This window comes from Streptomyces sp. Tek67B01 (genome assembly GCF_055231995.1).
The window spans coordinates 1354245-1410407 of record NZ_JBUYUY010000001.1; the positions used below are offsets into that span (position 1 = coordinate 1354245).

Consider the following 56163-nt stretch of genomic DNA (forward strand, 5'->3'; position numbering starts at 1 on the left):
CCAGTGCGGGGGCGCGCCGGTGCCACCGCGGATGCGGTACACCGTGTCGTAGTGATGGTAGGCGACCGCCGCGACCAGTCCGAATGCCGCCGGAAGCGCTCCGGGGACGTCCGCCTTGGCGGCGAGGATCAGCACGGTCGTGTACTCGGCGGCCCGGAAGACGGGCGGGACGAGCCAGTCGAGGGCGCCCTTGAGGGGGCGGGCGACGGCCACTCCGGCGCACAGCGCGTAGAAGACGGCGGCGGCGACCGTCTGCCGGGCACCGAAGGGCTGGGCCCAGGCCGCCCACAGCAGAGCGCCCGTACCGACCACGGCCGCGGCGAGGCCCGCACCGGGCGCCGCCCGGCCGACGGACCGGGCCACGAGTTCGGCGAGCGGGCCCGAGTCGGCGAGGTCCGCGAGCGCCCGGGCGGCGCGGTCGGTCCTCTCGGCCCTGCGGGTCAGCGAGCGCAGGACGCGGCCGGCGGTGGTGTAGAGCGCTCCGAACGCGCAGCCGACGAGGAGCGCGTAGAAGACGATCCGGGGGGTGGTCGCGGCGGTCAGCACAGCGATCATCGCCCACCGCTCACCGATCGGGAGGATGATCATCCGCCGGACCCAGACCGTCCAGCCGACGCTGTCGAGGCGGTCGGAGAGCGCGGCCGTCGGGCTCGTGTTGGCCGCGGCGTCGTGGTTGGCCTCGTTGAAGGCGAAGTCCACGACGTGCCGGCAGGTCATGAGGATCATCGCGCCGAGCGCGAGGGCCCAGACGTCGTCGCCGTGGCGGGCGGCGCCGAGGGCGAGGCCCGCGTAGAAGGAGTACTCCTTCGCGCGGTCGAAGGTCGCGTCGAGCCAGGCGCCCATCGTCGAGTACTGGAGCGAGTAGCGGGCGAGCTGCCCGTCCGTGCAGTCCAGGACGAAGGAGACGAGGAGCAGTACCCCGGCGGCGATGTAGCCGCCGCGCTCGCCCGTGGCGGCGCAGGCCGCCGCTATGAGCGCGGTGACGAGCGAGGCGGTGGTGACCTGGTTCGGGGTGAGGCCGCGGCGCGCGCACCAGCGGGCGATGTAACGCGAGTACGGGCTGATGAAGAAGGTGGTGAAGAACCCGTCGCGGGACTTGACGGCGGTGCGCAGGCGCACGGCCTCGTCGTCCACGGCGGCGACGGCGGCGACGGCCGCCTCGCGCTCGGCCGCGGTGGCGGGCACCGCGGCGACCAAGGTCCCGAGGTCGGGGCGCTGCACCGGGGTTCCGGCGGCCTCGACGGCGGCCGCGAGGTGGTCCGCGTAAGGGGCCGCGCCGTCGGGCGCGAGGGCCGCGGCGGCGTCGAGTGCGGCGCGGGCACCGGGCTTGACGGCGAAGGCGCCGGTCACCGCGCAGGCGTCGAAGCGCGGGTCGGTGAGGGCGAGGCGCAGCGCGTGCCGGTGGCCGACGAAGGCGCTGTCGACGACGGCGACCCGCTGGTCGGCCGGTACGCCGGCCAGGGCGGTCGCGGTCTCTTCGGGCCCGGCGACCGGGTGGACGTCGAAGCCGAGCGACCGCAGCTCGTCGGCGAGGGGCGATCCGGGGACCGGCAGGCCGGTGAGGATGACGGTCGGCAGACGAACCCACTCCTTGCAGCGAACACTGGACGGCCGCCGCGCGGGGGCGGCGGCACGACGGCAGAGGCTATCGGATGAACGGAAGCCGGGGTTCACCAGCCGTTTGCGCCCGTACAAGCCGAATGTCCCGGGCGGCGGCCCCGGCCACGCCATCATTGACGATCACGCCGAGGGACCACAAACCGCGTGTGTGTTCCATCTGCGGGGTCCGTGGGGGCGGGGCCCGCGGGTCGGGTGGTCCTCAGGTGCCCCCGTACGGCCCTCTTTCCGACCGCGTTCCGTCCACCCCGCCCATTTCGTCCCGGTCCATGGCGATACGTCCCGACCTTTTCCTCTCTTTTCCGCTCGGCCCTTGCCACGTACCACGCGTCGGGGGGCAGACATGCACGGATCGACGAAGTGGGGACAAGCCGCTTTTGTACGGCAGACTTGCAAGCCGAAGTCCGAAGCGAAGGATGGGTATGCCGATCACACCAGCCACCGCCGGGAACAGCGCGTCCGCCGGCACCGGGACCCAGGAACCGATCATGCTCGAACTGGTCGACGAGTCCGGCAACACCATCGGCACGGCGGAGAAGCTCTCCGCGCATCAGGCGCCCGGTCAGCTGCACCGGGCGTTCTCCGTGTTCCTCTTCGACGAGCAGGGCCGCCTGCTGCTCCAGCGGCGCGCCCTCGGGAAGTACCACTCCCCCGGCGTCTGGTCGAACACGTGTTGCGGTCACCCCTACCCCGGCGAGTCGCCGTTCGCGGCCGCCGCCCGGCGGACCCACGAGGAGCTGGGGCTCTCGCCGTCACTGCTCGCGGAGGCGGGGACCGTGCGCTACAACCACCCGGACCCCGCGTCGGGGCTGGTCGAGCAGGAGTACAACCACCTGTTCGTGGGATTGGCGCAGGCCGCGGTGCGGCCGGATGCGGAGGAGGTGGGGGACACCGCGTTCGTCACCGCCGAGGAGCTGGCGAAGCGGCACGCGGAGGCTCCGTTCTCCGCCTGGTTCATGACCGTGCTGGACGCGGCCCGGCCCGCGATCCGCGAGCTGACCGGCGAGGCGGCGGGCTGGTAGCCGTCACGCCCTCGGTCCACGCCCCGGCGGACGGGCGGGGTGGTGGCCGTCACACCCCCGGGACGGGGGCGGGCACGGGAACGGTGAGGGGCAGGGCCGCCCAGATGACCTTGCCGCCGGTGGAGGTGTGCTCGACGTCGCACACCCCGCCGGCCTCCCGGGTGATCTCCCGGACGAGCAGCAGGCCCCGGCCTCCGGTCTGGCCGAAGTCGGCCTCCAGCGCCTTGGGGCGGTAGGGGTGGTTGTCCTCGACCGCCACCCGTACCCACGCGCGGCCCACCGCCACCTCGACGGCGACCTCGGGAGAGAGCAGGGCGGCGTGCCGGACGGAGTTCGTCACCAGTTCGGAGACGATCAGCAGCAGGGAGTGGACCAGGTCCTGCTGGGCGGGCACCCCCTGCCGGCCGAGGAGGTCGCGGACCGCGCGGCGGGCCTGCGGAACGGATTCTTCAACCGCGGGCGCGGTGAACCTCCACACTCCCTCGTACGCGAGAGGGTCCGCCGGAGCTTCCGGCTCACCTCCCCTGGCCTGCGGGACACTCCCGCTGTCGTCCATCTTCACGCCCCCGTCTTCGCGCTCGATCGTCTCCACGGTTCAAGAGTGGACAACAGGCAGGTCCGGACCGCGCGGCTGACCAGAAGTCAGCGCCAATCGTGCACTTTCTGACCATTGGCGTATGACAGCGTCAGTTGTTCGACCGTTCCTGATCCGCCGGCCGGCTGTTCCCGGCTGTCCTGCCGGTCCCGTCCGCCCCGTCCCTCCCGTCGGCGGGGAGGCCCCGGCCCGCCACCACCTGGTCCGCGGCCACCTGGTCCTCCTTCACCTGACCGAGTATCCGGCGGGCCGCGAGGCCCAGGGCGAGCAGGCTCAGCCCGTCGAAGAGCAGCGCGAGCGAGAAGAAGGTGCCGATCACGTAGAGGCTGTTGCCCGGCCAGTTGGCCAGGATCAGCAGGCCCAGCAGAATGCCGAAGGCGCCCTGGACGAGGGTCAGCCCGAAGTTCGAACCGCGGACCACGAGGGCGCCGGCCAACCGGAACACACCGCCGGTGAGGAAGAGCAGGGCGGCGAACATCGTCAGTGCCTCCGCGCTCGCCTCGGGGCGGCGCAGGATCACGAATCCGGCGGCGATGTTCACGGCGGCGACGATGACCGCGAGCCAGAAGTCGTTGCTCTTGCGGGCCTGCACCGCCTGGGCGAGCCCGATCACACCGCCGGCCAGGAGGAGCCAACCGAAGAGGAACATGGACGTGAGGGTGGCCACGTTCGTGTAGACCAGGCCCACGAGCCCGGCCACCACCAGCAACAGTCCGAGGAAGGCCAGCATGCCGAAGCTGCGGCGGAGCTTCTTCTTCTCCCGCTGGGGCTCGGTGCGGCTCCGGTCTGCGCCCATGGAGATGCCCCTCTCAGTGCCCCCGACCGACTCCACCGATCATAGGTTCGGCCGACCCGGATAGCATCCGGCGCATGGACGCAGCCCTCCTTCACACGGTGGCCGACGGGGTCGCCACCGTCGTCATCTCGCACCCGGCGAAGCGCAACGCCATGACCGCCGACATGTGGCGGGCGCTGCCCGGGCTGCTGTCCACGCTGGCGGACGACGCGTCCGTACGGGTGGTCGTCCTGACGGGCGCCGGGCCGACCTTCTGCGCGGGAGCGGACATCACGTCGCTGACCGGTGACGACGACCCACAGGCGCTGTCCGTGGCGGCCGAGGACGCCCTGGCCGCCTTCCCCAAGCCCACGATCGCCGCGATCCGGGGGTACTGCGTGGGCGGCGGAAGCCAGCTGGCCGCGGCGTGCGACCTGCGCTTCGCGGAGGCGGGTGCCGAGTTCGGGGTGACCCCGGCGAAGCTGGGCATCGTCTACCCGGCTTCGTCGACGCGGCGACTGGCCGCGCTGGTCGGTCCCTCGACCGCCAAGTACCTGCTCTTCTCGGCCGAGTTGACCGACGCCGAGCACGCCTTGCGGGCCGGGTTCCTGAACGAGCTGCTGCCGGCCGGGGAACTCGACAAGCGCGTCGCGGACTTCGCCCGTACGCTGACCGCCCGTTCGCGGCTGACGCAGGCCGCCGCGAAGGAGTTCGCGGACGGCCGGACGGACCGGGACGCGTACTGGGCCGCCCAGGCGGCCGGAAGCGGCGACACCGCGGAGGGTGTCGCCGCGTTCCTGGAGCGCCGGGCGCCGGCCTTTACCTGGACTCCGCCGACGGACTGAACCCGCGCAGCCGCGCGACGAGTTCGGCCGGGGCCTTCGCGGGCGACCCGGCGTCGTACGGCGGCTGGGGGTCGTACTCGGTCATCAACTGCACGGCGCGGGCGACGTCGTCGCCCGCGGCGCGGCCGAGGAGGGTGAGGCCCATGTCGATGCCGGCCGACACCCCTGCGGCGGTCACGTACTTGCCATCGAAGACCACGCGCTCGCCGGTCGGCTCCGCCCCGAACTCGGGGAGCCGGTCCAGGAACAGCCAGTGGCTCGTGGCCCGGCGCCCCTGGAGCAGGCCGGCGGCGGCGAGCAGGAGCGACCCGGTGCAGACGGAGGTGGTCCAGGTCGTGGTGGCGTCCACGGTCCGCAGCCAGTCGAGGACGACGGGGTTGCCCATCTCGAGATCGGGGTGCGGGCCGCCGGGCACGATGACGATGTCGGGCCGGGTGACCTCGTCAAGCCCCTTGTCGGCGACGAGGGCGAGGCTCCCGGCGTCGGTCCGCACGGGCCCGGGCCGTTCCGAGACGAAGACGACCTCGGCGCCCGGGAGCCTTCCCAGGGTGTCGTAGGGCCCGATGGCGTCGAGCGAGGTGAAGCGGTCGTAGAGCAGTACGGCGATCTGCATGGCTCCTCCGGAGCGGTAGTGGTGGTCGACGGTCAGGACGTGTTCGGGCGCGCCGCCCGAACACCGGGGCGGGTGGCCGGGTCGCCCGGCGCTCGGGCGTTCCGGACCCGCCCGACACCGGCACCGCTCGGCGCTCGGCGCTCGGCGCTCGGCGCTCGGCCAAAGCCTGCTGGTCGAGCGAAGCCCGGAGCGGGCGACTCGCCCGGGGGTTGGTGCCAGCCCGGTGGGTAGGGCGCTCCCTCCCGTGGGGCGGGCGGAGCCCGGTGATCCGGGTTGAGCCGGGTGGGTGAGCGCTTTCTGCGGTGGGTCGGGCGGAGCCCTGGCCGGTACCGGGCGCAGTCTGGTGGTCGGGCGAAACCCGGGGGCGGGTGCTTCCTCCAGTGGGGCGGGTGGAGTCCCGGCCCGTATCGGGCGGGGCTTGGTGGTCGGGTAGGGCCTCGGTCGGGACGGCGGCCCCGTGGTCGGTCGGCGATCGGACGGTGCCCGGGCACGGGGGTGGAGCCGGGCGCAGTCCGGTGGTTCAGGCGAAGCCACGGCCGTACCGGCCGGGGGTCAGGGGCCGAAGCGGCGGCGGTATTCGGACGGGGGTTGGCCCAGGGTGCGCAGGAAGGCGCGGCGGAGGGCCTCCGGGGTGCGGTAGCCGGACGCGCGGGCGATCCGGGCCACGCCCTCGCCGCCCTCCTCCAGCAGCCGCCGCGCGTGCTCCACCCGCACCCGCTCGACGTACCGCCCCGGTGTCACCCCCGTCTCCGCCTGGAACGCCCGGGCGAAGTGGCGCGGCGACAGCGCGGCCCGGGCCGCGAGCGCCTCTACGCCCAGGTCCTCCCCCGGGTGCTCCGTGATCCACTGCTGCACGTCCCGCAGCGGCTCCCGCCGCGCCGTCTGCGCCGCCAGCTGGGCGCTGAACTGCGCCTGGTTGCCCGGTCTGCGCAGGAACACCACCAGGTGCCGGGCGATCAGCAACGCCACGTCCCGGCCGACGTCCTCCTCGACCAGCGCCAGCGCGAGGTCGATGCCGGCCGTCACCCCGGCCGAGGTCGCCACCCGCCCGTCCCGCACGTAGATCGGGTCGGGGTCGACCGTGACGGCCGGGTACGCCCGCGCCATCCGCTCGCAGGCGTCCCAGTGCGTCGTGGCGCGGTGGCCGTCCAGCAGCCCCGCCTCCGCCAGCAGCAGTCCACCCGTGCACACGGACACCACCCGCTCCGCGCGCCCCCCGTACGCGCGGAGCCAGTCGGTGAGCCGGGGTTCGAAATCGCCCCGGTAGCGACCCCCGGGCACCAACAGGGTGGTCCCCGGTCCGGGCCGGGCGCTCTCCAGGTCCCCGTCGGGAACCAGGGTCAGCCCGCTGGTGGTGCGTACGGGCGCCCCTCCTGGGGAGACCGTCCTGATCCGATACCCGTCGTGCTCCGGGAACCGGCCGACCCCGGCGAACACCTCCACCGGGCCGGTCACGTCCAGGCTCTGCACCCCGTCGTAGAGGAGGACGAGCACGCTTCGCGATGGCATGCGTCCATCCTGTGACGCCGCCGCGATGGCCGCAATGACGTACTTCCCACCTATCCGGCCACCGTCCGGGGCCCGTGGTCCGCGCGGATAGGATCGACGGACCATGACTGCCACTCTCGTCGCCAAGAACCTCACCGCCGCGCACGGTGAGCGCACACTCTTCGCCGATCTCGACATCGTCGTCGCACCCGGCGACGTCATCGGACTCGTCGGCGTCAACGGCGCCGGGAAGTCCACCCTGCTGCGCCTCCTCGCCGGGCTGGACACCCCCGAGACCGGTGAACTGCGGCTCTCGCCGCCCGGCGCCGCGGTCGGGCACCTTCCGCAGGAGCCCGAGCGCCGCCCCGAGGAATCGGTGCGGGCCTTCCTGGCCCGCCGTACCGGCGTGGCGGCAGCGCAGGCCGCGCTCGACGAGGCCACGCAGGGCCTCGTCGACGGCACCCCCGGCGCCGACGACGCCTATGGCGAGGCCCTCGACCGCTGGCTGAACCTGGGCGGCGCGGATCTCGACGAGCGGGCCCAGGAAGTCGCCGACGACCTCGGCCTGTCCGTGGGCCTCGACCTTCCGATGACGGCCCTCTCCGGCGGTCAGGCGGCCCGCGCCGGCCTCGCCTCCCTCCTGCTGTCCCGGTACGACGTGTTCCTGCTCGACGAGCCGACCAACGACCTCGACCTCGACGGCCTGGAGCGGCTGGAGCGCTTCGTGAAGGGGCTGCGCGCGGGCACGGTGGTCATCAGCCACGACCGCGAGTTCCTGGCGCGCACCGTGACCAAGGTCCTCGAACTCGATCTGGCGCAGCAGGAGATCAACCTCTACGGCGGCGGCTACGAGGCCTACCTGGAGGAACGCGAGCGGGCCCGGGCGCACGCCCGTGAGGAGTACGACGAGTACGCGGACAAGCGCTCCGCGCTCGAAGGCCGGGCCGCGATGCAGCGCGGGTGGATGGACAAGGGCGTCAAGAACGCCCGCCGCAAGGCCACCGACAACGACAAGATCGGCAAGAAGTTCCGCAGCGAGGCGAGCGAGAAACAGGCCTCGAAGGCCCGCCAGACGCAACGCGCCATCGAGCGACTCGACGTGGTGGACGAGCCCCGCAAGGAGTGGGAGCTGCGCATGGAGATCGCGGCGGCTCCCCGCTCGGGGTCGGTGGTGGCCACGCTGCGCGAAGCAGCCGTCACCCGCGGCGACTTCCACTTCGGCCCGGTCGGCCTGCAGATCGACTGGGCGGACCGGGTAGCGATCACCGGAGCCAACGGGGCCGGGAAGTCCACCCTGTTGGCCGTGCTCCTGGGCCGTCTCGCCCCCGACTCCGGCGCGGCGACCCTCGGTTCGGGCGTGCTGGTCGGCGAGGTGGACCAGGCACGGGGGCTGTTCCTCGGGGACGAGCCGCTGCTGGAAGCGTTCTGCGCCGCCGTGCCGGACACCGAACCCGCGGAAGTGCGTACGCTGTTGGCCAAGTTCGGCCTCAAGGCCGCCCATGTGCTCCGCCCGGCGGCCACCCTCTCGCCCGGCGAGCGCACCCGCGCGGCCCTGGCGCTGCTCCAGGGCCGCGGGGTCAACCTGCTGGTGCTGGACGAGCCCACCAACCACCTCGACCTGCCGGCGATCGAGCAGCTGGAGTCGGCGCTGGACGCTTACGAGGGCACCTTGCTGCTGGTCACCCACGACCGCCGGATGCTCGACGCCGTGCACGTGACCCGCCGCCTGGAAGTCGCGGACGGCAAGGTCACCGAGCTCTGAGCCGTACGTCCGGACAGGACGCCGTATTCCCTAAATGGACTCGGGAAGGACCTCGGGCGCCCGCCGGGTGCGGGCCATCCGGCGGGCCACGAAGTCGCGCGGGAGGTGGCGGACCGCGAGGGCGTACGCCTGGTAGCGGCGGCCGGTGATGCTGACGGGGCGTCGCCGGGCCAAGTCCTTCAAGGCCTTGGCCACCACCGCTTCCGGCTCCAGCCACACCGCGTCGTGCAGGGCGCTGACATCCATCCCGGCCCGCTGCTGGAACTCGGTGCGGGTGAAGCCGGGTACCACCGCCAGCACGCGCACCCCGTACGGCTCCATGTCGATCCGTACGGATTCGGTGAACGCGGTGACCCAGGCCTTGGCGGCCCCGTACGTCCCGGTCGGCAGCAGACCGGCCACCGACGAGACGTTGAGCACCGCGCCCCGGCGGCGCTCGCGCAGGCCGGGCAGTACCGCGTGCGTCAGCCGCAGCGGGACCTTGACCAGCAGGTCGAGCATCCGCTCCTCGTCGTCGATCGGGCTGTACGGGAAGGGCGCGGGCAGCCCGAAGCCCGCGTTGTTGACCAGGATGTCGACGGGCCTCGTCCGGTCGGCGAGCCGCCCGACGACCTTCTCGCACTCCGCGGGTTCGAGCAGGTCCGCGGGCAGTACCTCGACGGATACCCCCCGGGCGCGGCCGAGTTCGTCGGCGAGGGCGGTGAGCCGCTTCTCGTCACGGGCGACGAGGACGAGGTCGCAGCCCTTGGCGGCGAGGGCCCGGGCGAAGGCCGCGCCGATGCCGGCGCCGGCCCCGGTGATCAGCGCGGTGGTCACGAGGTCGTCACTCCTTGTGATGCGGACGGGGGGGTGAACGCGCTGGTCGCGGGCGACGCGTACGCCTCCGCGACGTGCACCAGGAAGCGGGCCTCCTCGTCCAGGTCGCCGCCTTCCGCCGAGCTCTGGAGCGCGGCGGGAAGCTCCAGGGCGGAGGCCTCCCCCGCCTGCTGCCCGGGCAGCCCGGCCAGTTTGGCCTGCCGGGCCTCCTTGAGCAGGCAGGCCAGCGCGGCCGCGGACCGCCGCTGCTCGGGCACCCCGCTTCCGGCCACATGGCCGCGCGCCAGCTCCGCGAGGCCCGGGGCGACGTACTCGCCCAGGATCAAGATCGCGTCGCGGGTCTCGATGACCTTGCGGTACACCAGCAGGTTGCGCGGCAGGGGCGGCCACAGCAGTTCCACGAGCCGCCCGGCGCGCGGCTTCGACAGGACGACGTGCGGGACGGCCTGGACCAGGTCGCGCCACAGCGGCCACAGCCGCCACGCGGTGGCGATGTCGGTCGTCGTACGGCGCAACGTGAAGAGGGTCGGGACGACGATCGCCGCCGCCCGCAGCAGCCCGTGCAGGTTCATCATCAGCGGCAGGGCGGGCATGGCCCAGGTGCTGCCGAACAGGGCCTTGAGCAGATAGACGAACCAGAACACGCCGGCGAGGGCCGTGCCGAGGCCGAACAGCCGCAGCCCGATGGCCAGTCCGCGGCTCTCGGTGCGCCGGCTGTAGCGCGCGCACACGTACACGCAGGTGGTGTTGGCGACGAGGTGGGCCGAGATCAGCACCAGCCAGTACGCGAGCGAGGGCACCGGATCGCCGACGGGCGGGATGGTGTGCGTCCCGTGGTCGGGCGCGAGGGCGTCCAGCGCGATCAGGGCTGTCAGCCAGGCCGCCGTGCCGGTCCAGGAGGCCAGTTGGAGCCGGCGGCCCCGGGTGGCGGCGGCGACGAAGTAGAGCACGGCGCCGGCCGAGAGGACGCCGATGAGGTTGCGGACCAGGCCGATCGCGTGCGCGTAGCCGGCGTCGCGGCTGGTGGCGTAGGCGACCACATCGGGCAGGTTCAGGGTCATCGCGGCCGCGGCGGTCGCGACGGCGAGCCACAGGCCGCGCTGCTGCGGGGAGCGCAGGGCCCCGGGTGCGCGCAGCAGGACCGCGATCCACAGGCACACCACGCTGGGGACGGCGAGCCAGTCGCCGAACGTCGTGAGGTCAGCCGCCATCGTGCGCGCCCCTTCCGTACCCCATGGCGGACTCCAGCCGGGCGAGGGCGCCACGCGGCGCGGTCCGCGGCTGCGCGCCGGCGCCGGCGGTCCGCATGCGGATCATGCTCGCGAGCATCTCCGCCTCCTGCTCCTGACGGGTGGTGTAGTTGGTGCGTCCGAGGACGACGGGGGCCTTGCCGTCGCTCTCCTCGCCCTCCAGCGAGTGGTGGCCGAACAGGATGTGGCCGATCTCGTGGAGCACGATGTGCTCCCGGTGCAGGGGGGTGGTCTGGGCCTCGTAGAAGACGTAGTCGACGCCGGCGGTGCCGACCCACAGTCCGCAGACGCCCGATTCGGCGGCCTCCTTGGGCAGCGGATGGAGCCGGATGGGGCGTCCGCGCTGTTCCGCGATGTCCGTGCACAGGTGCTCGAGCGAGAACGGGTGGGTCAGGTCCAGATGGCCGAGAATCATCTCGCACCGTTTACGCAGGTTGAGATTCCGATAGGGCATGTGTTCCCTCTTCGGACCCTTTCTCGGGCAGCGTCGATAGGCGTGCGTGGGCATGGGTGTACATCCTGTGCCTTGAGGCGGCCTCCGGAGTGCGGGCCCGAAGGGGAATGCGAACGCCCGTCCGCGTCAGGACGAACGGGCGTTCCACCCATGCCTACAGATCTTGTAAGGGAGTTGGCAAGGCGGTGCGCCCCGGTGGGGAACCTATTCGGCCAACCCGTACGTGATCGCGCGCGCGGTCCGTCACCGCTTGCGGCGCTCCTCCTTGCCGGTGAGGCCGGCCCGGCGCAGGGCGTCCGCCATCGCGCTGTTGGCGGGCGCCGGGGCGTTGCCGCCGCCCTGGCCGCCCGCCCTGCCCTGACCGCCGCCGGTCCTGCCCTGTCCGCCGCCGGTTCCGCCCTGTCCGCCCTGGGCCGCCCCGTCCCGTCGGCCGCCCTGGCCGCGCTGCTGCGGGGGACGGCCGCCGCCGCGCCGCTCCTCGCGCTGCCTCGGGGCGCCGGGGGCGCCGTCGTTCGTCGCCTCGTCGTCGATCCGCAGCGTCAGGGAGATCCGCTTGCGCGGGATGTCCACGTCCATGACCTTCACCCGGACGATGTCGCCGGGCTTGACCACGTCACGGGGGTCCTTGACGAAGTTCTTGGACAGGGCCGAGACGTGCGCGAGGCCGTCCTGGTGGACGCCGATGTCGATGAAGGCGCCGAAGGCGGCCACGTTGGTGACCACGCCTTCGAGGATCATGCCGGGGGCGAGGTCGCCGATCTTCTCCACGCCCTCCTTGAAGGTGGCCGTCTTGAAGGCGGGGCGCGGGTCGCGGCCCGGCTTCTCCAGCTCGCGCAGGATGTCGGTGACCGTCGGCAGACCGAAGGCCTCCGTGACGAACTGCTCCGGCCGCAGGGAGCGCAGCACGCCACCGTTGCCGATCAGGGCCGCGACCTCGCTGCCCACCGTCTTGGCCATGCCCCGCACGACCGGGTAGGCCTCGGGGTGCACACTGGAGGCGTCCAGCGGGTCGTCCCCGCCGCGGATGCGCAGGAAGCCGGCGCACTGCTCGTACGCCTTGGGGCCCAGCCGGGCCACGTCCTTGAGCCCCTTGCGGCTGCGGAAGGGGCCGTTGGCGTCGCGGTGGGCCACGATGTTCTCGGCGAGCCCGCCGCTGATGCCCGACACCCGCGAAAGCAGCGGTGCGGAAGCGGTGTTGACGTCGACGCCGACACCGTTCACACAGTCCTCGACGACCGCGTCCAGCGAGCGGGAGAGCTTCACCTCGGACAGGTCGTGTTGGTACTGGCCGACCCCGATGGACTTGGGGTCGATCTTCACCAGCTCGGCGAGCGGGTCCTGGAGGCGGCGGGCGATGGAGACGGCGCCGCGCAACGAGACGTCCATGCCCGGCAGTTCCTGCGAGGCGAAGGCGGAGGCCGAGTACACCGAGGCGCCCGCCTCGGAGACCATGACCTTGGTCAGGGCGAGCTCCGGGTGGCGGGAGATGAGGTCGCCGGCGAGCTTGTCCGTCTCGCGGGAGGCCGTGCCGTTGCCGATCGCGACGAGTTCCACCGCGTGTTCCTTGGCCAGCCGGGCCAGCTTGGCGATGGACTCGTCCCACTTGTTGGCGGGGACGTGGGGGTAGATCACGTCGGTGGCCACGACCTTGCCGGTGGCGTCGACGACGGCCACCTTCACGCCGGTGCGAAAGCCCGGGTCCAGACCGAGCGTGGCGCGCGTGCCGGCGGGCGCCGCGAGGAGCAGGTCGCGGAGGTTGGCCGCGAAGACGCGGACGGCCTCGTCCTCGGCGGCCGCGCGCAGCCTGGTCCGCAGGTCGATGCCCAGGTGCACCTGGATCTTCGTGCGCCAGGCCCAGCGGACGGTGTCGGCGAGCCACTTGTCGCCGGGACGGCTCTGCCCCGAGGGGGCCGTCACGCCGAAGCGGCGGGCGATCGCGCCCTCGTACGCGGAAGGGCCGGGCGCGGCCGTCTCCGCGCGCTCGTCCGGCTCGTCGGGCTGCAGTTCCAGGGAGAGCACATCCTCCTTCTCACCTCGGAGCATGGCGAGGACGCGGTGGGAGGGGAGCGCGGTGAAGGGCTCGGCGAAGTCGAAGTAGTCGGCGAACTTGGCGCCCGCCTCCTCCTTGCCCTCGCGCACCTTGGAGGCGAGCCGACCGCGGCTCCACATCCGCTCGCGCAATTCGCCGATCAGGTCGGCGTCCTCGGCGAACTTCTCGGTGAGGATCGCCCGGGCGCCCTCCAGGGCGGCCGCCGCGTCCGCCACACCCTTGTCGGGGTCCACGAACGCGGCCGCGGCGGAGGTCGGTTCCACCGACGGGTCGGCCAGCAGGCCTTCCGCGAGCGGTTCGAGGCCCGCCTCGCGGGCGATCTGCGCCTTGGTGCGCCGCTTGGGCTTGAAGGGCAGGTAGATGTCCTCCAGGCGGGCCTTGGTGTCGGCCTCCCGGATGCGGGCCTCCAGCTCCGCGTCGAGCTTGCCCTGTTCGCGTACGGAGTCCAGGATCGCCGCGCGCCGGTCCTCCAGCTCGCGCAGGTAGCGCAGCCGCTCTTCCAGGGTGCGCAACTGGGAGTCGTCGAGCATCTCGGTCGCTTCCTTGCGGTAGCGAGCGATGAACGGCACGGTGGAGCCGCCGTCGAGCAGCTCGACGGCGGCCTTGACCTGCCGTTCCCGTACGCCGAGCTCCTCGGCGATCCTGCCTTCGATGGACATCGTCACGGTGCGGTCCTGCCTGCCTTCGTACGTATGCATGGGATGCGTGGAAGGTTGCCAATTGTGGCAGGTGGCGGTGACGGACGTCCGAAAGACCCGGCTCAGGCCTTGGCGAAGAGGCCCTGCGGGAATGCTCCGGCGCCGATGGCCTTCGCGACGAGCGCGCCGCCGAGTTCGGCGAGGCGGCCCAGACCGTCCGCGCCGAGGTGCTCGTAGGGGGCGGCGTCGAGGCGGTCGGTGTCCGTCTCCAGGCGCTCCCGTACGGCGGCGCCTTCCTCGGTGAGCCCGCCGGACTCGTCGAGGATGCCGCGCCGGCGGAGCCGGTCGGTGGCCGCGTCGAGATCGGACTGCTCCCAGCCGCGGATCGACTTGATCCACTCGGGTGCCATGCCGCGGCCGGTGGCGGTGTGACTGAGCAGGGCCTCCACCGGGTCGAGGTTCGAGAGGAGCAGTGCGGCGAGGTGACCGTCGCCTCGGTGCTCGCGCAGCAGGGTGGTGGCGTGCCACAGCCGCAGGTGCGGCTCCTCGGGCACGGGCAGGTCGGCGTGGGCGGAGTAGAGGGGGCGGGCGTGCCGGGTGCACGCTTCGGTGGCGCGCATCGCGAGGTCGGCGGCCTCGGCCACCTCGGGCGAGGCGACGGTCTCGTCGCCGAGAAGGCGCCTCAGGGTGTTGTCGACGGCGCGCAGCCGGGCGGCGACCGCCTGCTCGGGCGAGGTGACCTCCCACACGGCGGGCAGGTGTTCTGCGACCAGGTCGTGGCGGTAGTTGTAGAACGCGGCGGTCACCGTACCCGCGCCGACGGCGCCCATGGCGGCGGACCGGGAGGCGAGGTTCACGGCGGCGCGGTGGGTGACACCGAGGGCGGCGTACTCCTTGCCGAGGTCGGGCGAGAAGTAGACGGTGGCGTGCAGCGGGTTGATGGCCGCATGCCAACAGCGGCGGGCGGCGCGCGGAGGAAGAGTCATACCGCGCAGATTACCGACTGCTTAGTATGCGGACCAGACCGCCTTCGCGGCCATGTCGTGTCGGGCCGGTGCCGCGCGGTCCCCGGGCGGGCCGGACCCGCCATATCCGGCCGATCTTCGACCGCCCGGCGCCCGGACCCGCCTGTTCGCGGCGCTGCGCCGTGCCCTGTGACGGCCGAATGGCGATCATGTGACAGCAGGCGCCATGGACATGACGTGGGCCGTCACGCGTGAATACGGTCGCACCACGCATCCGCGAAACGGAACTGTCTCCCCTACCCCTTGGAGCTCTTCGTGCACCGCAAAGTCATCGCCCCGAGCGTGCTCGCCGCTTCCCTGCTGCTGGTGATCCCGGCATCGGCGGCCAGTGCCGTCCCGGGCGCCCCGGGCATAGGCGACTCCTACTACCCGACCAGCGGCAACGGCGGATACGACGTCTCGCACTACGACCTGCGGCTGAAGTACGAACCGAAGACGGACCTGTTGGAAGGCACCGCCACCCTCCTGACCACCGCCACCCAGGACCTGTCCCGCTTCAACCTGGACTTCGGCCTCAAGGTCAGTGAGGTCCGCGTCAACGGCGCCAAGGCGAGGTTCGCCACTTCCGGGGTGCACGAGTTGGAAGTGACCCCGGCGCAGACCCTGGAGAAGGGCAAGCAGGCCTCGGTCGTCGTCAAGTACGCGGGCAAGCCCTCCGAGTTCAAGGTGGACGGCTGGTCGGCCTGGCAGCGCACCCCGGACGGCGGCGTCGCGGCGCAGGAGCCCGATTCTGCCGTCTGGTGGTTCCCGAGCAACGACCACCCGCTCGACAAGGCCACCTTCGACATCTCGGTCAACGTCCCGGACGGCACCCAGGCGATCAGCAACGGCGTGCTCCAGTCGCAGAGTTCGAAGCTCGGCTGGACCCGCTACAACTGGCGCTCGAACAAGCCGCAGGCCACGTACCTCGCCACCCTCGCCATCGGCAAGTTCGACATCACCACCGGCAAGACGGCGAGCGGACTGCCGATCCTCAACGCGTACAGCAAGGACCTGGGCGACAACGCCGGCGCGGCGCGCGCGAGCGTGGAGCGGACGGGCGAGGTCGCGGAGTGGCTGGAGAGCGTCTTCGGCCCGTACCCCTTCAACGCGCTGGGCGGGTACGTGCCGAACGTGCCGTCCGGCTTCGCCCTGGAGACGCAGAGCCGGCCGTTCTACAGCCCGCGCCAGTTCTCCAACGGCGCGAACGTGTCGGTGATCGTCCACGAGCTGGCGCACCAGTGGTACGGCGACAGCGTGTCCGTCGACAACTGGAAGGACATCTGGATCAACGAGGGGTTCGCCCGCTACAGCCAGTGGCTGTGGTCGGAGAAGGAGGGCGAGGGCACGGCGCAGGAACTCGCCGACTGGACGTACCGGACGTACGCGACGGAGGACCCGTTCTGGCAGGTCAAGCCGGGCGACCCCGGTGCGGACAACCAGTTCCACGGTGCCGTCTACGACCGGGGCGCGATCGCCATCCAGGCGCTGCGCAACGAGATCGGCGACGAGAAGTTCTTCGAGATCCTCAAGGGTTGGCCGGCCGAGCACGCCTACGGCAACGCCAAGGTCGGGGACTTCGTGCGGTACGCGGAGAAGGTCTCCGGCAAGCCGCTGGGCGGGCTCTTCGAGACCTGGCTGTACACGCCGGGCAAGCCCGCCTTCGGCCCGCCGGCCGATGGCCGGTCCCCGGTCGCGCGCTCCTCGAAGGCCCCCGCCGCCGAGCCGGTGGAGCCGAAGTCCTGGAAGAAGATCGCCGAGACGAACTCGATCCACGAGCACTGACGCACCCACACACCGCGGCCCCGCGCGCCGTCGCCCCTCAGTGGGCGGCGGCGCGCCACCGTGCCCGCGCCTCGCGGGCGATCGGCAGGTAGCGCAGCCGCTCGGGGAGCAGCGGTACGAGCATCCGCACGACCGCGCTGAACCGTCGGAGCCTGCGTTCCTGCGCGGGGGTCCACTCCAACCCGATGGCGGCGCGCGCGTCGGGCGGCATGTAGCCGACGGTGACGAACGCCCGCAGCCGCAGGAACGCGGACCCCAGCAACGGCCAAGTGAGCCGCAGCAGCAGGCGCACCGGAGGGGACCCGCCCTCGGGCCGGCGCAGCGCCACATCGGTGGCGACCAGTTCTCGGGCGACCGCGGTGGGCTCGATCTCCTCGGCCAACATCCGGCGGTAGTGGACCCAGTACTCCTCGATGGTCTGTGGCATGTCCCGGTCGTGGATGCCGAGGATCCGGCCGACCTGGAGCCATTCCCGGTACAGCTGCCGCTCCTGGGCGGGGGTGAAGCGGCGCAGCAGGTACCGGCCGGCGTACAGGTAGACCGGGAAGCCGGTGGCGTGGACCCAGGAATAGCAGGCGGGGTCCAGGGAGTGGTAGCGGCGCCCGCGGGTGTCGGTGCCCTGGATCTCCTTGTGCAGGCGGCGTACCCGACGGCCTTCCTCGGCCGCCTCCTCGCCGCCGTAGACCCACAGCTGGACGGAGCGCAGCGAGCGCTCGCCGCGCCCCCAGGGGTCGGTGCGGAAGACGGAGTGCTCGTCGACGCCGGCGCCGATCGCGGGGTGGGCGACCTGCATGGTGAAGGCGGCGGGGAGCATCAGCAGGGCGCGGACGTCCCCGGCGATGGTCCACAGCACACCGCCGGGCGGGGGCGGCTCGGGCTCACGGCGGTGGGCGAGCGGCCGGGCGGCGGGCTCGGTGTTGCTCATGGTTCAAGTATGCGAGTCCAGACGGCCGTGCTGCGGACAGAAAGTCGCCGCACGGGTGTTACCCAGAGGTAACCGCGGCTGCTTGGATGACGGCGTCGATCGTCCCCGCAGGAATGACGGAGCCCCCATGACGCACAGTTCGCACCGCCGAGGACGCGCCGCCGCCACCGCCGTCGCGGCGATCGCCGCCGCCGCCGCGCTGACGCTCACCACCGCCCCGGCCGCCGGCGCCGCGCAGAGCGCCGGCGCTCCGCGCCTCGGCGTCCTGACCTACAACACGTTCCTGATGTCCACGAACCTCTACCCCAACTGGGGCCAGGGGTACCGGGCTTCGGCCATCCCCAGGGCGCCCTTCTTCCAAGGGCAGGACGTGGTGGTGCTCCAGGAGGCCTTCGACAACAGCGCCTCGGACGCGCTGAAGTCCAACGCCTCGGCCCAGTACCCCTACCAGACGCCCGTCGTCGGTCGCTCCAAGAGCGGCTGGGACGCCACGGGCGGCTCGTTCTCCTCCACCACCCCGGAGGACGGCGGAGTCACGGTCCTGAGCAAGTGGCCGATCCTCCGCAAGGAGCAGGTGATCTACAAGGACGCCTGCGGCTCGGACTGGTGGTCCAACAAGGGCTTCGCGTACGTGGTGCTGAACGTGAACGGCACCAAGGTGCACGTGGTCGGCACCCACACCCAGTCCACCGACTCCGGCTGCGGCACGGGAGAGGCGGCGGACATGCGCGCCCGCCAGTTCCGCTCGATAGACGCCTTCCTGGACGCCAAGAACATCCCGGCCCACGAAGAGGTCATCGTGGCGGGCGACATGAACGTCGACTCGCGCAGCGCCGAGTACGGCTCGATGCTGGCGAACGCCGATCTGGCCGCCGCCGACTCCCGCACGGGGCACCGGTACTCCTTCGACACGGCGCTCAACTCCATCGCGCACTACCGCTACCCGACGGACCCGCGCGAGGACCTGGACTACGTCCTCTACCGCAAGGGCAACGCCCGCCCGACGGGTTGGGAGAACACGGTGGTGAAGGAGGAGACCGCTCCCTGGACTGTCTCCAGCTGGGGCACCTCCTACACGTACACCAACCTCTCGGACCACTACCCGCTGATCGGGCACTGACCCGGCGCGGGGGCCCGCCCGATCGGCGGGCCCCCGCGGCGCGCTACGCCTCGTACAGCCCCTCGACGTACAGTCCCTCGATCAGGTCCGCGTACTTCTCGCGGACGACCCCGCGGCGCAGTTTCAGGGACGGCGTGAGTTCTCCCGACCGCGGGCCCCACTCCTCGCTCAGCAGCCGGTACCTCTTGATCCGCTCGCTGCGGTTGAGCCGGGCGTTGGCGGCCTCCACCGCGCGGGCGACCTCCTCCCGGACCTCGGGGTGCCCGACGAGCTGGGCGGGCGAGGCAGCCTCGATGCCGCGGGCCGCCGCCCAGGCGGGTGCCACCTCCGGGTCCAAGACGAGCAGCGCGACGAGGTAGGAGTGGCCGTCGCCGTGGACGAGGGCCTGGCCGATCAGCGGGTGTTCCTTGACCGTGTTCTCCACCAGGGCGGGCGAGACGTTCTTGCCGTTCGAGGTGACGATCAGTTCCTTCTTGCGGTCGGTCAGCCAGAGGAAGCCGTCCTCGTCGAGCCGGCCCACGTCCCCGGTGGGGAACCAACCGTCCGCGTCGCTCGCGGACTCCACCGAGCCGTCGGGCCGCAGATAGCCGCCGAAGACGGTCGCGCCGCGGGTGAGGATCTCCCCGTCCCCGGCTATCGCGAGCTCGACACCCTCGATCGGACGGCCCACCGAACCCAGCCGGAAGCCGTCCGGGCTGTTGACCGTGCAGACCCCGGACGTCTCGGTCAGCCCCCAGGCGTCCATGATCGTGATGCCCCAGCCAGCCCAGAACCGCACCACGTCGATCGGCATCGGCGCGGTGGCACTGGCCGTCCAGACCAGCCGGTCCATCCCGGCCCGGCCCAGCAGCGGGTCCAGCACCCGCTCCTTGGCCCGGGCGTAGGAGGCTTCGAGCGCGGCCGGGACCGGCTCGCCGCGCTCCCGGTGCCCGGCCACGGCGCGGGCCACGCCGCCCGCCTCCTCGATGGCGGCCCGCCGCTCCTCGGGCAGCCCCGCGAGGACGGCCCGTACCGCCGCCGCCAGCTTCTCCCAGACCCGGGGCACGCCGAAGAACTGCACGGGGCGCAGCTCGCGGACGGCGTGCGCGACGGCGGCCGGGTCGGCTACGAGGCGGACGTGCGCGGCCCGCAACAGCGGCAGGTAGATCCCGAGGATGCGCTCCGCGATGTGCGCGAAGGGCAGGTAGCAGATGTGCTCGGCGTGCTCGGGCAGGTCCGTGCGCCGGTCGAGGCGGACCGCCTGGAGCATGATGTTGCGGTGGGTGAGCCGTACGCCCTTGGGGTCGCCGGTGGTGCCGGAGGTGTAGACGACGGTCAGCGGGTCCTCGGGCAGCGTCTCGCGCCAGGCCTTCTCGAAGGCCTCGGCGCGCTGCGGTGGGACGTCGGCCACGCGCAGGGAGCCGTAGGTGCGGTGCGGGCCCGCGTCGGCCTCTTCGGCGACGACGAGGCGTTCCAGGGCCACACCGGGGTCGTCCAGCAGCGGCTCCCAACGGGCGAGCTCGCCGGCGCCCTCGACGACGGCGAGCCTGGCCCTGCTGTGGCGGGCGATGTGGGCGACCTGCTCGGGCGCGGAGGTTCCGTACACGGTGACGGGCACGGCGCCGAGGTGGACGAGGGCGAGGTCGGTGAGCCAGTGCTCGGGGCGGTTGCCCATCATCAGCAGCACGTGTTCGCCACGCTCGACGCCCAAGGCGGCGTAGCCGGAGGCCAGGGCCGCGACCTCCTGGCGCACCTCGCGCCAGTCGAGGGTCCTCCAGCCGGCTCCCTCGCGCCAGGAGAGCGCGGGCAGGTCCCCGTGTTCCCCGGCGTTGCGGGCGAGCAGGACGGGGAGGGTGAGCTCCTCGGGCGGTCCGGGCAGGGGAAGTGTCGTGGTCATGGGCAGCTCCTGGCCGTTTCACATCGTTGGTGCGACAGCAATACTGTTGAACCCAAGCTGTGGAGCAGAGAGCGAGGCGCAGACGATGGCCGACCAGGCACCCGAGCCGACGCTCACCGTCGACGAGCTGGCCGCCCGGGCGGGCGTCACCGTCCGCACCGTACGGTTCTACAGCACGCGCGGGCTTTTGCCCCCTCCCGTGATCGGCCCGCGCCGGGTGGGCCACTACGGGCCCGAGCACCTCTCCCGCCTCGCGCTGATCGAGGAGTTGCAGCACCAGGGCATGACGCTGTCGGCCATCGAGCGCTACCTGGACGCGCTGCCCGACGACCTGAGCGCGCACGACCTGGCGATCCACCGGGCACTGGTCTCGTCCTGGGCGCCGGACTCGGCGTTGGAGTCCTCGCGGGAGGAACTGGAGAAGCGGGCCGGCCGGGCGCTGACGGAGACCGACATCCGGCGGCTGACCGCGATGAACGTGGTCGCCGTCTCGGGGGGCGGGTTCCGGGTGGACGTGGGCCTGCTGCGGCTGGGGGTGGCGCTGCTGGACGTGCCGATCGCGCACGAGACGATCCTGGCTGCCCGACGGGTGTTGACGGAGCACACCCGGTCTGCGGCGCACGAACTGACGGCGTTGTTCAGGGACGAGGTGTGGGGGCCGTTCACCGAGGGCGAGAGCGATCCGGAGCGGGTGGAGTCCATGAAGGCGCTGTCCGCGCACATGCAACCGATGGTCGTGCAGGCCTTGGTGACGGCCTTTCAGCGATCGCTGCGGGAGGAGCTGCGGGCGGCCTTCGTCCCGGAGGGGTAGGTTCGTGAGCATGGCGATCATTCACAAGACCACGATGACACCGGGCAAACTGGAGCTGCTCGCGTCCTGGCTTCCGACGCAACCGTGGTACGAGTCGGCGGGACGCGCTCCCGAGCCGGCCCGCGCGGGCGGCTTCCGGCTCGACGACCCGGAGGGCGAGGTGGGCATGGAATTCATGGTGCTCACCGACGACTCGGGCGGCCGCCCGGTCGCGTACCACGTGCCGCTCACCTACCGCGGGGCGCCGCTGGAGGACGCCGAGGCGGCTCTCATCGGCACCTCGGAGCACGGCGTCCTCGGCCGGCGCTGGGTGTACGACGGCACCCGTGACCCGGTCCTCGTCGGGCAGTTGCTGTCGCTGCTCCAGGGGCGGACCGTCGCCCAGGCGCAAAGCCAATCGGACACGCCGGACCCTTCGGTCAAGGCGGAGTTCGACGGGCGGGCCATGTTGGTCCCCCTGCTCCCCCCGGTGCGGCCGCAGGCCGAGCACACCGCGCGGGACACGGAGATCGCCCTCGGCGACGGCCCGAGGCTCACCGTGGCGCGCGTGCTGCGCCCGCACGAGGCGACCGGTGTCCCGTCCGGCGCGATCGGCGGGGTGACGGCGGGCTGGAACGCCCCGGACGGCACGGCCCACCGGGCCCTGTTCGCCGCGCTCTACACGGCCTGAGAGCACGGCTCCGGGGGCCGCGGCCCCCGGAGCCGTGGGCCGTGGTCAGTCCGCGTACGTCTCGCCGCGCTCCGCCTTGGCCACCAGGGACGCCGGCGGGGTGAACCGCTCGCCGTACTGCGCGGCCAGCTCGCGGGCGCGGGCGACGAAGCCCGGCAGGCCGCCCTCGTAGCCGTTGATGTACTGGATGACGCCGCCCGTCCAGGCCGGGAAGCCGATGCCCATGATCGAGCCGATGTTGGCGTCGGCGATCGAGGTCAAAACGCCCTCGTCGAGGCAGCGGACGGTGTCCAGCGCCTCGGAGAAGAGCATCCGCTCCTTCATGTCCTCGAAGGGGATCTCGGCGTCCGGCTTGGCGAAGTGCTCGCGCAGGCCCGGCCAGATGCGGGCGCGCTTGCCCGTCTCGTCGTACTCGTAGAACCCGGCGCCGCCGCCGCGGCCCGGGCGGTCGAAGTCGTCCACCATCCGGTCGATGACCGCGTCGGCCGGGTGCTCGGTCCACGGGCGGCCCTCGGCCTCGAAGGCCTTGCGCGCCTCGTTGCGGATCTTGCGCGGCAGGGTCAGCGTCAGCTCGTCCATCAGGGACAGCACCTTGGCCGGGTAACCGGCCTGCGCGGCGGCCTGTTCGATCGAGGCGGGCTCGATGCCCTCGCCGACCATGGCCACGCCCTCGTTGATGAACTGGCCGATGACCCGCGAGGTGAAGAAGCCGCGCGAGTCGTTGACCACGATCGGGGTCTTGTTGATCTGGCGGACCAGGTCGAAGGCGCGGGCGATGGCCTCGTCCCCGGTGCGCTCGCCCTTGATGATCTCCACCAGCGGCATCTTGTCGACGGGCGAGAAGAAGTGCAGCCCGATGAAGTCGACCGGGCGTGAGACGCCTTCCGCCAGTCCCGTGATGGGGAGCGTGGAGGTGTTGGAGCAGAGCAGGGCGTCGGGGGCGACGACGTCCTGGATCTCCTGGAACACCCTGTGCTTGAGGGCGGTGTCCTCGAAGACGGCCTCGATGACGGTGTCACAGCCCGCCAGGTCGGCGGCGTCGGCGGTGGGCGTGATCCGGGCGAGCAGTTCGGCGCGCTTGGCCTCGGTGGTGCGGCCGCGCGAGAGGGCCTTGTCGAGCAGCTTCTCGGAGTACGCCTTGCCCTTCCCCGCGGCCTCGGGGGTGACGTCCTTGAGCACCACCTCGATGCCCGCCCGGGCGCAGGAGTAGGCGATGCCCGCGCCCATCATCCCGGCGCCGAGCACCGCGACCTTGCGCACCCGGCGGGGCTCGATCCCCTGGGGGCGGCTGCGGCCGGCGTTGACGGCCTGGAGGTCGAAGAAGAACGCCTGGATCATGTTCTTGGCGGTCTGGCCGGTGACCAGCTCGGTGAAGTACCGGGCCTCGATGGTCAGCGCGGTCTCGAAGTCCACCTGCGAGCCCTCGACCGCGCAGGCCAGGATGTTGCGCGGCGCCGGGTACGGGGCCCCGTTCAGCTGCTTCTTGAGGTTGGCGGGAAAGGCCGGCAGGTTCGCGGCGAAGCGCGGGTTGGACGGCGTGCCGCCCGGGATCTTGTAGCCGGGGACGTCCCACGGCTGCCTCGACTCGGGGTTGGCGTCGATGAAGGCGCGGGCCTTGGCCAGCATCTCCTGCGGCGTCGCCGCCAGTTCGTGGACCAGGCCGTTGTCCAGGGCACGCCGCGGGTCGTACTGGGTGCCCTGGAGCAGGACCTTCAGCAGCGCGTCCGCGATGCCCATCAGGCGCACGGTACGGGTCACGCCGCCGCCGGCCGGGAGCAGGCCCAGCGTGACCTCCGGCAGGCCGATCTTGGAGCCGGGCGCGTCGAGGGCGATCCGGTGGTGGGAGGCGAGGCAGATCTCGTACCCGCCGCCGAGGGCCGCGCCGTTGATGGCGGCGACGACGGGCTTGCCCAGGGTCTCGATGCGGCGCAGCGAGCGCTTGATCGCGGTCCCGGTCTCGAAGGCGAGCCCGGCGTCCTCGGGGCGCAGGCGGATCATGTCCTTGAGGTCGCCGCCGGCGAAGAAGGTCTTCTTGGCGGAGGTGTAGATGATGCCCCGGATGGAGTCCCGCTCCGCCTCCACGCGGTCGGCGATCGCCGCGATGGAGTCCTTGAAGGCCTGGTTCATCGTGTTGGCGGACTGGTCGGGATCGTCGAGGACGAGGGTGACGACGCCGGTCTCGTCCTGTTCCCAGCGGATCGTGGTGGACTCGCTCATGTTCGCTACTTCCGTGTCGGAGGGTTCGGTGGTCACAGGACGATTCAGAGACGTTCGACGACGGTCGCGACGCCCATGCCGCCGCCGACGCAGAGCGTGACGAGCCCGTAGCGCTTGTCCTGGCGCTCCAGTTCGTCGATGACGGTGCCGAGGATCATCGCGCCGGTGGCCCCGAGCGGGTGGCCGAGCGCGATGGCGCCGCCGTTGACGTTGACCTTGTCGAGGGAGAGGCCCATGTCCTTGACGAAGCGGAGCACGACGCCCGCGAACGCCTCGTTGATCTCGACCAGGTCGATGTCGTCGATGGTCAGACCGGCCTTGGCGAGGGCCTTGCGGGTGGCCGGGGCGGGGCCGGTGAGCATGATGGTGGGCTCGGAGCCGGAGACGGCGGCCGAGACGATCCGGGCGCGCGGCGTCAGGCCGTTGCGCTCCCCCGCCTCGCGGGAGCCGATGGCGACGAGCGAGGCCCCGTCGACGATGCCGGAGGAGTTGCCCGCGTGGTGGACGTGGTCGATCTTCTCGATCCAGTGGTACTTCTGGAGCGCGACGGCGTCGAAGCCGCCGAGGTCGCCGATGTCCGCGAAGGACGGCTTGAGCTTGGCGAGGGTGTCGGCGGTGGTGCCGGGGCGGATGAACTCGTCGTGGTCCAGGACAACCAGGCCGTTGCGGTCGGTGACGGCGACGACGGACTTCGCGAAGCGGCCGTCCTTGACGGCCGTCGCGGCGCGCTCCTGGGACAGGGCCGCGTATTCGTCGACATCGCGCCGCGAGAATCCCTCGATCGTGGCGATCAGGTCGGCGCCGATGCCCTGCGGGACGAAGCCGGTGTCCCAGTTCGTCATCGGGTCGGCGAACCAGGCGCCGCCGTCGGAGGCCATCGGCACCCGCGACATGGACTCGACGCCGCCCGCGAGGACCAGGTCCTCCCAGCCGGAACGGACCTTGGCGGCGGCCAGGTTGACGGCTTCCAGGCCGGAGGCACAGAAGCGGTTCTCCTGGACCCCGGCCACCGTGTCCGGGAGGCCGGCGGCGATCGCCGCGATGCGGGCGATGTCGGAGCCCTGGTCGCCGACCGGGCCGACGACGCCGAGCACGATGTCGTCGATGGTGCCCGGGTCGAGGCCGGGGTTGCGCTCACGAAGGGCGTGGATGAGGCCGACGACCAGGTCGATCGGTTTGGTGCCGTGCAGGGCGCCGTTGGCCTTGCCGCGTCCGCGCGGCGTGCGGATCGCGTCGTATACGTACGCTTCGGTGCTCACTGGTCAAGCCTTTCGAGGGGAGGTTAGCCGAGCAGGGAACGACCGATGATCTCTTTCATGATCTCGGTCGTGCCGCCGTAGATGGTCTGGATGCGTCCGTCGGTGAAGGCCCGCGCGACCCGGTACTCGCTCATGTACCCGTAGCCGCCGTGCAGTTGCAGGCAGCGGTCCGCGACCCGCTTCTGGAGTTCGGTGGCCCACCACTTGGCCATCGAGGCGTGGACGTGGTCCAGTTCGCCGTTGGAGTGGTCCACGATGCACCGGTCCAGGAACGCCCGGGTGACGGCGCACTCGGTGGCCATCTCCGCTATCTCGAACCGGATGTGCTGGAGCTTGGAGAGCGGGCGGCCGAAGGCCTCGCGCTCCTTCACGTACGCGGTCGTGATCTCCAGCAGGTGCTCGGCGGCGGCGATGCCGGCCATCGCGATGCCCATGCGCTCCTGGGCCAGGTTGGTCATGAGGTGGAGGAAGGCGCCGTTCGGTTCACCGAGCAGGTTCTCCTTGGGGACCCGTACGTCGTGGAAGAACAACTCGGCGGTGTCCTGCGCCTTCTGGCCGATCTTGTCGAGGTTGCGGCCGCGCTCGAAACCCTCCGCGCCGCGCTCGACGACCAGCAGGGACAGGCCGTGCGCCCCGCCCTCGGGGGTGGTCTTCGCCACCACGATGACCAGGTCGGCCAGGATGCCGTTGGAGATGAAGGTCTTGGAGCCGTTGAGCAGCCAGTGGTCGCCCCGGTCCTCGGCGCTCGTGCGGATGCCCTGGAGGTCGGAGCCTGCGCCGGGTTCGGTCATCGCGATCGCGGTGATCGTCTCACCGGAGCAGAACCCGGGCAGCCAGCGGCGCTTTTGGTCTTCGGTGGCCAGTGACGTCAGGTACGGCCCGATGATGTCGTTGTGCAGGCCGATCGCGAGGCCCGGCGCGCCCGCGCGGGTGAACTCCTCGGCGATCACGGCGGCGTAGCGGAAGTCGGTGTTCCCGCCGCCTCCGTACTCCTCGGGGACGGCGAGCCCGAGCAGACCCTGCCGTCCGGCGGCCCGCCAGGCGTCGCGGCTGACGATGCCGTCCTTCTCCCACTGCTCGTAGTGCGGCAGCACCTCCTTGGCGAGGAAGGTGCGTACGGTCTCGCGGAACGCCTCGTGGTCGGCGTCGAAGATGCGGCGTTGCATCGGGGCTCCCTAAAGCCAGCTCTTGACGGTTTCGATCAGTCGGGCCGGCTCGGGTCCGACGGGCGTGACGTTGAGCATGGTGACGCCCGCCGCCCGGAACGCCTCGACGCGCTCGCGTACGTAGCCGGCGGGCCCGCACAGCGTCATCAGCTCGCAGAACTCGTCCGGTACGGCCGCCGCGGCGTCGCGCCCCCGGCCGGAGAGGTAGAGCTCCTGGATCTTCCGGGCCTCCTCCTCGTAGCCGTAGGCGACGGCGAGGTCGTTGTAGAAGTTCTTGCCGACCGCGCCCATGCCGCCGACGTACAGGGCGATCTGCGGGCGCGCGAGTTCCCGTACGGCCGCCGCGTCCTCGCCGATCGCGAGCAGGCCGCCCGCGACGACCTGGAGCGGGCCCAGTTCGGGGGCCCGGCGGGCGGCGCCCTCGGCGAGGGAGCGGCCCCACACGGCGTCCGCCTTCTCCGGGAGGAACAGGGTGGGCAGCCAACCGTCGGCGATCTCCGCGGTCATCGCCACGTTCCCCGGGCCGAGGGAGGCCACGTAGACCGGCACGGCCGGACGCACGGGTCGGGTCAGCATCTTCAGCGGTTTGCCGTGCCGGCCGCCCTTGGCCGGCGGCAGGGGCATGTCGGTGATGCCGTGGTGGTCGATGGTCTCGCGGCGCCAGATCCGGCGGCACAGCTCCACCGTCTCGCGGGTGCGGCCGACGGGCTTGTCGTACGGCTTGCCGTGCCAGCCCTCGACCACCTGCGGGCCGGAGGCCCCGAGGCCGAGCATGGCCCGGCCGCCGGACATCACGTCGAGGCCGGCGGCGGTCTGGGCGATGAGGGCGGGGGTGCGGGAGTACACGTTCAAGATGGCGGAGCCGATCCGCATGCGCTCGGTCCGGGCCGCCAGGTACCCCATGATCGTCGGGGAGTCGAAGCCCCAGGCCTCGGCGACCCACACCGCGTCGAGCCCGGCCGTCTCCAGCGCGGCCGCCTCGTCCGCGGCCCGGCGAGGATCGCCCGCGTAGTCGAGCATCATGGAGAGTTCCATCAGGCGTCCCTCCCGCGCAGGTTCGGTACGTCCCAGTCCCGGGCCACGGATTCCGTGTCCGCCCCCGGTTGCGCGGGGCCGCCGGTGACGGCGGTCGGGGTGGCGGAGAAGCGGGGAGCGGGGGCCGGTTGGGTGATCCCGGCGACGCCGGTGAAGGTGCCCCGGGCCGCGAGGTGGGGGTGGTGCGGTGCCTCGCCCAGGGACAGCACGGGCGCCACGCAGGCGTCGGAGCCCTCGAACACGGCCGTCCACTCGGCCCGGGTCCGGGACGCGAAGCGTGCGGCCACGGCCTCGCGCAGCTCGCCCCACCGGGCGAGGTCCTTGCGGGCCGGCGCCTGCTCCTTGATGCCGAGCAGCTCCACGAAGGTGTCGTAGAACTGCTGCTCCAGCGCTCCGACCGCCATGTACCCGCCGTCGGAGGTCTCGTAGGTGCCGTAGAAGGGGCAGCCGCCGTCGAGCAGGTTGGCACCGCGCCGGTCCTGCCAGCCGCCGGCCGCCATCATGCCGTGGATCATGGCGGTGAGATGGGCCGTCCCGTCGACGATCGCCGCGTCCACGACCTGGCCGCTGCCACCGGGGGCGCCGGCGTGCCGCAGGGCCGCGAGGACGCCGATGACGAGGTAGAGCGATCCGCCCGCGTAGTCGCCGACCAGGTTGGCGGGAACGGCCGGTGGCTCGCCCGGGTTGCCGATCATGCCGAGGGCGCCGGTGACGGCGATGTACGCGATGTCGTGCCCGGCGGTGTGCGAGAGCGGGCCGTCCTGGCCCCAGCCGGTCATGCGGCCGTAGACCAGCCTCGGGTTGCGGGCGTGGCAGTCGGCCGGGCCGACGCCGAGCCGCTCGGCCACCCCCGGGCGGAACCCCTCGATCAGTACGTCGGCCCGCTCGACGAGTTCCAGCACCCGGTCGGGACCGTCGGGGGCCTTGAGGTCGATCAGCACCGAGCGCTTGTTGCGGTTGGTGACGTCGTACGCCGGATCGACGGCGAGGCCGCCACCCCCGGGACGGTCCACGCGGACCACGTCCGCGCCGAGGTCGGCGAGGAGCATCGCCGCGAACGGGCCCGGGCCGATCCCGGCCAGTTCGACGACGCGTACCCCGGCGAGCGGGCCGGTACCGGACACTGCCATCGAGCCCCCAGCGTTTCCCCGTGTGAGGTGGGTGAAGTGTGTGACACAACTGATGTAACACCAGTGATGCTAGGAACGTGTTCCACTCAGCACAAGAGCGGGCGCTTAGCCATCTGCGCCGAGCCGCGCGTCGAGTTCCCCGACGTGGCGTTTGAGCGCGACGGCTCGGTAGCTCTCCTCCACCCACTCGCACAGCACATCGGCGGCCGGGGCCCCCGTCCCGTCCAGCGGCAGGGAGACCCATCCGGCCCGCCCGAGGCCGTATCCCGTGGGCTCGGCGCCGGGGAAGGTCATCGCGTGTCCGTGCAGCGCCTCGTCCTTGAGCTTCACCGAGAGGCCGGGCGGCTGTGGGCCGTCGGCATTGCCCAGGAAGACGAAGATCTTCTTGTTGACCTTGACGACGCGGTCCTCGGGTCCCCACGGGAACTCCTCGACCGCTTCGGGCAGCCCCAGCGCGAACTCCCGCACCTTCTGCCACTTGCGCACCGCGGCCTTCATCGACGCCTCCACTTACCGCAGGTCACACCTGCTCGCACGGACAGTCGGAACTCACGCTAGCCTCAGCCACCGACACCAGCCGGGAGGAGCGTCATGAACGAGCGGGTACGCCGCACAGAACGGCAACGCGCCCACGACCTCGTGCTTTTCGGCGCGACGGGATTCGTGGGGACCCTGACCGCCGAGTACCTCGCCGCTCACGCCCCGGCCGGTTGCCGGTGGGCCCTCGCGGGTCGGGACCTCGCGAAGCTGGAGCGGCTGCGCGAGCGGCTGGCCGCACTGGACCCGGCCTGCGCGACCGTGCCCCTGATCCGCACGGACGCCTCCGACGCACGGGCGGTACGGGAACTGGCCGCCTCCACCCGCGTCCTGGCCACGACCGTCGGGCCGTACGTCTGGTACGGCGCGGAACTGGTCGCGGCCTGCGCCGGGGCGGGCACCGACTACGTGGACCTCACGGGCGAGCCGGAGTTCGTCGACCGGATGTACGTCGCCCACGACGCCCGGGCCCGGGAAACCGGCGCGCGGCTGGTACACGCGTGCGGCTTCGACTCGATCCCGGCCGACCTCGGGGCGTACTTCACGGTGAGCCGGCTGCCGGACGGGGTGCCGCTGCGGGTCGACGGTTTCATGCGCTCCAACGCACTGCTCTCCGGCGGGACCCTGGCCTCCGGCCTCACCGCGCTGAGCCGGGGCCCGCAGACCCTGGCCGCCGCCCGGGAGCGCCGGCTGTACGAGCCACGGCTGCCGGGGCGGCGCGTGCGGGGTTCCGGGGGCGCGCCCCGGTTCAGCCGCGAGACCGGCGGCTGGGCACTGCCGCTGCCGACGCTGGACCCGCGTGTCGTCGCCCGCTCGGCCGCCGCCCTGGAGCGCTACGGCCCGGACTTCCGCTACCGGCACTACGCGGGCGTGCGCCGGCTGCCGGTCGCGGTGGGGGCCACGGCCGCGGTCGGGGCGACCGTGGCGCTGGCTCAGGTGCCCGCCGCGCGGCGGTGGTTGATGAGCCGCTGGGAGCCGGGCCGGGGGCCGGACGCGGAGCGACGGGCGCGCAGCTGGTTCACCGTCCGCTTCGTGGGGACGGGCGGCGGCCGACGGATCTTCACGGAGGTCTCGGGCGGCGACCCCGGCTACGGCGAGACGGCGAAGATGCTGGCGGAGTCGGCCCTGTGCCTGGCCTACGACGCCCTCCCGGAGACCTCCGGACAGCTCACCACTGCGGTGGCGATGGGCGACGCCCTGCTCGACCGGCTCCAGAAGGCCGGCATCCGCTTCCGCGTGGCGGCCGACCGGGCTGTGTGACGCGTCTCGCTCCCGCGGTCGTCCGCTCGCCGGGTGTCCGGGTGTCCGGGTATCGCCTGTGCGGGGTCGGCTGACGGGGTGCCGGCTGAGCGGGGTGCCGGGTGGTCAGGGTGTCTCCGCCGCCTCACGCAGGGCGCGACGGCACAGCGAGTCGGCGCGCCGGGTGGTCTCCGGGAGCCGGTAGCGGGCGCTGAGCGCCAGGGTGTGGGCGCAGGCGTTGTCGAGCGAGACGCGGTGGCCGACGGAGACGTAGACCGGCTTGATCCCGTCCTGGGTGCGCAGCGCCCGCCCCACGACGCCGCCGTCCGCCGCGAGGAGCGGGGCGGCGTCGCCGCGCCGGGCGCCGGGTTCCTCGTAGGTGAAGGTGAACGGATTCTTCGCGACGCCGATGCTCGCCAGCCCGGTCACCACCCCGAGGTGGCAGGCGAGGCCGAAACCACGCGGGTGCGCGAGCCCGTAGCCGTCGCAGACGACGAGGTCGGGCGTGACGGTCAGGGCGTCGAGCGCGGCCAGCACCGTGGGCAGCTCCCGGAAGGCGAGCAGTCCCGGCACGTAGGGGAAGCTGACGCGGCCGACGGCGGTGCGTTCCTCGACCACCTCCAAGGTGGCCGCGTCGAGGACCACGGCCGCCGCGGCGACCAGGTCCCGTGCGTCGTCGTAGGCGACGTCCACTCCGGCGACGAGCCCCGTCCCGGGCGGTGGGCCCGGCTCGTCCAGCACCACGCTCCGGCGCAGTTCGTCCTGTACGGCTCGGGCTTCGGTCTCGTCGGCGGGGGTCTCGGCAGTCGTCATGAGGTGCGAGGGTAGCCTGACGATCATGTTCGTACTGGAGCTCACTTACACCGCGCCCATCGAAGCCGTAGACGAGCAGATGGAGGCGCACATCTCGTGGCTGGACCGTTACTACGCGTCCGGGGTCTTCCTCGCCTCGGGACGCAAGGTGCCGCGTGAGGGTGGCGTCATCCTGGCCGCCGGCGTCTCCCGCTCGGAGGCCGAGGAGATCACGGCCGAGGACCCGTTCGTCGTGGCAGGGGTCTGCGCCTACCGGATCACCGAGTTCATCGCCACGAAGACGTCGGCTGAGCTGGCGGCGGTACGGGAGGACCTGCCCAAGGCGTGACCGGACGGCCCGGCGGCCCGGGCCCCGCGGCCCGACCGCGGGACCGGTGCTCGCCCCCTCGGGAAGGCCGGCCGTCACGGCCGGCCGTCCCTCACCGCCGCTCCAGCCGGCCCACCCGCCCCTTCTCCCCCGCCGCCCAACAACCGCCGTCGGGCGCGCAGTCCACGGTGTCGTACGAGCCGGCGTCCAGCGCCCGCCAGGTGCGGCCCCCGTCCAGCGTCAGGTCCGAGCCCGTGGGGCCCACGGCCAGCGCCGCGCCGCGCGAGCGCGGGTACCAGGCCGCGCCGGACCGGTAGGCGGGCGGCGGTGTGGTGGACGCCCGCCAAGTGCGGCCCCCGTCCGAGGACACGGCCCCTGCATGCGGGGAGGCCTGGTCGGCGCGGTAGTCGCCGCCGACCGCGAGACCCGTCGTACGGTCGCGGAACGCGAGCGCGAAGACGCCCTTGGCCGGGTCCCCCGCCGGGACGGGCGAGGGGGTGGCGCTCCAGGTGCGGCCGCGGTCCCCGGAGCGCAACACCCGGGAGACCGTGCCTCCCCCGGTGGCGATCAGGACGTCCCGCGGCCCGGCGGCGACCAGGCACTGCCCGCTCGCGGCGAAGCCGGCCTCGCCCGGCAGCACCTCCGGCATCCCGGCGGCCGGCAGGACGTGCCAGCTCCGCCCGCCGTCGTCGGTGGCGAGGAGCCGGAACCGGCCGTCCACCGGGTCGCTCAGCGCGAGCCCGTGGCGGGCGTCGAAGAAGGTCAGGCAGTCGTAGAAGGCCCGTGGGTCGGTGTTACGGAAGCTCTCGGTCCAAGTCGCCCCGCCGTCCTCGGTCCGCAGGACCCGCGAGGCCTCGCCCTCGCCGATGGACAGGGCGACCGCCCGCCGCTCGTCGAAGGCCTCGATGTCGCGCAGCTCCAGCCCCTCCGCCACCGCTCCCGGCGGCGAGACGTCACGCCAGCTCCGGCCACCGTCGGAGGTGCGCAGCACCGTCCCCTTGGAGCCGGCGACCCAGGTGGCGGAGCGGCTGACCGCGGCGAGCCCGCGCAAGCGCACCGCGTCCTTCCCCGTGGCCTTGAGCGCCCAGCCGGCGCCGCGCGGGTCGCGCGAGCCGTCGCCCGGACCACCCGTCTCCGCCTGCGCGGGCGCGGCCGACAGGGTCACCGCCAGCGCCGCCACGCACATGCCAACTCCCAGAAGTCTCATGGCGCGGGAAGCTAACGTACGCCGGATTCCCCGTCCAGGGTGCGTCGGCGCGACCTGCTTCCTAGGCTGGCGCCATGCCTTTTGAGGATCAGCATCCGCAGCACACGGCGCAGGACCCGAAGCCCTACGCGGGCGAGCACATCACCGTCACGTACGAGACCGCCCGCTGCCTGCACGCCGCCGAATGCGTCGGCGGACTTCCCGAGGTCTTCGACTCCGGGCAGCGCCCTTGGGTACGGCCCGACGGGGCCGACCCGGAGCGGGTGGCGGAGGTGGTCCGCCGCTGCCCTTCGGGCGCCCTCCAGTACCGGCTCGCCGAAGGTCCGGCCGAGGAACCGGACCGCCCGACGAGCGTCGTACGGTCTCCCGCCGGCCAGTTGGTCCTGCGCGGCGAACTGGGCGTGACCCGGCCGGACGGCACCGTCAGACGGGAGACCAGGGCCGTGCTTTGCGCCTGTGGAGTGAGCGGTAATCAGCCGTACTGCGACCACTCCGGGGCCTGCGGCGGCGGCTGAACAGCCTGCCACGGCAACCCGCTACGGTCACTCTGTGCGATCGGACGGTAGCGATCAAGCCAATCGGTGACACAGCTCACTCCAATGCGCCTGCACGGATTTGCGCTTTCGGGCGTCTATCGGGTTGCCGGGCCCACCCCAAGCCCGGCAGGAGATCCGCCGCAAGGGAGCGAGCCTTGATCACTGTCATCGAGCAGGCCGTGCAGGCCCGACTGGTCGCCACCGCGCCGAAGGTCGAGACCGTACCCGTCACCCTCTGCTACGACCGCGCGGAGCCCTTCGCCGTCCGGATGGCGTTCCCCGGGCCCGCGACGCTGGAGGGCGTCGAGGTCTCCTGGACCTTCGCGCGCGAGCTGCTGGAATCCGGGTTGCGCCGTCCCGCCGGCTCGGGTGACGTGCGGGTGCGTCCGTACGACGGCGCGCGGACCAGCATCGAGTTCCACGCGCCGGAGGGCGTCGCGCTCGTGCTCATGGCGACCCCCGATCTCCACCGGTTCCTGGAGCGGGCCGCGACGGTCACGCCACCCGGGCTGGAGCACCTCTACCTCGATCTGGACCACGGGCTCGCGGAGTTGCTGCGCGGCTCCCGCTGAGGCCGCGCCCCCGCCGGCCCCCGCGCCCCGTTCGCACCCCGCCCGCGCATTTAATCCGTTGCGGGCGGCTCCGACCGCCCGTAGCTTCGTAGACGCCCCATAGCCGTCGAAACGGAGCAGGACATTGCTCGTCTGAGGTTCGAGACACCGACCACGGTCACCTTCCATCACCCGTCGGTTGTCTCCCCACGTTGCTCGCACCACTTCACGCAACCTGGAGGCCTCCATGAGTCTTGCCGCCACTTTCATCACCTGCTCCGCCCTCTCCTTCGACTGGCCTGACGGAACCCCCGTCCTGGACGACTTCCAACTGACCGTCGGGCCCGGCCGAACCGGTCTCGTCGGCCTCAACGGGTGCGGGAAGTCCACCCTGTTGAAACTCATCGCGGGTGAACTGAGCCCGTCCGACGGACAGATCTCCGTCGCCGGAACGATCGGGTACCTCCCGCAGAACCTCATCCTCGACACCGCACTGCGCGTCGACGAGGCACTCGGCATCCACGCCACCCGCGCCGCGCTGCACGCCATCGAGGCGGGCGAGGCCACCGAGGAGAACTTCACCGCGGTGGGCGACGACTGGGACGTGGAGGAACGTGCCTCGGCCACCCTCGACGCGCTCGGCCTCGCCCGGATCGGCCTGGACCGTACGGTCGGCGAGCTGTCGGGTGGCGAGTGCGTGCTGCTGCGCCTGGCGGCCCTGCTGCTCGCCCGCCCGGACGTCCTGCTCTTGGACGAACCCACCAACAACCTTGACCTGCGGGCCCGGCGCCGGCTCTACGCGGCCGTCGACTCCTGGTCCGGCGTACTGGTGGTGGTCAGTCACGACCGGGAGCTGCTGGAGCGGGTGGATCAGATCGCCGACCTGCGGGACGGCGAAGTGCGCTGGTACGGAGGCAACTTCACCGACTACGAGGAGGCGCTGGCAGCCGAGCAGGACGCCGCCGAGCGGATGGTCCGGGTCGCCGAGGCCGACGTACAGCGGCAGAAGCGCGAACTCGCCGACGCCCAGGTCAAATTGGCCCGGCGCAAGCGCTACGGCCAGAAGATGTGGGACTCCAAGCGGGAGCCGAAGATCGTGATGGGGGCCCGCAAGCGCGCCGCCCAGGAGTCGGCCGGCAAGCACCGCGTCATGCACACCGAGAAACTGGCGGACGCCCGCGAGCGGCTGGACCAGGCGGTGGAAGCGGTGCGCGACGATGACGAGATCCGCGTCGAACTGCCCGCGACCCGGGTGCCTCCGGGGCGGCGGGTGCTGACACTGGACGACCTGCGCCCGGCGCACGGGCCCGTGATCGCGGGCGAGTGGGAACTGCGCGGGCCGGAACGGATCGCCCTGGTGGGCCGCAACGGCTCGGGCAAGACCTCCCTGCTGCGGACGATCGCGGGCCTGCTCGCCCCGGCTTCGGGTGAGGCGGTGACGCACGTGCCGACGCGGTTCCTGCCGCAGCGGCTGGACGCCGACGTCCTGGACGACGACCGCTCGGTCGTGGAGAACGTGGCACGGTTCGCCCCGCACGCCACGAACAACGTGATCCGGGCGCGGCTCGCGCACTTCCTGTTTCGGGGCGCCCGGGCGGACCGGCCGGCCGGCACCCTGTCGGGCGGCGAGCGGTTCCGGGCGGCGCTGGCCGCGCTGCTGCTGGCGGAGCCGGCGCCGCAGTTGCTGATGTTGGACGAACCGACGAACAACCTGGACCTGGCGAGCGTGCGGCAGCTGACCGGCGCCCTGGACTCGTACGAGGGAGCGCTGCTGGTGGCGAGCCACGACGTGCCGTTCCTGGAGTCGCTGGGGATCACGCGCTGGCTGCTGCTGGATGCGGAGGCGGGCCTTCGCCCGACGACGGCCGAGGAGGTGCGCGAGTCGCTCTGGCACGGCTGAGTGCGGCCGAGCGCCGCTGAGCACGGCACGCTTGACGGCCGGCCCGGGCGGCATCCGCCCGGGCCGGCCGTCAAGACATCGTCGGCGGACCACCTGCGGGCCTGATTTCGCTTCCGATTTGTCCCTGCGGGCGGGTTCCCGCACGCCCTCAAACTGGGGAGATAACCGGACGTAACCACACATAGGCATGGGTGGGGCTTGGCTGGTCCTTGATGCCGTGCTTAACCTACGACTCCGTAGGCTACGCAACCGTAGGTAATTCGCTTTTCCCCCCTGGAGTACCCGTGACGATCACCTCCCCCCACCTCGGCAGCTCCGAGGCGTGGACCGACGCCAAGTTGCTGTTCGCGCTGGAAGAGGTGGTTGAAAAGGAGCTCAACCGCCACCTTCAGGTCACCAAGGACTGGATGCCCCACGAGTACGTCCCCTGGAGCGACGGCCGGAACTTCCCCGGCTTCTTCGAGGACGGCGAGGCCTGGGACCCGAAGCAGTCCAAGGTCACCGACATCGGCAAGATCGCCCTCGTCGTCAACCTGCTGACCGAGGACAACCTGCCCAGCTACCACCACGAGATCGCGTCGCTCTTCGGGCGCAACGGCGCGTGGGGCACCTGGGTGCACCGCTGGACCGCCGAGGAGGGTCGCCACGGCATCGTGATGCGCGACTACCTGCTGGCCTCGCGCGCGGTGGACCCGGACAAGCTGGAAGCGTTCCGCATGCAGCACATGTCGGAGGGTTTCGAGTCCGACAACCGGCACTCGATGCTGCACTCGGTGGCCTACGTGGCCTTCCAGGAGCTCGCGACCCGCATCTCGCACCGCAACACCGGCCACCAGTCCGGTGACCCGGTCTGCGACCGGATGCTGGCCCGTATCGCGCAGGACGAGAACCTGCACATGATCTTCTACCGCAACCTGCTGGGCGCCGCCTTCGAGCTGGCCCCCGACCTGACGATGCAGGCCGTGCGGGACGTCGTGGTCAACTTCCGGATGCCCGGTCACGGCATGCCGGGCTTCGAGCGGATGGCCGCGCAGATGGCGATCGGCGGGGTGTACAACCTGCGGATCCACCACGACGACGTACTGAGCCCGGTGATCCGGTTCCTGAAGATCATGGACATCGACGGTCTCGGCCCGGAGGGGCAGAAGGCCCAGGAGGAGCTCGGCCTCTTCATGGGCGGCCTGGACTCCGAGGCCCGCAAGTTCGACGAGCGGCTGGCCGCCCGCGCGGCACGCATCGCGGCACGCCGCCAGGCCTGACCTCCCGACAAGCCCGGACAAGCCCGACAAGCCCCGGCAGGGCCACTCGCTCAGCCGGGGCTTAGCCGTGTCCCGGCCCCGGCGCGGTCCCCCGCCCCGCGGGCCCCACCCCGTGCCCTCGCGCCCCTGCCGGTCCCGGTCAGGCGCGGGGGCGCAGGGCGAGGCGCTCGGACTCCGAAAGGCCGCCCCACACCCCGAAACGCTCGTCGTTCGCCAGGGCGTACTCAAGGCACGCCGCCCTGCCCTCGCACGCCCCGCACAGCCGCTTCGCGTCGCGCAGCGAGGAGCCGGGCTCCGGGAAGAAGAAGGCGGGGCCGGTCTGGGCGCACAGGGCGAGGTCGTACCAGGCGGGTGCGGCTGTGATCGTCGTGCGCTCGCTCGTGTTCATCGACATGACGGAGATCCTCACCGTCGCCGATGGACGTCCGATCAACGCCTCATCAACACAGTGCCTCACGACCCCGACGGCGCAGCCATTCCTCAAGGACGGCGACGTCCCGGTCGGTCAGGCCCGTACGCGCGTCGACGCGGTGCAAAAGCGCCGGCCCGGGGTGGTGCGCGGCCAGCGACCCGGGGTCTTCAGTGGTCGGCCGGCTTGGCCCGGCTCGGTTGGACGCGTTTGGGTTCGCCGGGCATCTTCGGGTAGTCCGGCGGGTACGGCATGTCGCCCTGGCCGTGCTCGTGCTCCTGGCGGTCCGCAAGCTCCAGGACGGTGTCCAACGTGAAGGCGTGCTCGTCCATCTCGGCGTGCACGTCACCGACTTCCGCGAAACGCCCCGGCATCGTCACGATGTCGAAGTCCCGCGGCTCCGCGTCGTCCACCTCCTCCCAGCGCAGCGGCGCGGACACCGGGGCATGGGGACGGGGCCGGACGGAGTAGGCGGAGGCGATGGTCCGGTCGCGCGCCGTCTGGTTGTAGTCCACGAAGATCCGCTCGCCGCGCTCCTCCTTCCACCAGGCCGTCGTGACCTTGCCGGGCATCCGCCGCTCCAGTTCCCGGCCCAGGGCGATCGCACACCGCCGGACCTCCGTGAACGTCCAGCGCGGAGCGATCGGCACGAACACGTGCAGCCCGCGCCCGCCCGAGGTCTTCGGCCAGCCGCGCAGTCCCATCTCGTCCAGCAGCGCCCGCAGTTCGTGGGCGGCGGCGACCGCGTGGTGGTAGTCGGTGCCCGGCTGCGGGTCCAGGTCGATCCGCAGCTCGTCCGGCCGGTCGGTGTCCTCGCGGCGCACCGGCCAGGGGTGGAAGGTGAGGCAGCCCAGATTGGCGGCCCACAGGACGGCGGCCGGCTCGGTCGGGCAGATCTCATCGGCCGTCCGCCCGCTGGGGAAGGCGATGTGCGCGGTAGGAATCCAGTCGGGCAGGTTCTTCGGAGCCCGCTTCTGGAAGAAGGACTCGCCCTCCACCCCTTCCGGATACCGCTCCAGCGTCGTCGGACGGTCGCGCAGCGCCCGGACGATGCCCGGGGCGACCGCCAGGTAGTACTCGGCGACGTCCCTCTTGGTGAGGCCGCGCTCGGGGAAGTACACCTTGTCCGGGCTGGACAGCCGAACCGTCCGCCCGCCCGCGTCCAGCTCGATCGCATCACGCGCAGCACCCATGCCCGCCACGGTAGGCGGCCCCGGGCCCACCCGCACACCGGACGGCTCCACCCGGGCCCGCACACCGCGCGGCCCCCGCCGGGCCGCAGCAGAATCGAAGGCATGGATCTGCCGGTGATGCCCCCTGTGAAACCGATGCTCGCGAAGTCCGTGACGGCCATTCCGCCGGGCATGCAGTACGAGGCCAAGTGGGACGGCTTCCGCGCCATCGTCCACCGCGACGGTGCCGAGATCGAGATCGGCAGCCGCACCGGCAAGCCCCTGAACCGGTACTTTCCCGAGCTGGTGACGGCCCTCAAGGAGAACCTTCCCGACCGCTGCGTGGTGGACGGCGAGATCGTGATCGTCCACGACCGCCGGCTCGACTTCGACCGCCTCACCGAGCGGATCCACCCCGCCGCCTCCCGGGTGAAGATGCTCGCCGAGACGACCCCGGCCAGTTTCGTGGCCTTCGACCTCCTCGCGCTCGGTGACGAGTCGCTGCTCGACACCCCGCTCGCCGCTCGGCGCAGCGCCCTGACCCGTGCCCTTTCCACCTCTCGGCCCCCCGTTCACCTCGCGCCCGCCACCACCGACCCCGCACTCGCGCACGACTGGTTCGAGCGGTTCGAGGGCGCCGGGCTGGACGGGGTGATCGCCAAGCCCCTCGATCTCCCCTACCGGCCCGATGCCCGCCTGATGTTCAAAATCAAGCACGAGCGTACGGCCGACGTCGTCGTCGCCGGTTTCCGTTTCCACAAGAGCGGTCCGATCATCGGATCGCTACTCCTGGGCCTCCACGACGCCCACGGCACCCTCCAACACGTCGGCGTCTGCGCCGCCTTCCCCATGAGGCGCCGCGCCGAGCTGGTGTCCGAACTCGACCCGCTGCGGATGCCCGACCCGCAAGGCCACCCCTGGGCCGCCTGGGCCGAGGAGGCAGCCCACGAGAGCGCCCGCCTGCCCGGCGCGCAGAGCCGCTGGACGGGCAAGAAGGACCTCTCCTGGGTGCCACTACGCCCCGAGCGGGTCTGCGAGGTCGCCTACGACCACATGGAGGGCGACCGCTTCCGCCACACCGCCCAGTTCCGCCGCTGGCGCCCCGACCGCCTGCCGGAAAGCTGCACGTACGCCCAACTGGAGGAGGTCGTCCGCTACGACTTGGCCGAAGTCCTCGGCACACCCGGGCAGTGATCGGGGACCGGCCGGGACCGGCCGTGATTGACCGTAGACCGACCGGGGCCGACCGGGGCCGGTGGGGCCGCTTCCCTCAGCCCGAGGTGAGCTTCTCCCACTCCGCCCGGTCCGGGCCCACCGGGTTCGGGGCGTAGTCCGGGCGGTGCGCCAGCCAGCGGGCCACCCGTGAACGGATCTCCGGGTCCGCGTACACGCGTTCCGGCGGCTCGATCAGGTGGCGGACCCGCGCTCGGGCGCGCATCACCTCGGCGTCCTCCAGCGCGCAATCGAACAGCGCGGCCACCTCCAACGCCGTCCCCGTCCGTCCCGCCCTGGTGGCGAAGCGCTCCCCGATGGCCGCGTCCGCGACCACCTGGAAGTCGAACCAGGGCTTCAAAGTGCGCACCGCCCACGCGTGGTACCCGGCGGCGTACCCGTCCGATCCCGGGTCCCGGTGCGCCGTGCGCGCCACCCGGCTCGCGGCCCACAGGGTGAGCGAAGTGCCCTGTCCCAGCGTCGGGTTGGTGTGGGTGATGGCGTCACCGACCGGTACCAGCCCGCTCACGACCGGCCCCCGCCCGTCGCTCAGCGCGCTCCACCGGTTGTCGAGGCTCGCGGTGGCCAGTACGCCGGACAGCGGCTCCGCGCCCAGCCGTAGCCATGCCTCCCCCGGTGGGAAGGCCCTTGCCGCGGCCTCGAAGACGGCCGGATCCCGCAGCGCCGAGCGGGTGGTGTCCTCGGTGTGGACGAACAGGGTGACGGCGAAGACCCGGTTGTCGGCGGGGAAGACGGCGCAACCGGCGAAGGTGCCGCCGGCGATGGCCCAGGGGCGGCGCGGCCCCAGCTCCCGGCCCTCGGGCAGCCGGTACCAGCGGCAGAAGTAGGCCAGCCCCGTGCGGTGCCGCTCGACCAGGGGCGGCCGGCAGCCCGCCGCCGCCAACCACCGTTCGGTGGCGCCGCGCCGCCCGCTCGCGTCGACGACCAGGTCCCCCTCGTACGCGCCGGTCGGGGAGGTCACACCCGTGACCCGGCTTCCCTCGAACCGCAGGCCCTCGACCGGCTCCCCGTAGCGCGCGACGACGCCCGGCTCGGCGCGCAGGGCGGTGGCCAGGGCGCTCTCCAACACGATGCGCCGCGCCTGGATCATGACGAGGTCGTCGTCGCCCGGGCGGGCGGGCGGCCGTTCGTCGAACCAGTCGAGCTCGTGCCGCTCGCGCGCCCCCAGCCGGAGCATCTCCGCGTAGACGTCGGGCAGTTCCCCGCGCAGTACGGTGCGTGCGGCGCCGAGCAGGGCGTGCGGCTGGGTGGCCTGGGGCACGGCGGGACGGCGCCACCCGAAGAAATCGCGGTCGAGGGCGGTGCCCGGGACGCGGGAGTCGCGTTCGAAGAGCTCGACGGTGTGCCCCCGCCGGGCGGCGAGCAGGGCGGTCGCCTGCCCGCCAATCCCTCCGCCGATGACCAGTACGTGTGCCATTGCGCCCCCCTGAGCCGCCCCCGGACCGACGAACCGTATGACGATCGGACCGCCAAGAGCCTGCACGGGCCATCCCTGGCCGAAACCCGCACGGCTGTACGAACCGGCGCGTCGGCGTTCGCGCGGACCTTCGCGAAGGGTCGGAGCCATGCGCCGGGGGCTGCGCTCATCCGGGGTCCCCTCACGCGGCCCGCGTCGCGCCGCGGGCCGCCGCCCCGACCGGGCCCGTGGCCCGTGGCGGGTGGCGGGTGGCGGGTGGCGATGGACGCGCCCGTCCCGCTCGGCGACGGTCACGGGCAGCCCGAGGCCGGTCCGCACCCGGGCGCGGGAGTCGACGCGCGGCGGCACCACCGGGGCCGCCGGCATCGCTCCGCGCCCCTGCCGCCCGCCTCCCGCTCACCCGGTCCTCAGCATCGGCAAACACCAGGACCGGAAGCCGGACCCGGCCCGCTTGACAAACGAGGTTGCCGAACCGGCAAATGGAGACATGCCCACCCGCGATCACGAGGGGCCCGACGAGCAGGTGCCCGGCGCCGAGCGGGAACCCGGCGCCGATCTCGCCGACGTCATCACCGCCGTCGGGCCCCGCCTGCGCGCCCTGCGCCGCCGGCGCGGCACGACCCTGGCGCAACTCAGCGAGGCCACCGGCATCTCGCTGTCCACGCTGTCCCGGCTGGAGTCGGGGCAGCGCCGGCCCACGCTGGAACTGTTGCTCCCGCTGGCCAAGGCCCACCGGGTGGCGCTGGACGACCTCGTCGGCGCTCCGGACACCGGCGATCCCCGCGTCCGCCCGCGCCCCTTCGTCCGGCACGGCTGCACCTACGTACCGCTCTCCCGCGAGTTCGCCGGAGTGCACGCGTTCAAGCAGATCCTGCCGCCCCGCGACCCGACCCAGCCCGTGCCCGAGCCGAGGGTCCACGAGGGCTACGAGTGGCTGTACGTGCTCTCGGGCCGGGTACGGCTGCTGCTCGGGGAGCACGACCTCGTCCTCACGGCGGGCGAGGCCGCCGAGTTCGACACGCACACGCCGCACGCGTTCTTCAACGCGGGCCCGCAACCCGCCGAGTTCCTCAGCCTGTTCGGCCCCCAGGGCGAGCGCATCCACGTCCGCGCCCGCCCCACCACCGCCTCCTCGGAAGGACGCCCATGACCACCGAACGTCCCGAACCCGCCGAACGCGCCGAAGCCGCCGAACGGGCCGTCCCGCAGCCCAACGCGGTGGTCGGCGTCGGCCTCGTCGTGGTCGCCGCCGACGGCCGGATCCTGCTCGGCCAGGCCCACGACGGCCGCTGGGAACTGCCCGGCGGCAAGGTCGACCCCGGCGAGGGTTTCGAGCAGGCCGCGGCGCGGGAACTCGAAGAGGAAACGGCACTGCGGGCGGCCCCGCAGGACATCGAGGTGCTCGGCGTCCAGATCGACGCGCGCTCCGGCCTGACCCGCCTGACGGCCGCCGCCGTCACCCGCTCCGCCGAGGGCGACCCCGCCGTCACCGAGCCGCACAAGATCGCCCGCTGGTCCTGGTTCGCCCCGGCCGACATCCCCCCGGCCCTCTACGCGCCGTCGGCGGCGGTCCTGCGCACCTGGCGCCCCGACCTCACCTCCGCCCTCCCCCACGTCCCCTCGCACGACTACCTGGCCGCCCCGCGGGACGCCGGCTGAGCCACCCCGCTCGCCCCCCGGCCAAGCCAACCTCACGCGACGCCCGTCAAGACCTGTCCCCGGAAACAGTCGGTCGGACGGCTCAGGCCGGGGCAGGGCGGGGGGCGAAGTTGCCTTCCGCCAGGTCTTCCGCGAGGAGGCGTTTGGCGATGGCGTCCGCCGCCGCACGCAGCGCGGCGCTGCGGGGGCGGCCGCCGTCCCGCTCCAACCGGTCGCCCAGCCAGTCGGCCCATGCCAGGGAGATCGCCCCCGCCTCCCGTTCCCCGGCCGGGGTGAGCGAGAAGAAGACGCCCTCCCGGCTCAGGTACCCCTCCTCCACCATCCGGTCGAAGACCGGCAGCAGCACCTCGGGCGGCACCGACCGGCGGGCCGCGACCAGCCCGATACTGGCGTGCCCGACCGTCCGCGTCAGCAGGTCCACCTGCATCACCGTCCAGGCCCCCGCGATGTCCAGCCGGGTGTCGGAGCCGTTCACGATCGCGCGCGCCGTCTCGGGACCCATGCCCCGTACGAGTTTGCCGACCGCCAGCTCCAGCAGCTTCGCCGAGTCCCCCGAGGCGGTGACGGGCGAGGCGAAGCCCTCGCCCATGTCCGTCGAGGACGCCCGGACGCTGTCGCGCAGCCGGACCTGCTTCAGGAACAGCGCGACCACGAAGCCCAGGCCCGCCACCGGCACGGTCCACAGGAAGACCGTGTGCAGGGTCCGCGCGTACGCGTCGATGATCGGCCCGGCGGCGGCCGGGTCGAGGGCGTGCACCCCTTGCGGGCTCCGCGCTGCCAGACCCAGCAGCCTGGGGTCCCGGCCGGTGGCCCGTGCCGCCTCCGCGACGCCCGCCGCGAGGTGGGGCGCGAGGGTGTTCGCGTAGATCGTGCCGAAGACCGCGGCGCCGAAGGCGCTGCCGAGCGTACGGAAGAACGTCACTCCGGATGTGGCGGTACCCAGATCGGCGTAATCGACGGTGTTCTGCACGGCGATCGTCAGGACCTGCATGCACAGTCCGATGCCGGCGCCGAGGACGAACATGTACAGCGATGCCGTCCAGGCCCCGGTGCCCGGCCCCATCAGGGACAGCAGGTAGAGCCCAGCGCCCATCACCGCGCAGCCCACGATGGGGAAGGTCCGGTAGTGGCCGGTCTTGGAGGTGAAGTTGCCGCTGAAGACGGAGGCGATCAGCAGCCCGACGACCAGCGGCAGGGTCCGTACGCCGGAGACCGTGGCCGAATCGCCGTCCACGTACTGCAAGTACGTAGGCAGGAAGGTCATGGAGCCGAGCATCGCGAACCCCACGACGAAGCTGAGCACTGAGCACACGCTGAAGACCGGGTTGCGGAACAGCCGCATCGGCAGCATCGGTTCGGCGGCCCGCGTCTCCACCACGCAGAACAGCGCGAGGGCCGCGGCTCCGCCCGCGAAGAGGCCGACGATCTCGGGCGAGGCCCAGGCGTACTGGTTCCCGCCCCAACTGGTGGCGAGGATGAGTGCGCTCGCCCCGACCGTGACCAGCGCGATGCCCGGGTAGTCGATGACGGGCCTGCCCGCCGCCCGTACCGTGGGGATCGTCCAGGCGGCGGCGATCACCACCAGGATCGCGATCGGGACGTTGACGTAGAAGGCCCACCGCCAGCTCAGATGGTCGGTGAACAGCCCGCCGAGCAGCGGCCCGATGACGGTGGCGACGCCGAACACGGCGCCGATCGCCCCCTGGTACTTGCCGCGTTCGCGCAGCGGCACCACATCGGCGATCAGCGCCATGGAGGTGACCATCAGGCCGCCCGCGCCGATGCCCTGGAGTCCCCGCCAAAGGATCAGCATCGTCATGTTGGCGGACAGTCCGCACAGGAACGATCCGGTGATGAAGACGACCGTGGAGACCTGGAAGACGAGTTTGCGCCCGAAGAGATCGCCGAACTTGCCGACCAGGACCGTCGCCACGGTCTCCGCCAGCAGATAGGCGGTCACCACCCACGACATGTGGGCCGCGCCGCCGAGGTCCGCCACGATCGTCGGCAGGGCGGTACCCACGATGGTCTGGTCCAGCGCCGCCAGCAGGACGCCCAGCATGATCGTGCCGAAGACGACGTTGCGCCGCCGCCGGTCGAGCACGGGTGGCGCGGCGGCCGTGGCGGGGGCTGTGGTCACATCTCGCACTCTCACAGCGCCCCCGTGCCGCCGCATGCGGCGCAGGGCCGTAGGAGTGACGGACGCCCTCCGGTAGGGGCTCCGCGGGAGGTTTCCCGAAGGGGGGCGTCGGGGGTATCAGCGCAGGTAGGCCAGGCCCGGGTGCTGCGCCGCGTACCCGTCCAGGAGCCGCCCGGCCACGGTCACCGAGTCCACGAGGGGGTGGAGGGCGAAGGCCTTGACCGCGTCCGCGCGCGAGCCACTCGCCGCGGCGGCCAGGACCTCCCGCTCGACCGCCTTGACCGAGGTCACCAGACCCACCGCGTGCAGGGGCAGCGGGTCGACGGCCACCGGGTGGGCGCCGTTGGCGTCCACCAGGCAGGGCACCTCGATGACCGCCCGCGCGTCGAGCACCGAGAGGGTGGAACCGTTGGGCACGTTGAGGATCAAGGTGGCCCGCTCGTCCCGGGCGATGGCCCGCATCAGGGCGAGGGCGACCTTCTCGTAGCCGCCGGACTCCAGATCGCTCTCGTCGCGTTCGCCGACGCCCGCCGCCTCCCGGTTCTCGGCCATGTACGTGGCTTCCCGCTCGGCCCGGGTCCGGTCCCAGGCGGCCAGCGCCGACCCGGGCGGCTGCCCCTCCCGCCCCGCCCGGACGTAGAACTCGCGCTGTTGGTCGCGCAGGAAGGCGCCCCGGGTCCGCGCGGCCTCTCGGTAGCCGCGTACGGTGTCGCGGTTGAAGTAGTAGTAGTGCAGGTACTCGTTGGGGATCGCGCCGAGCGAGCGCAGCCACTGCGCCCCGAAGAGCCGGCCCTCCTCGAAGGACTCCAGCGCCTTGGTGTCGGCCAACAGTCGGGGCAGTTCGTCGCGGCCCGCCACCCGCAGCCCCCGGACCCAGCCCAGGTGGTTGAGGCCGACGTAGTCGATCCACGCCTCCTCGGGCCGGACGCCCAGCAGGCGCGCGATGCGCCGGCCGAGGCCCACCGGGGAGTCGCAGATGCCGATGACCCGGTTTCCGAGGATCTCGGCCATCGCCTCGGTGACCAGGCCGGCCGGGTTGGTGAAGTTGATGACCCAGGCGTCGGGGGCGGTACGGGCGATCCTGCGGGCGATCTCCCGGACCACCGGCACGGTGCGCAGGCCGTACGCGACCCCGCCCGCGCCCACCGTCTCCTGACCCAGGACGCCCTCGGCCAGGGCGATCCGCTCGTCGGCGGCGCGTCCTTCCAGGCCGCCGACGCGGATGGCGGAGAAGACGAAGTCGGCCCCGCGCAGTGCCTCGTCGAGGTCGTCGGCGGCGGTGACGGCCGGGGCGTCCGGTACGTCCGCCGCCTGGTCGGCGAGGACGCGGGCCATGGCGGCGAGCCGGGCGGGGTCCTCGTCGTAGAGGGTCACGTGCGTCACCCTGCCCTCGGCACGGTCGCCGAGGAGTGCGCCGTAGACGAGCGGTACGCGGAATCCGCCCCCGCCGAGGATGGTCAGCCGCACGTCCTACCGCCCTTCGCCAGTGCCACGATCGGTGACGCGGCGGCGCGACCCGGCTGGGGCGCCCAGGCCGGTCGACGCGGCGCGGCACACGATCAAGGCCTCCAGTGTCCCCCGCCGGCAGTGCCCGTGGGGGCGGCTCCGGCCGGTGATCCACCGGGATTCGGCCGGCACCGGAGGCCGCCACCGAACGCCCCCACCGAACGCCGGCGCCGAAGACCGGCCGGGCTCCCGGCCCGGGGCGCGTCCCGAGTCGACCCGCGTCCCGGGCCGGGAGCCCCCCTCGCGCTCGGCCGGCCCCCCTCGCGTTCGGTCAGTCCCCGAGCGACGGCACCGCGCGCAGCCGCGCGCCCTGCGGGTGCGGGTACCCCTGGCCGGGGCGGACCGGTCCGGCCGGCAGGCCCTGCGGCGCCGAGAGGATGAGGGTCATCCGGGTGAGCCCCATCGCGTCCAGCATCCGGCTGGATTCGGCCACCATCCGACAGCGCACCAGGCCCCAGCCGGGGTCCGGGTGGCGCACCGTCCGTACGGCCCCGTCCTGCTCGGCGGCGTCCGCGCCGTGGGTGCTGAGCCAGTGCGGGACGCCGTAGCGGTACGCGGCCTCCATGAAGGGATCGCGGGCCACCTCCTGGCGGATGCTCCGCAGCCCCTCGTCGTCCGGGGCACCGGCCAGCGCGGTGGCGAACCGGGCCAGCAGCGGGACGCACCAGGCCGGTTCGTGGTCCTCCAGCACCGCGGCGGCGTCCGGGTGGAACAGCACGAAGCGCAGGAAGTTGTCGTCCGGCAGGGCGGTGGGATGCGGGCGCACCGACTGGAAGAGCTTGTCGAAGGCCGAGTTGGTCAGGGCAACGTCCCAGCGGTGGTCCACCAGGAAGCTCGGGTAGGGGACGGCCTCCATGAGGGCCGCGTAGTCGCACAGGTAGTCGCGTTGGGCGGGGTCTTCGGGCAGGCGGTTCTCCTCGGCTGCCCGCCAGGTGGGCGGCGGGTCCCGGTCGACCATGACGCGGAACAGCCAGAAGCACTGCCGCTCGCTCATCTCCAAGGCCTCGGCCAGGGCGAGCAGTTTGCGGTCCGTCCATTCCTTCACCAGGCCGCGTTCCCAATTTCCGTACGCCCGCACACTGATGCGCAACCGTGCGGCGAGATCTTCCTGGCTCAGGCCCAGTTCCTCGCGGCGCTGGCGCAAAAGCTCCTTGCGTCGCTCCGACCGCACTGCGCCACGGGCCGACTCGTCGCCCGTCAGGCGTTCCTCGCCGGCTCGGGCGAGGCCATCGGACGGGCCCACCGCTGCGAGATGTGGCACCGAGAGCTCCCCCTCCTCACGGTCTGGATCTTCATTTCCGTGTGGCGATCCTGCTACCGACTTCATTCGAGTGTCAACTATTGTGGCAATTCCGGCCTGACGACAGCTCATTCGCGCCACAGCTGTGGCAAGTTCTGGCCCTCCGGGGGGAGACCGGATAGATTCCCTGGGGCCGACCCCGTGCCCGAATTGACCCCGCGCGATCTAGGAGAACCACTGGTGACAGACGGCTTCCCGGCTCCCGTCGCGGTGGCCAACGCGTCTCTGGCGGCCACCGTCACGCGGGTCGCCGAACTCGCGGGCAAGATGGGCCGCGACCTGAACCAGGTATTCGACCTCCGCCGCCTCTCCGAGGCCTCTGGTGTCCCGACGGACGTGATCAAAACCCTGCTCGACGGTCGGCGTGCCGGCGAACCCGATCTACAGACCCGCTTCCTCCAGCGCCTGGACCTGCTCCGGCGGACCCGTGTGAAACCCAACGGCCGCCGCTACACCCAGCAGGAGATCGCGGACGGCGCCGGGATGTCCCGACAGCAGGCGGGCGCCCTGATCAACGGCGACCGCAGGCCCACGATGGAGCACTGTGACGCCATCCAGCGCTTCTTCGGGGTACACGCCGGCTTCCTCACCGCCCACGACGCCGACGCCCTCACCGACGCCCTCCAGCGCACCGAGCAGCAGTTGCTCCAGGACTTCGCCGGACGCGAGCGCGAAACCGTACCCGCCGAGGCCGCGTCAGCCGGCGATCCGCTGGCGAGACTCCTCCAGAACCACGGCGTGCGGGGCATCGCCTGGCGCGCCGCCCAACTGCCCAGCGACAAGCACCGGGACAAGGTGACCGAATGGCTGGACATGCTGCTCGAAAGCGTCAAACCGAACGAATCATGACCCAGTCGAAAAGTCTGGATCTGATCCTTGAGTCCTGATCCGGATCCGCGCCGACGGGGAGAACGGTGAGCATAGGCAGAGAGCAGCGGCGGTTCTGCGGGGAGCTGGTGGCCGGCATCAAGCTGCCCGCGCCCGTGGAGCCTGTGGACCTCTACGCCGCCCTCTGCGAGGGCATGAGCAGACAACGGGGCCGACCGGTGGAGTTCCGGATGGCCGCGTTCCCCCCTGGAACGGCCAGCGGACTGTGGCTCGACATCACGGACCGCGATCTGATCGTCATCGAGGAACGCACGGCGCCCGACCACCAACTGGTGATCCTGGGTCACGAACTGTGGCACATGAAGGCAGGCCACTGCAGCCACCACGTCGACGGCGCCGCCGTCGCCGCGCGGCTGCTGGCCGGCGAGGCCGACATCGGCGAGACCGTCCGCCGCGTCGCCGCGCGCACCCGCGCCGACGTCCGGGAGGAGACGGAGGCGGAGACCTTCGGGCTGCTGCTCGGCAGCCGGTGCCGCAACTGGCTGGCCGGTTCCGGCGGCCACCGCGCCCCCGCCCAGCGCGACCAACTCGCGGGCAGGATCGAAACCTCCCTCGGGTACCGGGGGCACAGGAACGAGCTTTGAACGGACAGGACTACTACATCCCCGCCGTGGCCATGGCCATCTCCCTCGCCTTCAAGGTGCCGGCCCTGCGGGCCGACTGGCGCGATCCGCTGCTGCGTTCCGTCTGCGCCCTGCTGACCCTGGCCGGAGCGGTGTTCACCTTCGCCGCCCCGCCGACGATCGCGGCCGTCAACCGCTGGACCGGTGTCTCCAACATCTCCGCCCCTCTGGTGTACTGCCTGATGACCGCGTTCAGCGCCGCCTGCCTGGTGCTGATCTTCAACTGGCGCGGCGGCGAGCCCGAGGAGATCCGACGCACCTCCCGCCGCTGGATCTCCGGCTACTCCGTGGTCATAGGCACGATCATCGTCGTGTACGCGCTCGGTTCCGCCCCCGTGGAGCGACTGCGCGACTTCGACACCTATTACGCCAACACCCCCTACATCCGGCTGATGATCGCCGCCTACCTGCTGGCCCACAACGTCGCCGCCATCACCATGACGGCCATGTGCTGGCGCTGGGCCCTACAGGTCCGCGGCTGGCTGCGCGCCGGCCTGTTCATCATCGTCGGCGGCTATTCGTTCAGCCTCGCCTACGACGCCGCGAAGATGTCGGCCGTCGTCGCCCGCTGGACCGGCCACGACCTGGACGACCTGAGCACCCTCGTCGCCCCGCCGCTGGCCTCCATGGGGGCGCTCGTCAGCGCCATCGGCTTCGTGCTGCCGCTGCTGTGCCAGCGTCTCTCCGACAACTGGCGCACCTGGCAGACGTACCGGCGCCTGGGCGCCCTGTGGCACGAGATGCAGAGCACCGCGCCCCCCGGCACCCCATCGGTCCGGATGTCCTGGTGGTCCCCGGCCGAGATCAGGGTGATCCAGCGGGAGTCGGACATCCACGACGGCTTCCTGCGTCTGGGCCCCTGCTTCGACACCCGCTGCCGGGACCTCGCCTACGAGCGGGCCCGCGCGGACGGCTCCGACGAGGCCACAGCCCGCGCCGTGGCCGACGCCGCGATGGTCGCGGCGGCGGTGCGCACGAGCGCCGGCGACCCGGAGGGGACCCGCGGCGCGGACGGCGGCGACGGGGCCGAGCGGGTGCACGTCACCGCCGACGGGCCGCGCGACCTCGTGCGGATCTCCCACGCCCTGCGCCACTCGCCCCTGGTGGCGGTGGCACGACGACAGGCCGCCGCCCCGTCGGGCAGCTTCGGACGCGCCTAGCGCGCCGCGGCGATCGTGACCTTCGGGAAGAGGTCCTCGAACGGCCCCGCCGAGTCCGTTCCGTCCCGGCCGTAGGGAGCGTCGAAGCTCCACACCATGAACAGCAGGAACACGATCAGCGCACTGAACAGCCCCGCCAGCAGCAACTCGCGGCCCGAGCGCCGGATCTGGAGGGTGAAGATCAGCCCGACGGTGACCAGCCCGCCCACCAGCAGCCCGAACCACACCACCCCCGGCAGCGTCGACTCGTCGCTCTGCATCCGCGAGTGTCTGGCGTCGTCGGCGGCCGCGATGTGGTCGAGGAGCGGCTGGTAGGCCTGCGCCTGGAGTTCGGTGGCCGGGCTCTGGTGAGTGATGTCGGTGCGCAGCTTGCCGAGCAGGTTCGCGCCCTCCGTGGAGGCGGCCTGGCCGGAGGTCAGCCGCGGCCAGTCCACGTTGACGGTGTGGGAGACGTAGGCGTCCACCTCCCCGCGGATGCGGTCGCGCACCGGCGTCGGGTAGACGTCGGCGCGCTGGGTGACCTCGTACAGCGACTGGGCCTCGCGCCGCACGCTGTCCTCGGCGGAGCCGCGGGCCTCCCAGACGCCGGCGATGGCCAGGCCGAGCACGATCGCGTAGACCACGCCGACCATCATCGTCATGTACTCGATGACGTCGGGGGTTTCGCTGGTGTCCTCGTCCTCCGCGACCCGGCGGTGCCGGAGCATGGTGCAGGCGAGGACGAGGGCGCAGACGAGCGCCATGGCGATGGCCAGGACCAGCCATTCGGACACGAGGGTTCTCCCGTTCGAGGGTCGAAGGAGTGGAAGGGCTACCGGGCGCTCTTGGAGCGGGGGCGCAGCGCGGCGGCGGCGAGCACGGCCGGGGTCGTGACGACGACCATCAGCATCATGGTGGACATGCCGTGCGGGCCCCTGCGCTCAAGGGCCGACGAGTGGTACGTCGGCACGTGGAAGGCGGTCACGGGCGCGGCGGCGGCCCTGGGCGGGGGCGGAGCGGAAGCCTTGGCCGGCGCCGCCTCCGCCTCCGTCGCGGCAACCGCCCCGACCGGCGGCGGCTGCGCCCCCTCCCCCGGCGTCCCCGGCCGGCCCGGGAGGCCCGGGGCGTGCCCGGGGTGGCGCACGGTCGGCCGCCGGTCATCGGGCGCGGTCACCCGCGGGGAGGGCTCCGCCGGGAGCCGCACGGACGGCGGCCGCGGATGCCCCGCGGGTACGCAGATGTCGATCCGGGCGCCGTGGCCCGCGCCGTCCTCGGCGACCGCCACATGACCGTGCAGCGGGCACAGCGCGCCCACCAGCCCGGCCCCGGCGACGTACTGCCAAGCGGTCACCACGCGACTGGTCCTCCCGATCCGATCCGGCGGCAGATACGAGGGTTACTGCTGAAGAAACGATCACGGCGCGGCTTCGACACGCACGGAACGGCCGGATCACCGCGCCCGGTCCACGGGCGGCCGTCCTGAGAGCGACCTCGGGACGAGGCGGGGGGCAGGGACCATCTGGTGCTGCCCGTGCTGCTGGCCGTGTGGGCGCGGTCGGTGGACGCCGGCGGGCGCCGTGGGCTGGTGGTGGCCGGCGCCCGCCGGGATCGGCGCAGTCCCGCTGCCGCCGTGCGGTGAAGCGCGGCCGTCAGGCGGGGGCCGAGCCGCGCAAGTGGGCCAGGACCGCCAGGTGCCGCCGTGCCGGCCGGCGCCTCGGGAAGGCCGTCGACGGGATTGCCGGGGATCAACATCACGGTGTCCGGTGCGATGGCCCGCACATTGGAGGGAAACGGCGAAGGGCAACGGCGAAGGGGCACGACCCCGTGGGTCGCGCCCCTCGCCCGGCTTGTTCGGCGGGCCTCAGGCCTCCGGGGAGCCGCCGAAGCGCTCGCGGTAGGACTCCAGGTCCTCCTCGGTGATCTTCGCGAAGAGCACCGGCGGCACCGTGAACGGCGTACCCGCCGGGACCGCGTCCAGGGAGACGGCCTGCTCGGGGGTCACCCAGGTCGCCGTGTCGTCGGCGAGCGCGAACGCGGAGCGCATGGTGCGCGCCGAGGCCGGGATGATCGGCTCGGAGACCACCGAGTACAGGTGGATCAGGTTCATGGCGGTGCGCAGGGTGAGCGCGGCGCCCTCCAGGTCGGTCTTGACCTCCAGCCAGGGGGCCTTCTCGTCGAGGTAGGCGTTGCCGGCGGACCACAGGGCGCGCAGCGCCGCGGCGGCCTTGCGGTACTGGAGCGCCTCCATGTGGCCTTCGTACTCGGCCAGCAGCTCGGCGATCTGGGCACCGAGCCTGGCCTCCGGCTCGCCCGCGGGGCTGCCGGCCGGGACCTCGTCGCCGAACTTCTTGCGGGAGAAGGTCAGTACCCGGTTGACGAAGTTGCCGAGGGTGCCGCCGAGGTCCTTGTTGACCGTGGTGGTGAAGTGCTCCCACGTGAACGACGAGTCGTCGGACTCGGGGGCGTTCGCGATGAGGAAGTAGCGCCAGTAGTCGGCCGGGAGGATCTCCAGCGCGTGGTCGGTGAAGACGCCGCGCTTTTGCGAGGTGGAGAACTTGCCGCCGTAGTACGTCAGCCAGTTGAAGGCCTTGACGTAGTCGACCTTCTTCCACGGCTCGCGGGTTCCGAGCTCGGTGGCGGGGAACATCACCGTGTGGAACGGGACGTTGTCCTTGGCCATGAACTGGGTGTAGCGCACGTCCTCGGCCTCGTACCACCAGGACTTGTAGTCGCGGTCGGCCGGCTCGGCGTCCGCCCACTCCTTGGTGGCGGCGATGTACTCGATCGGGGCGTCGAACCAGACGTAGAAGACCTTGCCCTCGGCGGCCAGCTCGGGCCAGGTGTCGGCCGGGACGGGGACGCCCCAGTCGAGGTCGCGGGTGATCGCGCGGTCGTGCAGGCCCTCGGTCAGCCACTTGCGGGCGATGGAGGAGGCCAGCTGCGGCCACTCCTCCTCGTGCTCCGCGACCCAGGCCTCGACCTCGTGCTGGAGCTTGGACTGGAGGAGGAAGAGGTGCTTGGTCTCGCGGACCTCCAGGTCCGTGGAACCGGAGATCGCCGAACGCGGCTCGATCAGGTCGGTGGGGTCCAGGACGCGGGTGCAGTTCTCGCACTGGTCGCCGCGGGCCTTGTCGTAACCGCAGTGCGGGCAGGTGCCCTCGACGTAGCGGTCCGGCAGGAAGCGCCCGTCGACCGGCGAGTACACCTGGCGGATCGCGCGCTCCTCGATGAAGCCGTTCTCCTGGAGGCGGCGCGCGAAGTGCTGGGTGATCTCGGCGTTCTGCTTCGAGGAACTGCGACCGAAGTAGTCGAAGGACAGCTCGAAGCCGTCGTAGACCGCCTTCTGGGCCTCGTGCGCCTTCGCGCAGAATTCGGCGACGGACAGGCCGGCCGCCTTGGCGGCGAGTTCGGCGGGGGTGCCGTGCTCGTCGGTGGCGCAGATGTAGAGGACGTCGTGGCCGCGCCGGCGGAGGTACCGGGAGTACACATCCGCCGGAAGCATCGACCCGACCATGTTGCCCAGGTGCTTGATCCCGTTGATGTAGGGAAGCGCGCTGGTGATCAGGTGTCGAGCCATCCTCGGATGCTCCATTTCATATGTGCGGTACGTGCGGCGACAAAGGGCCGTGACGGATTGTGATGCTGTTCATCGTATCGAACCGTCGAAAGGCCCGGCGCCGCGTTTTCCGCGGGTGGACATACGCAAAAGCGAGGGCAGTGACCTCTCCGTCACGGCCCTCGCGCTGGGGTCATGTTACAGGCGCGGGGGCGAGGCCCCCGACCGTGACCGGAGCGTGGACGAGACCGGGAGGGCCGGGCCCGTCGCGTGGTCCCGCCCCCGTATCGCCGGGTGGGAGCGCCTGCCTGGGGGCATATGCGTACGCGCCGGTTGAGCCATCACCCGATCGAAGGAGATCACGAGTCGATCGTCACCGAACGCTTTGCTTCCAGGTTTCCTCTCTGCGCCCTTCGAATGCGCCCGCGCTGACAGGCTGAGGGCGAGAACGCCGGGCAGGCGAGAGCCGCGCAGCGCACCCGGCGTGCGAAAGCGCGAGAGCACGACGCACGAGGGCACGACGCACGAGGGCACGGCTCGGCGACGAGGGTTCAAGGGCATCCGGCGGATTCAGGGGACGAGGTGGAGCGGTGAGCGATGGCGGACCGGAGGAGTCCGGCGGTGCCGTGGGGCTGCCGAGCCGGCGACGGCAGCCGACTCCCATGACCCAGTGGGACCCGCCCGCACGACTGTCCTATTGGGCCTTCCACACCAATCGGCGGCCCGCGTACATGCGTTTCGCGTATCTTCAGCTCGGCTCCGACGCGGCCGCCGAGGACGCGGTGGACGCCACCTTCGACTCGATCATGAACGAGTGGCTCCGGATGCTTCACATGGACCGCCTCGACGCCTACGCCTGGACCGTCCTCAAGCAACGGATCGTCGACCGCCAGCACCGCCGTACGCCCTGCCCCCAACCGATGGACATCAGCGCCTTCGAGGCGGCCCTCAAGGAGGTCCACACCGACCAGTACGCGGTGCTGACCGACACCATCCGCTTCTACTCGGCCGTCTCCCGGCTCGCCGAGCGGCAGCGGGACACGGTGCTGTTGCGCTACGGGCTCCAGTGCAGTGCCGGTGAGGCCGCCGCCGTGATGGGCGTCGACGAGGCCACGGTCCGTTCGCAGCTCGGACAGGCCCACCGTCGCCTCGCCCGCCTGCTCGACGCGTCCGCCGAATCATGAGGCCGCGAGAGGGCCGTGACTGCGACGGCACCCCGCGCTCCCTGGCCGAGTTCCTGAACCGGGCGAGCGTGCGCGACCGCTACCCGCACTACGACCTCGGGGCGGCGGAGGCCCGGCTGCTGCGCATCCCGCGCACCGGTCTGGGTCACGCACACGGCCGGACCCGGCGTCGTTCCGGCTACGGCTGGAGCGACCCGGCGCGCGACGTGCCGCTCGACGCCGAACGGGCCCGGCGCGACCTCAAGGCCGTGTGCCTCGCCGTCGTGTGCGAACCGAAGGCCGAGGCGCGGCTGCGCTCCTTCACCGACCGCGGCCACACCGACCTCGTCGGAGCCGTGGTCTTCGGCTGTCTGCTGCACCTGGCCGGGATGCGGGAAGGCGCCCGCTTCTGGTGGCAGTACGCGGCCGGCTCCGGCCGGGCGCGGACCGCGCCGGCCGCCTACTGCCTCTTCCTCGACCACTCGCGGCGCGGCGAACACCACGACGCCCGGGTCTGGGCGGTCGAACTCGGCCGCCGCGGGTTCCGACCGGGCGGCCGCCGCGACCTGCGGGAGGTACGGCTGTGCGCCCAGGCGGCCGTCCTGCGCTACGTCGGCCAAATCGACGACCCCGACCTGGGACCGGTACCGCTGCCCAAGCCGGGGCTGGCGTCGGTGATCGCCGCG

49 protein-coding genes (1 of these 49 cut by a window edge) are annotated in these 56163 nt (G+C 72.3%); 20 read left to right on the plus strand and 29 right to left on the minus strand.

The features are described from left to right. Positions 1–1578: the 5' portion of a DUF5941 domain-containing protein gene (locus tag ACV7NM_RS06285; RefSeq protein WP_463413851.1), read on the minus strand. It extends 204 nt beyond the left edge of the window; the window shows 1578 of its 1782 coding nt (coding positions 1–1578); the start codon lies at positions 1576–1578; the stop codon falls past the left edge of the window. 461 nt (positions 1579–2039) lie between these two features. Here ACV7NM_RS06285 and idi point away from each other — a divergent pair, with 461 nt between their 5' ends. Beyond that, a complete protein-coding gene (idi, locus tag ACV7NM_RS06290) occupies positions 2040–2639 on the plus strand; it encodes an isopentenyl-diphosphate Delta-isomerase (RefSeq protein ID WP_463409334.1) in 600 nt (199 codons plus the stop codon). Positions 2640–2688: 49 nt separating this feature from the next. Here idi and ACV7NM_RS06295 read toward each other — a convergent pair whose 3' ends face one another. Further along, on the minus strand, positions 2689–3195 hold the full coding sequence (locus tag ACV7NM_RS06295; protein WP_463413852.1) for an ATP-binding protein: 507 nt from the start codon (positions 3193–3195) through the stop codon (positions 2689–2691). Positions 3196–3325: 130 nt separating this feature from the next. After that, positions 3326–4030: an HdeD family acid-resistance protein gene (locus ACV7NM_RS06300; RefSeq protein ID WP_463409335.1), complete on the minus strand. Its 705-nt coding sequence runs from the start codon at positions 4028–4030 to the stop codon at positions 3326–3328. Positions 4031–4104: 74 nt separating this feature from the next. Between ACV7NM_RS06300 and ACV7NM_RS06305 the strand changes: the two genes are divergently transcribed. Continuing rightward, positions 4105–4854, plus strand: coding sequence for an enoyl-CoA hydratase/isomerase family protein (locus tag ACV7NM_RS06305; RefSeq protein WP_463409336.1), 750 nt, complete (start codon positions 4105–4107; stop codon positions 4852–4854). Here ACV7NM_RS06305 and ACV7NM_RS06310 read toward each other — a convergent pair. Beyond that, a complete protein-coding gene (locus tag ACV7NM_RS06310; RefSeq protein ID WP_463409337.1) occupies positions 4829–5467 on the minus strand; it encodes a DJ-1/PfpI family protein in 639 nt (212 codons plus the stop codon). The genes ACV7NM_RS06305 and ACV7NM_RS06310 overlap by 26 nt on opposite strands. 552 nt (positions 5468–6019) lie before the next feature. Next, on the minus strand, positions 6020–6976 hold the full coding sequence (locus tag ACV7NM_RS06315) for a GlxA family transcriptional regulator (RefSeq protein WP_463409338.1): 957 nt from the start codon (positions 6974–6976) through the stop codon (positions 6020–6022). Between the two features lie 103 nt (positions 6977–7079). Between ACV7NM_RS06315 and ACV7NM_RS06320 the strand changes: the two genes are divergently transcribed. Next, entirely contained in the window at positions 7080–8717 is a 1638-nt protein-coding gene (locus ACV7NM_RS06320) for an ABC-F family ATP-binding cassette domain-containing protein (RefSeq protein ID WP_463409339.1), read from the plus strand. Between the two features lie 30 nt (positions 8718–8747). Here the strand turns inward: ACV7NM_RS06320 and ACV7NM_RS06325 are convergent, their stop codons facing one another. From ACV7NM_RS06325 to ACV7NM_RS06345, 5 genes are all read right to left on the minus strand, one after another. After that, positions 8748–9533, minus strand: a complete 786-nt coding sequence (locus ACV7NM_RS06325; RefSeq protein ID WP_463409340.1) for an SDR family NAD(P)-dependent oxidoreductase — start codon at positions 9531–9533, stop codon at positions 8748–8750. Continuing rightward, positions 9530–10744 carry an MAB_1171c family putative transporter gene (locus ACV7NM_RS06330; RefSeq protein WP_463409341.1) on the minus strand — a complete coding sequence of 405 codons (1215 nt, stop codon included), beginning with the start codon at positions 10742–10744 and terminating at the stop codon, positions 9530–9532. Before ACV7NM_RS06330 ends, ACV7NM_RS06325 begins: the two co-directional genes overlap by 4 nt. Then, positions 10734–11237, minus strand: a complete 504-nt coding sequence (locus tag ACV7NM_RS06335; protein ID WP_463409342.1) for a hypothetical protein — start codon at positions 11235–11237, stop codon at positions 10734–10736. Before ACV7NM_RS06335 ends, ACV7NM_RS06330 begins: the two co-directional genes overlap by 11 nt. A gap of 243 nt (positions 11238–11480) precedes the next feature. Continuing rightward, a complete protein-coding gene (locus ACV7NM_RS06340; RefSeq protein ID WP_463413853.1) occupies positions 11481–13952 on the minus strand; it encodes a Tex family protein in 2472 nt (823 codons plus the stop codon). Between the two features lie 95 nt (positions 13953–14047). Then, on the minus strand, positions 14048–14911 hold the full coding sequence (locus ACV7NM_RS06345) for an SCO6745 family protein (protein WP_463409343.1): 864 nt from the start codon (positions 14909–14911) through the stop codon (positions 14048–14050). Positions 14912–15205: 294 nt separating this feature from the next. On the opposite strand from ACV7NM_RS06345, the gene ACV7NM_RS06350 reads away from it, so the two are divergent. Beyond that, the gene (locus tag ACV7NM_RS06350) at positions 15206–16714 is read left to right on the plus strand and encodes a M1 family metallopeptidase (protein WP_463409344.1); all 1509 of its coding nucleotides are present in this window, start codon (positions 15206–15208) and stop codon (positions 16712–16714) included. A 37-nt stretch (positions 16715–16751) separates the two neighbouring features. Here the strand turns inward: ACV7NM_RS06350 and ACV7NM_RS06355 are convergent, their stop codons facing one another. Beyond that, positions 16752–17639: an oxygenase MpaB family protein gene (locus ACV7NM_RS06355; RefSeq protein WP_463409345.1), complete on the minus strand. Its 888-nt coding sequence runs from the start codon at positions 17637–17639 to the stop codon at positions 16752–16754. A gap of 127 nt (positions 17640–17766) precedes the next feature. Between ACV7NM_RS06355 and sph the strand changes: the two genes are divergently transcribed. Beyond that, positions 17767–18759, plus strand: a complete 993-nt coding sequence (sph, locus tag ACV7NM_RS06360) for a sphingomyelin phosphodiesterase (protein ID WP_463409346.1) — start codon at positions 17767–17769, stop codon at positions 18757–18759. A 43-nt stretch (positions 18760–18802) separates the two neighbouring features. Here sph and ACV7NM_RS06365 read toward each other — a convergent pair whose 3' ends face one another. Beyond that, positions 18803–20635, minus strand: a complete 1833-nt coding sequence (locus tag ACV7NM_RS06365) for an AMP-dependent synthetase/ligase (RefSeq protein WP_463409347.1) — start codon at positions 20633–20635, stop codon at positions 18803–18805. An 85-nt stretch (positions 20636–20720) separates the two neighbouring features. Here ACV7NM_RS06365 and ACV7NM_RS06370 point away from each other — a divergent pair, with 85 nt between their 5' ends. Further along, positions 20721–21446 carry a MerR family transcriptional regulator gene (locus ACV7NM_RS06370; protein WP_463409348.1) on the plus strand — a complete coding sequence of 242 codons (726 nt, stop codon included), beginning with the start codon at positions 20721–20723 and terminating at the stop codon, positions 21444–21446. Positions 21447–21456: 10 nt separating this feature from the next. Continuing rightward, positions 21457–22116, plus strand: a complete 660-nt coding sequence (locus tag ACV7NM_RS06375) for a maltokinase N-terminal cap-like domain-containing protein (RefSeq protein ID WP_463409349.1) — start codon at positions 21457–21459, stop codon at positions 22114–22116. Between the two features lie 45 nt (positions 22117–22161). Here ACV7NM_RS06375 and ACV7NM_RS06380 read toward each other — a convergent pair whose 3' ends face one another. The 6 genes from ACV7NM_RS06380 to ACV7NM_RS06405 all read right to left on the minus strand — a co-directional run bounded on the left by ACV7NM_RS06380 (position 22162) and on the right by ACV7NM_RS06405 (position 29421). After that, positions 22162–24333 (minus strand): 3-hydroxyacyl-CoA dehydrogenase NAD-binding domain-containing protein, encoded by a 2172-nt coding sequence (locus ACV7NM_RS06380; RefSeq protein WP_463409350.1) that lies wholly within the window; start codon positions 24331–24333, stop codon positions 22162–22164. A gap of 44 nt (positions 24334–24377) precedes the next feature. Then, positions 24378–25592: an acetyl-CoA C-acetyltransferase gene (locus ACV7NM_RS06385; RefSeq protein ID WP_463409351.1), complete on the minus strand. Its 1215-nt coding sequence runs from the start codon at positions 25590–25592 to the stop codon at positions 24378–24380. Between the two features lie 23 nt (positions 25593–25615). Continuing rightward, positions 25616–26758 (minus strand): acyl-CoA dehydrogenase family protein, encoded by a 1143-nt coding sequence (locus ACV7NM_RS06390; RefSeq protein ID WP_463409352.1) that lies wholly within the window; start codon positions 26756–26758, stop codon positions 25616–25618. Positions 26759–26767: 9 nt separating this feature from the next. After that, entirely contained in the window at positions 26768–27793 is a 1026-nt protein-coding gene (locus ACV7NM_RS06395) for an LLM class F420-dependent oxidoreductase (protein WP_463409353.1), read from the minus strand. Further along, complete coding sequence (locus tag ACV7NM_RS06400; protein WP_463409354.1) at positions 27793–28923, minus strand: CaiB/BaiF CoA transferase family protein; 1131 nt, start codon at positions 28921–28923, stop codon at positions 27793–27795. Before ACV7NM_RS06400 ends, ACV7NM_RS06395 begins: the two co-directional genes overlap by 1 nt. A gap of 105 nt (positions 28924–29028) precedes the next feature. Next, the gene (locus ACV7NM_RS06405) at positions 29029–29421 is read right to left on the minus strand and encodes an MmcQ/YjbR family DNA-binding protein (protein WP_463409355.1); all 393 of its coding nucleotides are present in this window, start codon (positions 29419–29421) and stop codon (positions 29029–29031) included. A 93-nt stretch (positions 29422–29514) separates the two neighbouring features. On the opposite strand from ACV7NM_RS06405, the gene ACV7NM_RS06410 reads away from it, so the two are divergent. Then, the gene (locus ACV7NM_RS06410) at positions 29515–30720 is read left to right on the plus strand and encodes a saccharopine dehydrogenase family protein (protein ID WP_463409356.1); all 1206 of its coding nucleotides are present in this window, start codon (positions 29515–29517) and stop codon (positions 30718–30720) included. A 105-nt stretch (positions 30721–30825) separates the two neighbouring features. On the opposite strand, the gene ACV7NM_RS06415 is transcribed toward ACV7NM_RS06410, so the two are convergent. Beyond that, the gene (locus ACV7NM_RS06415) at positions 30826–31512 is read right to left on the minus strand and encodes an endonuclease V (protein ID WP_463409357.1); all 687 of its coding nucleotides are present in this window, start codon (positions 31510–31512) and stop codon (positions 30826–30828) included. 25 nt (positions 31513–31537) lie between these two features. On the opposite strand from ACV7NM_RS06415, the gene ACV7NM_RS06420 reads away from it, so the two are divergent. Further along, positions 31538–31840, plus strand: coding sequence for a YciI family protein (locus ACV7NM_RS06420; protein ID WP_463409358.1), 303 nt, complete (start codon positions 31538–31540; stop codon positions 31838–31840). Positions 31841–31931: 91 nt separating this feature from the next. Here ACV7NM_RS06420 and ACV7NM_RS06425 read toward each other — a convergent pair whose 3' ends face one another. After that, the gene (locus tag ACV7NM_RS06425) at positions 31932–33026 is read right to left on the minus strand and encodes a WD40/YVTN/BNR-like repeat-containing protein (protein ID WP_463409359.1); all 1095 of its coding nucleotides are present in this window, start codon (positions 33024–33026) and stop codon (positions 31932–31934) included. A 74-nt stretch (positions 33027–33100) separates the two neighbouring features. On the opposite strand from ACV7NM_RS06425, the gene ACV7NM_RS06430 reads away from it, so the two are divergent. From ACV7NM_RS06430 to ACV7NM_RS06445, 4 genes are all read left to right on the plus strand, one after another. Then, positions 33101–33541 (plus strand): (4Fe-4S)-binding protein, encoded by a 441-nt coding sequence (locus tag ACV7NM_RS06430; protein ID WP_463409360.1) that lies wholly within the window; start codon positions 33101–33103, stop codon positions 33539–33541. A gap of 176 nt (positions 33542–33717) precedes the next feature. After that, on the plus strand, positions 33718–34134 hold the full coding sequence (gene ssgD, locus ACV7NM_RS06435) for a spore wall synthesis regulator SsgD (protein ID WP_463409361.1): 417 nt from the start codon (positions 33718–33720) through the stop codon (positions 34132–34134). Between the two features lie 226 nt (positions 34135–34360). After that, the gene (locus ACV7NM_RS06440) at positions 34361–36013 is read left to right on the plus strand and encodes an ABC-F family ATP-binding cassette domain-containing protein (RefSeq protein ID WP_463409362.1); all 1653 of its coding nucleotides are present in this window, start codon (positions 34361–34363) and stop codon (positions 36011–36013) included. A gap of 284 nt (positions 36014–36297) precedes the next feature. Continuing rightward, positions 36298–37272 carry an acyl-ACP desaturase gene (locus tag ACV7NM_RS06445; RefSeq protein WP_463409363.1) on the plus strand — a complete coding sequence of 325 codons (975 nt, stop codon included), beginning with the start codon at positions 36298–36300 and terminating at the stop codon, positions 37270–37272. A 139-nt stretch (positions 37273–37411) separates the two neighbouring features. On the opposite strand, the gene ACV7NM_RS06450 is transcribed toward ACV7NM_RS06445, so the two are convergent. Further along, entirely contained in the window at positions 37412–37660 is a 249-nt protein-coding gene (locus ACV7NM_RS06450; protein ID WP_401528600.1) for a WhiB family transcriptional regulator, read from the minus strand. Positions 37661–37851: 191 nt separating this feature from the next. After that, complete coding sequence (ligD, locus tag ACV7NM_RS06455) at positions 37852–38874, minus strand: non-homologous end-joining DNA ligase (protein ID WP_463409364.1); 1023 nt, start codon at positions 38872–38874, stop codon at positions 37852–37854. A gap of 102 nt (positions 38875–38976) precedes the next feature. On the opposite strand from ligD, the gene ACV7NM_RS06460 reads away from it, so the two are divergent. Next, on the plus strand, positions 38977–40047 hold the full coding sequence (locus ACV7NM_RS06460) for an ATP-dependent DNA ligase (protein ID WP_463409365.1): 1071 nt from the start codon (positions 38977–38979) through the stop codon (positions 40045–40047). 76 nt (positions 40048–40123) lie between these two features. Here the strand turns inward: ACV7NM_RS06460 and ACV7NM_RS06465 are convergent, their stop codons facing one another. Then, on the minus strand, positions 40124–41503 hold the full coding sequence (locus ACV7NM_RS06465; protein ID WP_463409366.1) for an NAD(P)/FAD-dependent oxidoreductase: 1380 nt from the start codon (positions 41501–41503) through the stop codon (positions 40124–40126). Between the two features lie 487 nt (positions 41504–41990). Here ACV7NM_RS06465 and ACV7NM_RS06470 point away from each other — a divergent pair, with 487 nt between their 5' ends. Beyond that, positions 41991–42653: a helix-turn-helix domain-containing protein gene (locus tag ACV7NM_RS06470; protein ID WP_463409367.1), complete on the plus strand. Its 663-nt coding sequence runs from the start codon at positions 41991–41993 to the stop codon at positions 42651–42653. Further along, positions 42650–43162: a nucleotide triphosphate diphosphatase NUDT15 gene (locus ACV7NM_RS06475; RefSeq protein ID WP_463409368.1), complete on the plus strand. Its 513-nt coding sequence runs from the start codon at positions 42650–42652 to the stop codon at positions 43160–43162. Before ACV7NM_RS06470 ends, ACV7NM_RS06475 begins: the two co-directional genes overlap by 4 nt. An 82-nt stretch (positions 43163–43244) precedes the next feature. Here the strand turns inward: ACV7NM_RS06475 and ACV7NM_RS06480 are convergent, their stop codons facing one another. The 3 genes from ACV7NM_RS06480 to ACV7NM_RS06490 form a co-directional block, all read right to left on the minus strand. Further along, positions 43245–45338, minus strand: a complete 2094-nt coding sequence (locus ACV7NM_RS06480) for an MDR family MFS transporter (protein WP_463409369.1) — start codon at positions 45336–45338, stop codon at positions 43245–43247. Between the two features lie 81 nt (positions 45339–45419). Continuing rightward, positions 45420–46769 carry a 6-phospho-beta-glucosidase gene (locus tag ACV7NM_RS06485; protein ID WP_463409370.1) on the minus strand — a complete coding sequence of 450 codons (1350 nt, stop codon included), beginning with the start codon at positions 46767–46769 and terminating at the stop codon, positions 45420–45422. 310 nt (positions 46770–47079) lie between these two features. Further along, complete coding sequence (locus ACV7NM_RS06490) at positions 47080–48069, minus strand: helix-turn-helix domain-containing protein (RefSeq protein WP_463409371.1); 990 nt, start codon at positions 48067–48069, stop codon at positions 47080–47082. 219 nt (positions 48070–48288) lie between these two features. Here ACV7NM_RS06490 and ACV7NM_RS06495 point away from each other — a divergent pair, with 219 nt between their 5' ends. The 3 genes from ACV7NM_RS06495 to ACV7NM_RS06505 all read left to right on the plus strand — a co-directional run bounded on the left by ACV7NM_RS06495 (position 48289) and on the right by ACV7NM_RS06505 (position 50779). Next, positions 48289–48957, plus strand: a complete 669-nt coding sequence (locus ACV7NM_RS06495; protein WP_190185069.1) for a helix-turn-helix domain-containing protein — start codon at positions 48289–48291, stop codon at positions 48955–48957. Between the two features lie 65 nt (positions 48958–49022). Next, the gene (locus ACV7NM_RS06500) at positions 49023–49580 is read left to right on the plus strand and encodes a toxin-antitoxin system, toxin component (RefSeq protein ID WP_463409372.1); all 558 of its coding nucleotides are present in this window, start codon (positions 49023–49025) and stop codon (positions 49578–49580) included. Next, entirely contained in the window at positions 49577–50779 is a 1203-nt protein-coding gene (locus ACV7NM_RS06505) for an MAB_1171c family putative transporter (RefSeq protein WP_463409373.1), read from the plus strand. Before ACV7NM_RS06500 ends, ACV7NM_RS06505 begins: the two co-directional genes overlap by 4 nt. Here ACV7NM_RS06505 and ACV7NM_RS06510 read toward each other — a convergent pair. From ACV7NM_RS06510 to metG, 3 genes are all read right to left on the minus strand, one after another. Then, positions 50776–51552, minus strand: a complete 777-nt coding sequence (locus tag ACV7NM_RS06510) for a bestrophin-like domain (RefSeq protein ID WP_463409374.1) — start codon at positions 51550–51552, stop codon at positions 50776–50778. The genes ACV7NM_RS06505 and ACV7NM_RS06510 overlap by 4 nt on opposite strands. A 38-nt stretch (positions 51553–51590) precedes the next feature. Next, positions 51591–52112, minus strand: coding sequence for a hypothetical protein (locus ACV7NM_RS06515; RefSeq protein WP_463409375.1), 522 nt, complete (start codon positions 52110–52112; stop codon positions 51591–51593). Positions 52113–52619: 507 nt separating this feature from the next. Then, the gene (gene metG, locus ACV7NM_RS06520; RefSeq protein ID WP_463409376.1) at positions 52620–54335 is read right to left on the minus strand and encodes a methionine--tRNA ligase; all 1716 of its coding nucleotides are present in this window, start codon (positions 54333–54335) and stop codon (positions 52620–52622) included. Positions 54336–54904: 569 nt separating this feature from the next. Between metG and ACV7NM_RS06525 the strand changes: the two genes are divergently transcribed. Beyond that, positions 54905–55498, plus strand: coding sequence for an RNA polymerase sigma factor (locus ACV7NM_RS06525; RefSeq protein WP_463409377.1), 594 nt, complete (start codon positions 54905–54907; stop codon positions 55496–55498). The last annotated feature ends 665 nt before the right edge of the window (positions 55499–56163 follow it).

What these genes read in the sequence shown, in the direction of transcription:
- idi (WP_463409334.1), top strand. Translation starts at nt 2,040, where the DNA reads ATGCCGATCACACCAGCCACCGCCGGGAACAGCGCGTCCGCCGGCACC.
- ACV7NM_RS06295 (WP_463413852.1), bottom strand. Translation starts at nt 3,195, where the DNA reads ATGGACGACAGCGGGAGTGTCCCGCAGGCCAGGGGAGGTGAGCCGGAA.
- ACV7NM_RS06300 (WP_463409335.1), bottom strand. Translation starts at nt 4,030, where the DNA reads ATGGGCGCAGACCGGAGCCGCACCGAGCCCCAGCGGGAGAAGAAGAAG.
- ACV7NM_RS06305 (WP_463409336.1), top strand. Translation starts at nt 4,105, where the DNA reads ATGGACGCAGCCCTCCTTCACACGGTGGCCGACGGGGTCGCCACCGTC.
- ACV7NM_RS06310 (WP_463409337.1), bottom strand. Translation starts at nt 5,467, where the DNA reads ATGCAGATCGCCGTACTGCTCTACGACCGCTTCACCTCGCTCGACGCC.
- ACV7NM_RS06315 (WP_463409338.1), bottom strand. Translation starts at nt 6,976, where the DNA reads ATGCCATCGCGAAGCGTGCTCGTCCTCCTCTACGACGGGGTGCAGAGC.
- ACV7NM_RS06320 (WP_463409339.1), top strand. Translation starts at nt 7,080, where the DNA reads ATGACTGCCACTCTCGTCGCCAAGAACCTCACCGCCGCGCACGGTGAG.
- ACV7NM_RS06330 (WP_463409341.1), bottom strand. Translation starts at nt 10,744, where the DNA reads ATGGCGGCTGACCTCACGACGTTCGGCGACTGGCTCGCCGTCCCCAGC.
- ACV7NM_RS06335 (WP_463409342.1), bottom strand. Translation starts at nt 11,237, where the DNA reads ATGCCCTATCGGAATCTCAACCTGCGTAAACGGTGCGAGATGATTCTC.
- ACV7NM_RS06345 (WP_463409343.1), bottom strand. Translation starts at nt 14,911, where the DNA reads ATGACTCTTCCTCCGCGCGCCGCCCGCCGCTGTTGGCATGCGGCCATC.
- ACV7NM_RS06355 (WP_463409345.1), bottom strand. Translation starts at nt 17,639, where the DNA reads ATGAGCAACACCGAGCCCGCCGCCCGGCCGCTCGCCCACCGCCGTGAG.
- sph (WP_463409346.1), top strand. Translation starts at nt 17,767, where the DNA reads ATGACGCACAGTTCGCACCGCCGAGGACGCGCCGCCGCCACCGCCGTC.
- ACV7NM_RS06365 (WP_463409347.1), bottom strand. Translation starts at nt 20,635, where the DNA reads ATGACCACGACACTTCCCCTGCCCGGACCGCCCGAGGAGCTCACCCTC.
- ACV7NM_RS06370 (WP_463409348.1), top strand. Translation starts at nt 20,721, where the DNA reads ATGGCCGACCAGGCACCCGAGCCGACGCTCACCGTCGACGAGCTGGCC.
- ACV7NM_RS06375 (WP_463409349.1), top strand. Translation starts at nt 21,457, where the DNA reads ATGGCGATCATTCACAAGACCACGATGACACCGGGCAAACTGGAGCTG.
- ACV7NM_RS06380 (WP_463409350.1), bottom strand. Translation starts at nt 24,333, where the DNA reads ATGAGCGAGTCCACCACGATCCGCTGGGAACAGGACGAGACCGGCGTC.
- ACV7NM_RS06390 (WP_463409352.1), bottom strand. Translation starts at nt 26,758, where the DNA reads ATGCAACGCCGCATCTTCGACGCCGACCACGAGGCGTTCCGCGAGACC.
- ACV7NM_RS06395 (WP_463409353.1), bottom strand. Translation starts at nt 27,793, where the DNA reads ATGGAACTCTCCATGATGCTCGACTACGCGGGCGATCCTCGCCGGGCC.
- ACV7NM_RS06400 (WP_463409354.1), bottom strand. Translation starts at nt 28,923, where the DNA reads ATGGCAGTGTCCGGTACCGGCCCGCTCGCCGGGGTACGCGTCGTCGAA.
- ACV7NM_RS06405 (WP_463409355.1), bottom strand. Translation starts at nt 29,421, where the DNA reads ATGAAGGCCGCGGTGCGCAAGTGGCAGAAGGTGCGGGAGTTCGCGCTG.
- ACV7NM_RS06410 (WP_463409356.1), top strand. Translation starts at nt 29,515, where the DNA reads ATGAACGAGCGGGTACGCCGCACAGAACGGCAACGCGCCCACGACCTC.
- ACV7NM_RS06415 (WP_463409357.1), bottom strand. Translation starts at nt 31,512, where the DNA reads ATGACGACTGCCGAGACCCCCGCCGACGAGACCGAAGCCCGAGCCGTA.
- ACV7NM_RS06420 (WP_463409358.1), top strand. Translation starts at nt 31,538, where the DNA reads ATGTTCGTACTGGAGCTCACTTACACCGCGCCCATCGAAGCCGTAGAC.
- ACV7NM_RS06425 (WP_463409359.1), bottom strand. Translation starts at nt 33,026, where the DNA reads ATGAGACTTCTGGGAGTTGGCATGTGCGTGGCGGCGCTGGCGGTGACC.
- ACV7NM_RS06430 (WP_463409360.1), top strand. Translation starts at nt 33,101, where the DNA reads ATGCCTTTTGAGGATCAGCATCCGCAGCACACGGCGCAGGACCCGAAG.
- ACV7NM_RS06440 (WP_463409362.1), top strand. Translation starts at nt 34,361, where the DNA reads ATGAGTCTTGCCGCCACTTTCATCACCTGCTCCGCCCTCTCCTTCGAC.
- ACV7NM_RS06450 (WP_401528600.1), bottom strand. Translation starts at nt 37,660, where the DNA reads ATGAACACGAGCGAGCGCACGACGATCACAGCCGCACCCGCCTGGTAC.
- ligD (WP_463409364.1), bottom strand. Translation starts at nt 38,874, where the DNA reads ATGGGTGCTGCGCGTGATGCGATCGAGCTGGACGCGGGCGGGCGGACG.
- ACV7NM_RS06460 (WP_463409365.1), top strand. Translation starts at nt 38,977, where the DNA reads ATGGATCTGCCGGTGATGCCCCCTGTGAAACCGATGCTCGCGAAGTCC.
- ACV7NM_RS06465 (WP_463409366.1), bottom strand. Translation starts at nt 41,503, where the DNA reads ATGGCACACGTACTGGTCATCGGCGGAGGGATTGGCGGGCAGGCGACC.
- ACV7NM_RS06470 (WP_463409367.1), top strand. Translation starts at nt 41,991, where the DNA reads ATGCCCACCCGCGATCACGAGGGGCCCGACGAGCAGGTGCCCGGCGCC.
- ACV7NM_RS06475 (WP_463409368.1), top strand. Translation starts at nt 42,650, where the DNA reads ATGACCACCGAACGTCCCGAACCCGCCGAACGCGCCGAAGCCGCCGAA.
- ACV7NM_RS06480 (WP_463409369.1), bottom strand. Translation starts at nt 45,338, where the DNA reads ATGCGGCGGCACGGGGGCGCTGTGAGAGTGCGAGATGTGACCACAGCC.
- metG (WP_463409376.1), bottom strand. Translation starts at nt 54,335, where the DNA reads ATGGCTCGACACCTGATCACCAGCGCGCTTCCCTACATCAACGGGATC.